Here is a 57,671-nt window from a genome sequence, read left to right as displayed (position 1 = left end):
ATCTACCAACTAGCGGAAGATGGCCTATCCCCAGCGCAAAAACTTAACCTCGGTTCCCACTTGCGAAAACCTCGGAAACCAGCCCCGCATCTCACCCCCGTGTCCGGCCCGTCTGCTTCCCTAGACGATGACGACGGCATCGTCCGGGACTTTGACTGGGATGAACCACATGCCGCAGATAGCAGCCCAGACGAAGACAAACTTCGAGAAGAACGAGGAGAAGACCCCATCGACTAAATACAGTTCGGAAATTCCGAAAAGAAGCAGACCACAAGCGCCTAATTCCAGACACATAGAACGAGGTGAACACCCGATTGACCACTCCCCTTGACGCCCTCATCGAGGTCGCCGAGTCACGCGGATACCACATCCGCTGGCACAAGGGCGGCCCCAAAGCCGCCTGGCAGCCACACCGAAAAATCGTCACTGTCCGCCTCGGAATGAGCGACGCCGCAACAATTAGCGCCCTAGCCCACGAGCTTGGCCACGCCCACTACAACGACCCACCCGGCCACCACGGGATACACGAGCTACGCGCCGACCGCTTCGCAGCACGCCTACTCATCTCCCCCGTCGAATACGCCGCAGCAGAAACCATTTACGGACCACACCCGGCTACCCTCGCTAACGAACTCGGGGTGACGGTCAAAGTCCTCAAAACTTGGCAAACCCTCTACGAAAGGACAGCAGCATGAAAAAGCTACTCCCTATTGTGATTACTACCGTCGCGCTTGCAGTCTCCGCGTGCGGAAGCTCTGACCCGTCTACAGAGAACGACGAAAAACACATAAACGGCATGGACTCATTTACCGCCGCCTTGCTATGCCAAAAGCAGGTCGCGAAGCGCGTCGGAATTGACAAAGACTCCATGGTGAAAGTCGAGTACGGCGAGCCGTCCCGAAAAATACGGGTAGGCGATTCCTACCACTGGAACTACTCAGCCAGGGACCAGGCAGTCCCTGGTGGCCAATACTCATGCAATATTCGCCCCTCTGATAAGTACACCGCAAAAATCGAGGTCAATTAAAAGTCGCCCCTGTCTTGTTCGGTGGCTGCGTACCATTTTTGAACAAGACAGGGGCGTTGCAAACCCAGCACAAGGGTTCTGAAAACGATGCCAGGGCCTCTCCAAACCCTGAACACCAAGGAGCATACCACAATGGCTATCCAAAAAAGACTCACCAAAGCAGGAAAAACCGTCTACATCGCCCGCTGGCGCGACCCCGCGGGAAAAGAGCACTCCAAAAGCTTCACCCGGCAAAAAGAAGCCAAGGCCCATGTCCAGGAAATGGAGCGCGACAAACGCCTCCACAAGTACCTCCCCGAGGCAGACCAGGACATTACCGTCAAAGAGATGTTCAGCCGGTGGATGAACGACCGTCCGCTGCGTGAATCAAGCCTTATCCAGTATCGGTACGTACGCGACCGGCTCTTAGGCCCGCTTGGCCAGTGGCCAGCTCGCCAAGTCACTCCCGCCGATGTTAATGAGTGGGCTAATCAACTTCGTACGTGCAGGAGTTGGCTCGCCCCGGATGATAAAGGGATTGCAGGGCGGTCAGTGCAAATTACGTTGAGTTGCCTGCGGTCCGCGTTCACCTACGGGGTAGATAATGACCTGGTGGGGAAAAATCCTGTGCGGGTGCCGAAAAAGGAAACCGCGGTGGAACCCGACGAGATTCCCACTTTGGATGAAATTCAGCGAGTTATTGATGCTGTGGAGCAGGGTGGCGTCGAGTATATGTCGGTGCAGCCTAAAGGTATGCCGCCGCTGCGGTGTGTCTACCGGCCGGATAGGACCATGGCGGACATGTTGAGGACGGCGGCTTTGACCGGTATGCGTATCTCTGAGCTGTGTGGCCTGCTGGTCGAGGAGGTGGACTTGGAGGCGGGTGTAATTCGGGTCAGGAAGCAGCTATCGAGGTTGACCCCCCGGCGTCGGGTGGAGCTGAAATCGTCGCATTCCCGGCGCGATGTACCAATTGCCAGGGAGCTCGCCCCAGTACTTAAGCGCGTTATTGGCGGGCGGACGGAGGGGTATCTGTTCGTCAATAGTAGTGGCGGGCCGGTGCATGCGAATGTGGCGGCGCAAAAGGTGTCCCGTGCGGGAAAGGCGGTGGGTGCGGAGCGGGTGCATTTTCATGCTTTGCGGCACCGGTTCGCATCGTCTTTGTTGACGGGTGGTGTGCCGGTCCAGGATGTGGCGCGGGTTTTGGGGCATACGCCGGGGACTTTGCTGCGGACGTACACGCATGTTTTAGATGGTTCTCGGGAGCGTGTGGCGGGCGTGATTGATTCTGCGTTGGGATGTGGGATTTCTGCGGGATCGCCTCGGTTGACGGTGGTGTGTGATGGTTATGGAACCCCTGCTTAGCTGGTGTTTTAGTTTCTTATGTGGGGTCCTTGGATGTTTTTTACCTGATGCGTGACATCCGGTAATATTTCCGCGGCCACTGCGTTTGCGGTGGAATACTGCCTGAGGGGGAGGCAAGTTCAACGACCTCATTTCTCCGGGGAATAACCCAGATTTCCCAAATACGTGCAGCTGACTTAGCCACCAACGAGGCTCTGTGCGCACTTAACCCAGCCCCTAAAGTAAGGGCAAGCTGTTGTTTATGCCATGGCCAGCTATCCCACGTCGTTGTTTTCACTGCAATCCAAGGCGCAACCCTCTTTAATTCTCCTGCGTACAGCGCGGGATAATAGGGACTAGTTGAGCCTGCGTAACGAAGATTAATGAACTCATGATTTAACATGCTCTTTATCATCGCTGCTCAGTGAAAAATCCGCTGGGCATGGTGCTCCATATGGTGAAATTCTGAGGTCTTCACCGGGGTCCGCGCTGAACCGGATAGTAATCCACGGGGCGGAAGGTCAGCATCTACTGCGGAAGACTAGGCAGCAAGTAGCTTTTGACCAGTGCCAGAAGGTCAGCCTCCCATGGTCAACCTCCACTGCAATAACTGAGCAAAATGACGCCTCAAATGTCGCAAATCTTCTTCAACTATTGCATAAGACCCTGCACTTTTGGAGCTGTTTATTGCGTTGTCCTTTGCGCAGTTCATGGAACTACCCCCGCTATGGCGCTTTTGCGCGGCAAACCGCAATGCCTCTTAGAACTATGACGAACCGACGCGAACCAGGTCCACAATAGGCGCGTACAATTCACCGCTGGACAGGGACGTGATTTACTAGAAACAATGGAACCCCTCGAGCTCTCAGCACTCACCGGCACACAATCTCGCACTTACGGCACCTGCAAAATCACCAATGACATGATATCTGCACCGGTCCATGTGGCGATCGCGCTATGGGATGAACGCTGGGATTCAGCGGAAGATGGAACCATCGAGGGGTGGGTCATCGCGGTCAATACAGCGCAGGCACGCTTTGTACGCAAGGGCCAGATTAAAAAAGGCAATATCGTCAAGGTTGCAGTGCGCGAACTACAGCGCGCCCTGCGCGGAATCGATGGGCACACTTGGATTGTCACCGGTCGCAGGCAAAATGCGCTGCGCTCAGAACTCGAAAAGCGCGGTTATACGGTGACGGGGAGCTTTGCGGGGGAAAATCGGGCATCAGCGCACGCGAGCTCCGTACGCCGCAAACAAGCTGGCTTGACCGCGCGAAAAGCGCGCAAGCTCGGCGAGGCACCAAAGAAAAAAGAAGCCACCCAAGTCGAAACGCCGCAGGCGAAATGGTGGCCCAATTTCTCGCACACGACATCTTGGCCGGCGGGCGCGGTGGTGCGCATCGCCACCGATGCCTCTTCCGATACCGTATTCAAAGGCTCGATGTGTTTCGTGGCGGGAAACGGTGACTACCGCCTGCGCACCCGCAAAACGACAGCCAGCACCGACGAACTGGAACTTGAAGCGCTCACGCTTGCCTTAAAATACCTGCTCAAGATAGGTGCGACGAAGGCCGTGATCGAATCCGACTCCGTTGCGGCCTTAGATGCAATCAACCACATCCTGCACAAAAAAGGCTCGAAAACGGCCCGACTGGGACGCAGGTGGCGAGGGGTATCATCTGGCGCGCGCTCCCGATTCCAACAGGCCTGGAACGATCTAGAAGGCACCTGCGAGGTGGATATTCGCCGAGTGCTTGGACATGCTGGAGATCCGCTCAATCGTGCCGCCGATCAGATTGCTTATATGGGACTGCGCGCCATCGCCCACCCCATGAAGCAAACCCGGCCGACTTTACAAAGCGGGATTAATAAGGCACTCCAAGCGGTATAGACAAGACGAGATCAGCTCCAGCTACCGCCGCAGCAGAAGCACTACGCTTATTGCAATCGACGCGCGCCCTCACCGGGTTGGGCTACCACGAAGGTCGGCGCGGGGAAGCCCTGCTGCGCCGCTGCCTCTTCAATCGCGTACGCGGTCGCATCGACATCATCCTTCGCCACTAAGGCGATAACCGCACCGCCAAAGCCACCGCCGGTCATGCGCACGCCGAGCTCACCTGCCGCGGTAAAAGCAGAATCGAGCTCGGGCGTGGTGACCTCGTATAGATCTCGCAGCGAAACATGGCTGTCTCGCATCAGCTGGCGAAATGTATCCAGATCGAAGGCACACAACGCGGAAGCAGCACGCAAGGTGCGCTCAGTTTCCTCCACCACATGGCGCACGCGCCTGCGGTAAAGCTCGGCCGAGTGCGGGGACTTATCGGCGACAGTTGCGGCAAAATCCACGGCTTCCGGAATATCGCGGATAGTGCACTCGGCTTTAGATTGCACATCATCAACTATCCCGCGGCGGGAGGCATATTTGCCATCAGAAAGCGTGTGAGGTGCGTTGGTATCCGCAATAAGCAGCACGAAGTCCTGGGAGGCTATATCGAAGGGTATGCGTTCAACGGCTCCGGTAGAAAAATCGAGGAATAACGCCTTTCCACGCTGTCCAAAGAGGCTGGCATTTTGATCCAGTCCCCCGGTGGAGGCTCCCACTACTTCGTTTTCCGCGCGAATACAGGCGGCGACGAGCTCAGATCGGACTGCATCATCGGGTAAACATCCATGGTCGAGTTCATAGGCCGCAACGGCAATAGCGCATTCCAATGCTGCGGAACTAGATAAACCAGCGCCAACGGGAACGTCCGATACAATCGCTATGTCCAGTCCATCGCACTGAAATAAATCAGCCTCAACAGCCGCCCAGATAGTGCCCGCGACATAGCCTGACCAATCAGCAGGATGCCCCGGTTGCACGCTAGACAACGGAACACAAGCTTGAACGACGGACCCATCGAATTCCGATGCAATGCGGATTACGCCATCCGATCGCGGGCGGACGGCCACGGCTGTGTTTTGCTCGAGTGCAAACGGGATGGATGCGCCACCGGCATAGTCAATATGCTCGCCAATGAGATTCACCCGCCCCGGAGCAGCCCACACCCCAACGGGCTCAGGGGCAGCAGCATCTGACTCATGTTCAGCAAAAACCGCCGCAAAAAGCCGACGGGCAACGGTTGCCAGTTCCTCGTCTGTGCGCGTAGTAATCCATTTAGGCATCCCAGACCTCCCTAAAGCGCGCAGCGATGCGTTCTGGGGTGGTGTCATTAATCCACACTCCCTGCGCAGATTCAGAACCGGCAAGATACTTCATGCGATTCGGCGAGCGCATCAGCGAAAATAGTTGCAAATGCATGCGGATTCCCGAGCGAAGCTCCGGATCCACCGGAGCCTGTGTCCAGCTGGCAATGTATGGGGTCTTTTCCACGCCCTCAAAAAAGCGATCGACCGCAGAATAAAGCTTCTTCAACACCCGCGCGAGGACTGCGCGCTGTGCTTCACTGAGTGCTGAAAAGTCTGGGACATCCTCATTGGGCAGAACCATCGCCTCAAGCGGCCATTTAGCAGCCGCGGGGACAAATATTGTGAAGTATTGAGTCTCTGCAATAATGCGATCGCCTGCCTCCCGTTCCCCATCGAGAAGATCTTGGAAAAGATCGCCGCCATAGGCTCGAACCGAATCCACGATCGAGCGCAACCGTGGGGACAGGAACGGGTAAGAATAAATCTGGCCATGCGGGTGCTGGAGGGTAACCCCGATTTCTTTCCCGCGATTTTCAAAAGGGAATACCTGCTGTACTCCATCGATGGCAGATAGTGCGGCGGTGCGGTGTGCCCAGGCCTCGATCACGGTTCGAATACGAGATTCGGCCAGATCGCGGAATGAGAGAGTTGGGTCTTCGCTAAAACACACCACCTCACAACGGGCGTGAGCCGGCAGACGGGGAACCATGCCGAGAAGCTCATCTCTATCCGGCTCCGCGATTGTGGCGGCCGTGGAGAAAGAGGGAAAGCGATTTTCAAAAACCACCACGTCATAGCTGGGACTGGGAATCTCAGTTGGCAGTTGATCCGGCCGCGTCGGGGCTAGAGGATTTTCATGAGCCGGCGGTAGGAAGGTTCTGTTCATGCGGTGAGCGGCAAAAGCAACCCAGTCTCCTGTCAATGGATCGCGCCGCATTTCGGATGCTGGAGCAACGGTGGGAATATCGCGGGCATCATCAAGCACGCGATCGGGATGCGGCTGATCGTCGAAGTAGATGATTTCGCGGCCATCGGCAAGCTGAGCGTGAGTGATATCAACCATTAGTCTTCTCCTGGGATCCGGATCGGTTTCACACGCGCCCACACGAAAAAGAGTGCCGCTACAACGAGCATTCCCAGCCCTGCCCACAGGTTATCGGTTGCCTCTTTTGGCATTGCGGTATCGGCGTTTATGCCAGGGTCAAGGAAGAAATAACAAGCAATGAGAATAAAACCGTATAGGGCTAATAAGGCGCTAATCACATTGCGCAGGTCAAACGCGCCTGCATGTTTTTTACCAGACATGAACTACTCCCTAAACAAAGATGATGTTGAGGCCTACGGCAATGACGAGGCATATAATGCCCAATGGGACGGTTTGCTGGTACCACGGCAAAGACTTTTCGGTGTAGTCCGCGAAATGGCCCTGTGGAGTAACGGAAGCGACAAAGCCCACGAGCTCGCTTTCCGGTTTGGGCTGGGTGCCCATACTGACGATGATGGAGACGAGGATGTCCACAACGAAGGCGACACCAGCAGCCACGAACGCAGTGCCCTGGCCTGGCAGATTGATGGCATCGGTGAAAGTAGCGACATACCAAAACACTATGGCGGATGCCGTGCCAGCGACCAGCCCAGACCAGCCTGCATGCGGGGTCATTCGCTTCCAAAACATGCCCAAGATGAAGGTGGCGAAAAGCGGCGCGTTGAAAAATCCGAAGAGCGTTTGCAAGTAATCCATGATATTGCCAAAGTTCTGCGCCAACAGCGCCGTGAAGATGGCAACCGCGGTAGCCCCCACCGTGGCCACACGGCCGAACTTGAGGTAGTAACCGTCTTCGCGATCTTTGACCACGTAGGTTTGCCAAATGTCATAGGAGATAACTGTATTAAACGCCGAGATATTGGCGGCCATACCAGCCATGAAGGAGGCCAGCAGACCGGCAATAGCCACGCCCAAAAGACCATTGGGCAGCAAATCGCGCATAAGCAGCAAGATTGCATCGTTCGGCTCGGCGCGTTCTTCCATCAGGTCCGCCACCGACACGGAAGCAACCATGCCGGGGATGACCACCAAGAATGGGATAAACATCTTGGGGAAAGCACCAATAATCGGTGTCGTGCGTGCCGCAGAAATGGAATCCGAGGCCATTGCGCGCTGCACCTCGACGAAGTTCGTGGTCCAGTAACCAAAGGACAAAACAAAACCCAAGCCCACGACGATGCCAATGACTGACCATACCGGGTTATCAAAGCCGGAAATCTCCGTACCCGGCCAAGTGTGGAAGTGCGATTCTTCAGCCACAGCACCCTTCAGGCCGCTCCACCCACCGACCCGATTAAGGCCGATGATGGTCAGTGGCGCCAGTGCAGCCACGATGACAAAGAACTGCAAAACCTCGTTGTAAATCGCTGCTGATAGGCCGCCCAACGTAATATAAGACAGCACAATGATTCCGGCTACCAACAACGACACCCACATCTGCCAGCCCAGTAAAGCTTCAACGATGGTGGCCAAGAGATAAAGGTTGACTCCGGCGATAAGCAGCTGGGCAATGGCGAAGGAAATCGCGTTGACCAAGTGTGCTGCATTGCCAAAGCGTTTGCGCATAAACTCTGGGACCGAGCGCACCTTGGAACCGTAATAAAACGGCATCATCACGATGCCGAGAAATACCATGGCAGGAACAGCGCCGATCCAGAAGTAATGCATAGTCTGGAAGCCGTACTCAACGCCATTGGCGGACATACCGATGATCTCCACCGCCCCCAAATTGGCAGAAACGAAGGCCAGCCCGGTTACCCAAGCCGGAAGTCCCCTACCAGATAAAAAGAAGTCGATGGAGTTTGAGACTCGGGCTTTTGCTGCCCAACCAATTCCCAGAACGAATAGGAAGTAAATGGCGACCACCAAGTAGTCCACCCATGAGGCGTCTAGCCTCAAGACGGATTCAGCTGTTTCCATCACTGACCTTTCTCAATTTTTATTTTTGCACGGCAGACAGATGCAGGCTAAAAATCTGCGGCTTGTGCTGAGTAAGTCGCGCAAGATCTATCCCGTTGCGCAGGGCATTAGGTGGCGCGCTCATCGGTTCAACGGCCAGAGCCTTGCCCGATGGGTCTCCATCGCGGGGAAAACTATCCGGGGTATACAGTTGCACCCACTCCAAGCCGCGATCCATGACTAAACGGACGCCACGGCCATCGGCGGTATATTCCGCGACCAGCGGGCCTTGTCCGTGAAAACAATCATCCCAGTTCACACGGTTCAACGGTATATCCACCAACTGGGCCGGCCGCACCTGACCTGTCGGCAATTTTCTTTCATCCAGAAGATGGTGCTCATCCACATTCAGGTTAAATACACACTCGGACGTCGGCGAAGCCTGCGCCGATAAGAAGAGGTGAAGCCCATAAGCAAAGGGGATATCATCAGTGTGTTCGGTCACCGCCTCGAAGTGGGAATGCAAGCCGCTAGCATCCACGGCGTAGGTGGCCTTAAGCTCTACTGTCCAAGGCCAACCATTATGAGGACCAATAGTAAAAGTGAGCGTGACCTCGTTTTTATGCTGCTTAATTAACTTCCACCAGTTCACTGCGAGACCATGAATGGCGTTATTGAGCTCTGGCTCAGTAATGTCCAGCTGGTAATGCTCACCTTTCCAGGTAAATTGGCCGTCTGCAGTGCGGTTAGGCCATGGCGCTAGTACCACCCCGGCCAGCATCGGGGGCTTGTCCTTATAGGTTTCCAGCAGTGGCTGTCCCTGAAAAGTTAAGGATTTCAGGCCTCCGCCCCAGAGGGCAACCTCGGCTATGTAATCGCCCTCAGAGATGCTGACGCACTCAATATCAGCGGCTGCTTCATTTGCTGTATAACCGGTCATAATAACGACCTTTCTGGCTATAAGGTTTGGCTGGGACCAGCTTAAGATCTCGCGCAATGGCAAGTCAATCGTTTGCATAACCATGATTTAAAAAGAGATATTTAGCCAGTTCGAGACATGCAAGATTGACCCATTTCAGGGCTATCACGGTCTACATCCACACATCGTTACGGAACCATATCTCGGAGATCAACTTTCATCTCTGACCCCGCAAACGCGGCACGCAATGTCTATCCAGCATCCCTTAAGCTAAAGAAATCTCACCGGTACAATTGCGCCCCCGCTACCTGCCCCGTCGACGTAGGATCCTCACCACGGAATCCGGGTTAACTACAACCTCGCACAGATAATTGCCCGACATTAACAGCCACAGCGTGCGCGCGGGCAATGCGGGCGCCCACAACAAGGATCGGATCACGCTGGGATTTTCCATGATTTTTAGCTGAAACCGGCGCGAACCCTTGACACCGATAAGAGCCAAACCTTACAGTTAAGATAATCGTGCAAACGATTGCACGCCTCGTCGTTTATCCCCCCACACAATGAGGAGCTCGGCATGGCTACCACCACGCTGAAAGACGTCGCCGCTGCTGCTGGGGTGTCGATCTCCACCGCCTCACGGTCATTGGCGGGCAAGACCTCCATCTCAGACGCAACGCGGACTCGGGTTCAAAATATCGCAGACAAGCTTAATTACAGGCCTAATGCGCAGGCGAGGGCTTTGCGCAGCGCACGCTCCCATGCCATCGGACTCATCATTCCCAGCCTGGATAATCCCTACTTTGCTGGCATGGCGGCAGCGGTGGAAAAAGAAGCAAATACACAAGGCATCGCCACCATGATTACCAGTTGTGGTGAAGATCCGCAGCGCCTAGCAACAGCGCTGGAAGCTTTGGGGCAGCGACAAGTCGACGGCATCATCGCCGTACCACTCGTTGGGGCACAGGATGCATTGGCACAGTCGCAGGACCACCATCCCCTCATACTTATTGACCGCGAACTCAACTCCCTGCCGGCCGTAGTCTCAGACCCCTCCCCCGGACTCAACGACGCCATAACCCAGCTAAAAAACAAGGGACACACCAAGATCGGCTACCTTTCCGGCCCGCAGGAAACGTCTACTGGCCGCCAGCGCCTTGCTGTGTTTAAGCAGGCTGCCCAAGGAATGGACATGCACATCCACCAAGGTAACTTTCGGCACAGGGAAGGCTATAAGGGAGCCATCGATCTGCTCCACGCGGGAGTCACTGCAATTGTTGCCGGCGATTCCATGATGACTGCCGGCGCGTTGGAGGCCTGCCATAACGCCGGTAAGTCCATCGGCAAAGAAATCGCACTCGTGGGCTTCGATGATTTTATCTATCTGCGGTTTCAAGCAGCCCCAATATCCGTTGTGGATCAAAACGTCTCTCACATGGGTCGAACCGCCGCTGCTGAACTCATATCTGCCATCGAAAACAAACGACAACCCCAAGGAAAGATCCTTCCCACCCGCTATATTCCGCGAATGTCCACAGCCCACGAGGTACAGGGAGAAAACCCATGAGCAACGCCGTCCTCCAACTCAAAAACGTTACTAAGTCTTTCGGGCCAGTTGAAGTTATCAAAGGTGTGGATTTAGAGTTACGGTACGGGCAGATTCACGCCCTTCTCGGTGAAAATGGTGCCGGGAAATCCACCCTCATTAAAATGATCGCAGGCGTACACGAGCCGGATTCAGGACACATCCTCGTTGATGGGTCCACAGTAACAATCCCCGATCCCAAGGCCTCCGAAGCGCTTGGCATCGCCACAATCCATCAAGAGCTCACCCTCGTTCCCACGATGTCTGTCGCAGAAAACATCCTGCTAGGGCGTACGCCGCATAGGTTTGGCTTAGTCAACCGAAAACACCTCAAAGCACAAGCTCAAGCAGCAGTAGACCTTATTGGATTGGACGTTGATTTAGACCAACGGGTAAGCGAGTTGGGCATCGCCAAGCAGCAATTAGTAGAAATTGCCAAAGCATTATCGATGAATGCGCGCATCCTCATTCTGGATGAGCCAACTGCGGCATTAACGGGCAAGGAGGTCGATACCCTTTTCGCGGTATTAGAGGATCTTAAAGCCAAAGGCGTCGCCATGATTTTTATCAGCCATCACCTCGATGAACTGGCGCGGATTGCAGAGACTATCAGCGTGCTACGAGACGGATCCTGCATCGCTGAAGTCCCCGCTGATACCGACAAAGACGAGCTGGTGCGCCTTATGGTTGGACGTGAGATTGAAAACCAATATCCGCGAGAAGCTTCGTCTCAGCCCGGCGAAACACTGCTTGACGTTAAAGACCTTTCCTCCGCAGGCGCATTTCACGATGTCTCATTTGAAGTGCGCGCCGGCGAGGTCGTCGGACTGGCGGGTCTTGTGGGGGCCGGCCGCACTGAGATTATCCGTGCTATCGCCGGTGCGGATTCCTATGATTCGGGCAGCATACATGTCGCAGGAACTGCTTTACCCAACGGTGATATCAGTTCCTCTATCGCCGCAGGGGTGGGCCATATTCCGGAAAATCGTAAATCACAGGCCCTGATTCTCGATGCCTCCGTATCCGACAACCTTGGCCTTGCTACCTTGTATTCCACGGCCAAGGTAGGGCTGGCAGACCGTGCAGGGCAACACCAACGGGCTGGTGAGGTTGCTGAGACCCTTCGGATTCGTACGGCCGGGCTGAATCAACCTATCCGTGATCTTTCGGGCGGGAACCAGCAAAAGGCTGTCTTCGGTCGGTGGGTACTGGCCGGCTCCAAAGTCTTATTACTCGATGAACCAACTCGCGGCGTTGATGTTGGCGCAAAAGTAGAAATCTACAACATTATCAACGAAATAACCGCAGGAGGCGGAGCGGTCCTCATGGCCTCATCTGACCTACCGGAAATTCTCGGTATGTCTGACCGCATCCTCGTAATGTCCGGAGGACAACTCGTAGGGCAGCTGCCCCACGATTCCACTCAAGACGAAGTTATGGCCCTCGCCGTTTCTAATGTAGCTGCGGCTAGGGAAGTCTCCGCGGTCTGCACCGAATCCGCGACATCACCCTCCGCCTCTACATAATAAGGAATACCCATGACCAAGAATCGCATTGCCAACTGGGCCATGAATAACGGCGCGCTCTTGGGGCTCATCGCCCTGTGTATCGCGCTATTTATCGCCACTCCCTATTTTCTTACCGTTGCTAACCTTCTCAACGTAGGTATTCAAGCCGCCACGGTGGCTATCTTGGCCTTTGGTATGACTTTCGTCATCGTGACCGCAGGCATTGACCTTTCTGTTGGCTCAGTGGCGGCCTTGGGCGCAATGGTGTCAGCGTACATGTTCTCCGATGTCGGGCTTCCCGGCTGGCTTACTCTGCTGATAGGGTTATGCGTCGGTGCTCTTGCTGGCGCCATCTGCGGTATGGCGACGGCTTGGGGAAAAATTCCGTCATTCATTGCCACTCTGGCCATGATGTCCATCGCCCGCGGCATCACTCTCGTGATATCGCAGGGCTCACCCCTTGAAACTGCACGCACGGTTAATGCCTTCGGCGGCGACGTATTCGGTTTTCCTGTCCCCATCATCATGATGGTCACCGCCGGCGTTATCTGCTGGTTTATCTTAGAGCGCACCGTCCTCGGCCGTTCGATGTACGCCATTGGCGGCAACCTTGAAGCCGCGCGACTGTCTGGTCTACCCGTAAGGCGCATCCAAATCGCAGTATTCGCGCTTTCAGGATTTTTCGCCGCTTGGGCAGGAATGGTCATGGCGGGACGCCTTGAATCCGCACAGCCGCAAGCCGGAACTGGGTATGAGCTAGACGCTATTGCAGCCGTAGTCATTGGCGGTGCCTCCCTTTCCGGAGGGCAAGGCAAAGCCACAGGCACACTTGTTGGCGCTATCCTACTGGCCGTTATTCGCAACGGCTTGAACCTGCTGAATGTTTCCTCTTTTTGGCAGCAGATTGTCATCGGCTTGGTCATCGCCCTGGCCGTAGGCTTCGACGTATTCCGCAATAAAACCGCGAATTAGGCAGGACACCATGAAGAAACTGATAGCCCCGCTCATCGTCCCAGCTCTCGCATTAGGCCTTGCCGCGTGTAATCGCTCCGAGGAGGACCGAAACCGCATCACCCTTTCCGTCTCGACGCAAACTAATCCCTTTTTCGTCGAATTACTCCGTGGTGCACAAAGTAAGGCTAAAGAGCTAGACGTTCCCCTCGATATCCAAGATGCCTCCGATGACGCAGCCCAACAGGTCAACCAGTTGGGAAATGCAACATCCATGGGTGCAAAAGTAGTTGTCATTAACCCCACCGATTCGGATGCCGTCGCCCCCGCCGTACGGAGCATTAAAAATGATAGTGTGCCTGTTATCGGAGTCGACCGAGATGTCAACGGCGTAGAACTAGATTCCTTGGTGGCTTCTGACAACGTTGCCGGTGGCGCCCAAGCGGCGGACAAACTCGCAGAGTCGATCGGAGAAAAAGGCGATATTTTGATCCTGCAAGGAACCGTCGGTACTTCTGCTTCGCGCGAGCGCGGCAAAGGGTTTGAGGATAGAATCGCGCAGTACCCAGATATCAAGATTGCTGGCAAACAGTCCGCGAATTTCGACCGCACGGAAGGCCTTAACGTCACTACCAACCTGCTGCAGGCGAACCCGAATATCACCGCCATTTTTGCCGAAAACGACGAGATGGCTTTAGGTGCGGTTGAAGCCCTGGGCTCGAGAGCCGGCAAGGAAGTCAAAATTGTTGCCTTCGATGGCACCTTTGACGGACTCAAAGCAGTAAAAGATGGCAAGCTGGAAGCTACGATCGCCCAGCAGCCTGCCGAGCTTGGTGCCCGCGCAATTGAACAAGCAGCAGCGCTTCTGCATGGCGAGAGCGCAAAAAAGAATGTCCCCGTTGAGGTAATTACCGTCACCAAAGACACCGTAGAGGATTTCCAATGAGCAAACTCACCGTCGTCGGCTCGATTAATGCTGACCTTATTGTCCATGCCGAACGCCACCCCCACCCCGGCGAAACCCTGCTGGGCTCTGGCGGCGAGATCCTTGCAGGTGGCAAGGGCGCAAACCAGGCGGTCGCCGCCGCGCAATTAGGTGCCAACGTGGCTTTTGTCGGCGCGGTTGGCTCCGATCCCTACGCCGAGCCCGCCATGCACTACATGCACAGCTCCGGCATTGATCTCAGCGCGGTCGAACAGTCCGATACCACTACCGGCTTAGCGGTCATCACGGTCTCCGCCGATGGGGAAAACACCATCGTCATCTCGCCCGGCGCGAACGCTCTCGTCGATGCCCCCTTCGTCACCGCCCGCCAATCCACCATCGCCGATGCGGACGTAGTCCTGCTCCAGGGCGAAATTCCCGCCTCCGGTTTCAAAGCTGCTGTCGATGCCGCCCAAGGACGCGTGGTTGTCAACCTCGCCCCGGTCATCGAGGTAGACCGCGACGCACTCCTGCAAGCCGATCCCCTCATGGCCAACGAGCACGAGGCCGGCCTCATCCTCGAGCAACTAGGTCTTTCTTCCACCGGCACCCCGCGCGAGCTCGCCCACCGCCTGGTTTCCGCCGGCTTTAAATCGGTCGTGCTGACCCTTGGGGCCGAAGGCGCCTACGTAGCAACGCCCGAATCCAGCACGGACATCCCCACCCCACAGATCACCGCAGTCGATACCACGGGCGCCGGCGATGCCTTTGCCGGAGCCTTTTGTACCAAGCTCCTTGCAGGCGCCACGCTTGTCGATGCCGCCATCTTCGCCGCCCGCGTCGGTGCCTTTGCCGCCACTAGCGCCGGCGCCCAGCCGTCCTACCCCACGACCTCTTCGAGGTTGCCAGAGGTCACGCAGAAATAGGAGTGTCTGGCTTTAAACTCCCGAAAATGAAAGCTCACACGATTCATCATGCATTAAAGCCTTGGAAAGGAAAGTAAAATGGGGAGAAAAAGCAGCAAAACGAGCCTAAAAAATGGAAAGCTTTTTTAATCTCGCTATTGATATTTCTGCTTGTCCCCTTACCTTTTGCTCTTTACCTTGGCGGCACTGAGTGGCTTTTCAATGGCGAAGAATCGGTACCGAAAGAATTCTGGGTTTCTTATGTACTAGGTTTCGTCGTTTTTATTGGTGGATTGCTCTGGATGCAGATCAAAGAGTGGTTCCACAACGACTCCAAGAATTCTCAACGATAGCTGGCTGGAGTCTCCTCCCTACTCCCCTAGCAGCTTCGAGCGCAGGTTCTTATCCTTCTGCTCGACTTCTTCTGCCATCTTTTCTTGGTAGGCGACCATCTTGTCTTGCAGTGCGGGGTCTCCGGCGCCCAGGATGCGGGCGGCCAGCAGGCCGGCGTTCTTTGCCCCGCCAATGGAGACGGTGGCCACGGGAACGCCGCTAGGCATCTGCACGATAGAAAGCAGAGAGTCCAAGCCATCGAGATCCTTGAGCGCGCGTGGGATGCCGATAACTGGCAGCGGGGTAGCCGCAGCAACCATGCCTGGCAGGTGGGCGGCGCCGCCGGCGCAGGCGATGATGACCTTAAGGCCGCGGGAGTGCGCTCCCTTGGCGTAGGCCAGCATCTTTTCCGGGGTGCGGTGGGCACTGACCACGCCAACCTCAAAGGGGATGCCGAAGTCCGCGAGGACTTCCGCTGCGGGTTCGACGGTGGGCCAATCCGAATCTGAGCCCATGATGATTCCTACCTGCGGTTCCATAATGTCCTTTCTAAATTTTAAGAGTTATGCCCACGTAGCGTGCATGAGAAAGTGCGCGGCCTGGTGGGCGGCATCACGGGTCTCCGCGAGCGATGTACCAGCGACATTAACGTGACCAATCTTGCGACCGGCACGGTGATCCTTGCCGTACAAATGAATCTTGGCGTGCGGGTAGTGTTCCATAACCTCACGCACGCGCTGCGGCATGGGCATATCGGGGTCTTCAGCCGCACCGAGCACATTGGCCATAACGGTCACCGGTGCAAGGGCATCTACGGCACCCAAGGGCAGGTCGAGTACAGCGCGCAGGTGCTGTTCGAACTGCGAGGTCACGCAGCCATCCTGGGTCCAGTGGCCGGTATTGTGCGGGCGCATGGCCAATTCGTTAACGGAAATATCCTCGCCACCTTCACCGTTGAAGGCGAAAAGTTCCACGGCCAGCACACCGGTCACGCCGAGGGATTCAGCAATGCTAAGCCCCAGCGCAGAGGCGCGTTCTGCCAGCTCAGGCGAGAGATCGGGCGCGGGCGCGATGGCCTCGGCACAGATGCCGTTGGCCTGGCGGGACTGGGTAATGGGCCAGACCTTGGCCTCACCCGATGAGCGCCGCGCTATCAAGATGGATAGCTCGCGGGTCAGCTCTACCTTTTCTTCAGCCATGAGGGGCGTGCCAGACTCTAGCAGCTCGGCGACGAGCTCATCGAGATCAGCATCCGCAGGAAACCACACGCCTTTGCCGTCATAGCCACCGCGGCGTGCCTTGAGGCACACGCGCCCGGCCACGGCATCGAAAAAAGCGCGGGCATCGGCAACGGATTCGATAGCGCTAAACCGGGGAACGGGGGCTCCCAAAGCGGAGAGCTTTTCGCGCATATCCAGCTTGTCCTGGGCATAGCGCAGGGCACTGGGCTGGGGCTGGACGTTAAAGGAGGCATCGATAAGCGCGGCGGAATGCTCACCGGGCACATGCTCATGCTCAAAGGTAACTGCATCCGCGCCGCGGGCTGCCGCGAGCAGATCCTCGTACTTGTGGTAATCGCCCACCACAATGTCACGGGTAACCTGCGCCGCAGAAGAATCCGGGCTACCAGCAAGAATCCGCAGATGAATATCGAGCTCCGCAGCGGCAGGTTGCATCATGCGCGCCAGCTGACCGTCGCCACAGACAGTTACAATAGGTTTTGAGACACTCACGCCCACAATACTAGCTTGGATACCATGTTTACCCGTCATTCGATCTTCCAGAACTCGCTCATGAGCGCCCTCCTTGATGGCATTTATGACGGCGAGATGACCATCTCTGAGCTGCTAGCTAAAGGCAATTTTGGTATAGGTACGTTTAACGGTCTCGATGGGGAAATGATCATCTTAGACGGCACCTGCTACCAGCTGCGCGGCGACGGCTCCGCGCGGGTCGCAGACTTGGACCAGCAAACCCCCTATGCCGTAGCCACCAATTTTGTGCCGCGCATTCTTGTCGATGCCCCACGGGGCCTGGGCCGCGACGAGCTTTCCGCCTTCATCGATGAGGTGGAACCCTCCGCTAATTACATGTACGCGGTCCGTATCACGGGCAGGTTTTCTGAGGTCACCACGCGCACCGTGGTGAAACAAACCAAGCCCTACCCCCCAATGACCGAGGCGGTCGGCAGCGATAAGGAGTTGCACTTTAGCAATGTCGAAGGCGTCATCGGCGGTTTCCGCACACCCGTCTACGAGCGCGGAATTTCGGTGCCCGGCTGCCACGTACATTTTATAGACGCCGCGCGGGAATCCGGCGGCCACGTGCTGGATTACACGGTGGATGAGGCGAAAATCGAGCTGTGTCCCAGTTCCGATTTAGAGCTGCGCTTGCCGCTGACCCAAGAATTCGGCCGCGCCAACCTCGCACCAGAGGACCTGGATAAGCAATTGCATACCACCGAGGTTAAAACCACGGGCGGTCATTAATAATTTCCGCTACCTTTTTGGGCTTGGCCACCATAGGAAAATACATCGCCCTGTCCCAGCCGTTGAGCGCAATGGAAATACCGCCGCGGCGCTTGCGGGCGCCGCGAATATCTTCCAGCGGAATCGAATCAATGTGGCGGCCTTCCCGCACGATGACGCGGCGATTGGTCACTATGAACCGCTTGCGGCGGGCCTTATACAAGGGAATTAGGAAGCGCCAGGTGCTCAGCCCGGCCCATAAGACGACGAGCCCGTTGCGCACCACCGGATCGACTCCCTGGGCATCACACCAGCCGATGGCAATCCACAGCACGCCGGTAATGAGTATGAGCTCCAGAAATGGGAAAACGAGCGCGCGAAACGGCGCGGATACATCCGCGCGCTTGACCTCGCCTTGGCCCATCTTCATCAATCCCATAGCCCTGCATAATACCAGTGCCAGACAGTGCTACTCGGACTACTCGGACTACGCGGATTCCAGGCGCTAACCGCGCAATGCCTGCCGCACTAAGCCCGCCGCACGAAGCCTGCCGCTCGATGCCTATCGTGCAGCGCTTATCGTGCAGCGCTTATCGTGCCGGACGCAGATGGGTCACATCGCCGGCGGAGTAGTACTCCCCCGCCACACTAATCCGTCCGTCATCGCTGATGCCCTCCACGCGTCCGGTGACATCACCGGTCGGGGTTTCCAGCCGCACCTCCTGGTCAATGGATGAGCACACCGCGCGGTAATCCTGCATAAGCTGCGGATCCTGGTTCTCCCACTGCGTAATGCGCCGACGCAGATTTTTCAACACGGTAATGGCCAGCTCGGTGCGATCGGTATCGCGGCCCTCCAAAGCCAACGAGGTGGCCTTTTCGATGGGCAATTCCTCGCGGGTAAGCGTGACATTAATGCCCATGCCCACGACGACGCGCGCGGAGGGCGTCTGCCCACCGACGGTCTTATTGACCTCTGTCTTCGGGGCGGAGGTGAAGGATTGGCCCACCGGTCCGGCCTCAGCAAGGATGCCGCAGAGCTTATTACCATCGATATGCACATCATTCGGCCACTTGAGCACGGAGCCCTCAATGGAATCGGTCACGGCCAGGCCCGCGGCGAGCGGCAAGGTACCCAAGTAATCAAGGGAATTGGGTAAGAGCAGCACGGAAAAGATCACCTGTGAGCCGGCTGGCGCCGTCCATGAGCGGCCGAGGCGGCCCTTGCCAGATAGTTGCTCATCCGCAAACAGCACGGTGCCATGGGCGAGACTGGTGGTCTGCATCAGATCGGTGTTGGTAGAACCGGTCTGCTCCACAAAATCGACGGTGGTGAAGTCTTCTGCCAAGGCGGTGCGGATGCGGTGCTTATCAAGTGCAGTCATAGATTCCAAGATACCGCCCACCGGTGATGCTAATGTGTTGCGCATGGCAAAGGTCACTTTTGAAAAGGTAAATATCGCCTACCCCGGCGCGGCGGCGCCTACCGTGAAGGAATTAGACTTGGAAATCGCGGACGGCGAGTTCCTCGTCTTGGTAGGTCCTTCTGGCTGCGGCAAGTCCACAACGCTGCGCGCACTGGCCGGCCTTGAACCAATCTCAAGTGGCCAGATTTTAATCGACGATCTAGATGTCACAGGCCTTGAGCCAGGCGATCGCGATATCGCAATGGTTTTCCAAAATTATGCGCTCTACCCGCACCTATCGGTGGAAGAAAACATGGGGTTTTCCCTCAAACTGGCCAAACTCCCCAAGGCTGAAATCAAGCAAAAGGTCCAGGAAGCGGCGGAGATGCTAGGCTTAAGCGAATTTTTGAGGCGAAAGCCCAAGGACCTATCGGGTGGTCAACGCCAGCGCGTAGCCATGGGCCGTGCCATTGTGCGCAATCCTAAGGCCTTCCTCATGGATGAGCCGCTTTCTAACCTGGATGCAAAACTGCGCGTGCAAACTCGTACAGAATTAGCGAGCCTGCAGCAGCGGCTGGGTACCACCACGGTCTATGTCACCCATGACCAGGTCGAGGCGATGACGCTGGGACACCGGGTAGCGGTGCTTAAGGATGGCGAATTACAACAGGTTGCCCCGCCGCGCGAGCTTTATACGAAACCTGCAAATGAGTTCGTGGCTGGTTTTATTGGTTCGCCTGCGATGAATATCTTTGACTACAACGGCGAGCGCCTAGGCGTCCGCCCGGAAAATATGCACCTCAATGAGGGGGCAGAAGGCCTGCGTGGTGTGGTCAACTTGGTTGAAGAATTGGGTTCGGAATCTTTTGTCTATGCCACGGTGGGCGGTGACCGGTTCGTTGCACGCTGCGAAGGCATCCCGCCGCAACGCGGTGATGAGGTTTTATTGACCTTTGATAAAGGCGCTGCACATCGTTTCGATCCAGAAACCGGACAACGCATCTCCACCCCCTAAATTACCCCCATTTAGAGGTGGATAATCAAAGTCTATCCTGTGTACGGTGTTTGTAAATTATTTGTAAGGAACACCCCAGCTTTTTGAAAGGTGAATTCCCCATGAAGAAGTACTTCATTCGCACCACAGTTGCCACCACGGCAGTACTGGCGCTGACCGGCTGCTCGACGTCTAACGATGGTGCAGATAACGCGGATGGCTCCGCATCCAGTTCCGGCACTGACTCCCACGGCCCCATCACCTTTGCCATGGGCAAGAATGACACAGATAAAATCACTCCCATCATCGATAAGTGGAATGAAGAAAATCCGGATGAAAAGGTCACGCTCAAGGAGCTCGCGGGCGAGGCCGATGCCCAGCGCGAGACCCTGGTGCAGTCCCTCCAGGCCGGCAATGATGACTACGATGTCATGGCCCTCGATGTGGTCTGGACTGCGGAGTTCGCTGCCAATCAGTGGCTCCAGCCGCTCAAGGGTGACTTCGAGACCGATACCTCGGAGCTGTTGCCCGCCACCGTCGAATCGGCAACCTACAATGACGTGCTGTATGCGCTGCCACAAAACACCAACGGCCAGCTCCTTTTCCGCAATACTGAGCTCGCGGAGGCTACCCCAGAGAAATTCGCCGACCTCGAATCCGCCTGCAAGGCACTAAAAGACGGCAAGAAGTGCCTGACCACACAGCTCAAGCAGTACGAGGGCTTAGCGCTCAATACCGCTGGCTTCATAGAGGGCTGGGGCGGCTCGGTGCTTGATGATGACGGCAATGCCGCCGTCGACTCCGAAAAAGCCCAGGAAGGCCTGCAGGCCATGGTGGATGCGTATGAAGGCGGAATTATCTCCAAGGATTCCACCGCCGCCACAGAGGAAGAGACCAACATGGCCTTCACCGAAGGTAAGACCGCCTTCGCAGTGAACTGGCCCTACATGTACAGCAATGCCGTAGACGCCGGCATCGACGTCGAGGTTCAGGCACCACTGGGCAAAGACGGCGTTGGCGTATCCACCTTGGGCGGCTATAACAACGGCATCAATATCAATTCCAAGCACAAGGGCACCGCCCTGGAGTTCATGAAGTTCATCATCAACGAAGAGAACCAGAAGTCTTTTGCGGAGCAGTCCTTCCCGCCGGTTCTTTCTTCTATCTACGATGACCCCCAGCTCCAGGAGGAATTCCCCTACCTGCCAGCGTTGAAGGAATCGCTGGAAAACGCCGCACCGCGCCCAGTATCGCCGTTCTACTCCGCCATCTCTAAGGCCATCCAGGATAATGCTTATGCCGCGTTGACGGATGGCAAATCGGTCAAGGATGCCGCCTCGGATATGAAGGCAGCCATCGATTCTGCTTCACAGGGTTAAAGGTATATTTCCAGCACCTCGTATGTCACGAGCAGGAAGCATGCTTAAAGCCAAGAAATATATAGCACACCTCTAGTGTAGAGATGGGTGAGGAGGGCAGATACGCCACAGCCTCACCCATTGTGATTTTCCCACCCTAGCTGGGGATAGAATCAAGCGCACTAGAAAAATATCTTAAATCAGAAAAGCGAACTACCGTGGTCACCACTTCGCCGACACAACAGACGCACTCACGATTGAAAAGGCCCAAGGGCGCCCCTCAATCCGGCAAATTTGCCAATCTCGGGCGGCCGGCTGCGCTGATCGCCCCGGCGCTCATCGTGCTGGGCATCATCATCGGCTATCCCATCGTGCGGGCGGTCATCCTGTCTTTTCAGGGAAACCGGCAACTCAACCCCAAAACGGGCCTCTTTGAAGAAGGCGGTTTTACCGGCTTAGACAACTACCTTTACTGGATCAATAACCGCTGTATTTCCGGCGCGGGTGAAATCACGACGTGCCCGCCCGGAGTTATCGCCACCGACTTCTGGCCCGCCGTGAAAATCACGCTATTTTTCACCGTGGTCACAGTCGCCTTAGAGACCCTCCTCGGCATGTTCATGGCCATCATTATGAACGGTGAGTACCGCGGTCGCGGCTTGGTGCGCGCCGCCGTGCTTATCCCCTGGGCCATTCCTACCGCCGTGACGGCCAAGCTGTGGCAGTTCATGTTCGCCCCGGATGGCATAGCCAATTCCTTACTTGGCGCGAATATCGCATGGACCACAGACCCGTTTTATGCGCGCCTGGCCGTCATCATCGCTGATGTCTGGAAGACCGCTCCCTTTATGGCGCTGCTCATCCTCGCTGGCCTACAGATGATCCCCAAAGATATCTACGATGCTGCCCGCGTCGACGGAGCCAACCGTATGCAAACCTTTTTCCGCATCACTCTACCGCTGGTGCGCCCGGCTCTGATGGTAGCCGTGCTATTCCGCACGCTGGATGCGCTGCGTATGTATGACCTGCCCGTCATCATGATTTCGAGTTCATCCAATTCCCCTACCGCCACCATTTCCCAGCTGGTGGTAGAAGATATGCGTCAAGGTAACTTCAATTCCGCCTCGGCACTATCCACCCTTATCTTCTTGCTCATCTTCTTGGTCGCCTTCATCCTCATTCGCTTCCTCGGCGCGGATGTCTCCGGCAGAAAGCGGGAAAAATAATGCGTACATTCGGACACTACGCAGGTATTATCTTCATCATGTTCTGGGGCCTTGCCCCCTTTTATTGGATGGTGGTCACCGCCCTGCGCAGCCAGGAATTCACCTTTGATACCACACCTTGGCCCACGCATATCACGCTCGATAATTTCCGCGATGCCCTCGCGACGGATAAGGGCAATGACTTCCTCGGCGCGCTGGGCAATTCGCTGTTCATCTCGCTCGCGACCACCGCAGTAGCCGTCTTGGTCGGCGTATTTACTGCCTATGCGCTCTCGCGCTATGACTTTCCTGGTAAGGGTATAGTAACCGGCATCATCCTGGCGGCCTCCATGTTCCCCGCCATCGCGTTGGTTACCCCGCTCTTTCAGCTCTTCGGCCGCATGGAATGGATCGGCACCTACCGTGCGATGATCATCCCGAATATCTCCTTCGCTCTGCCACTTACGGTCTACACCCTACTTAGCTTCTTCCGACAGCTGCCGTGGGAGCTTGAGGAGGCCGCCCGCGTTGACGGCGCGTCGCGCGCCCAGGCCTTCCGCCTCGTCCTCCTGCCGTTAGCTGCCCCGGCGCTCTTTACCACCGCGATCATTGCCTTTATCACCACGTGGAATGAATTCATGCTGGCAAAGCAGCTGTCCACGACGAGTACCGAACCGGTCACGGTCGCCATAGCCCGGTTCTCTGGCCCCTCGGCCTTCGAGTACCCGTATGCCGCAACCATGGCGGCTGGTGCATTGGTAACCATTCCGCTTATCATCATGGTGCTCATTTTCCAGCACCGCATCGTCGCTGGCCTGACCGCAGGAGGGGTGAAGGCCTAATGCGCCGGCCCCTGCTGTGGGATTCGCTCCTCGGATTCCTCGGCTTTTTCGCATCTCTAGCGGTCCTCCAGGCCATAGTGAACTTATTTCACGACTCCCCCGCCATATGGCCTGGACTGGTGGCCGGCACACTCTGCGCACTGACGTATCTTGCATGGCGGGCAAAAAGAAAGGATCTGCAATGAGCTGGTACCACAACGCCGTCTTCTACCAAGCCCTCGTGGGTTCGTTTAAAGACTCCAGCAATAATGGGGCCGAGAACAAGGGGATCGGTACGCTGCGCGGGGTCATCGACAAGCTAGATTACCTCCAGTGGTTAGGTGTGGACTGTCTGTGGCTTTCTCCCTTTTACGCCTCGCCACTGCGCGATGACGGTTACGATATCGCCGATTATTACTCCATACACCCCGATTACGGCACGATGGAGGATTTGGAAGAACTGATCGAGGAATTGCACCGCCGCGATATGCGCATCATGACGGACTTAGCGCTCAACCACACTAGCTCCGATCACCCTTGGTTCCAGGCCTCGCGCTCTGATCCGGACGGACCCTTCGGGGATTTCTACGTCTGGGGCGATGATCCCGAGCGCTACCCCGAAATCCGCGTCATTTTCACGGACGTCGAAACCTCCAACTGGACCTGGGACGAGGAGCGCCAGCAGTACTATTTCCACCGCTTCTATTCCCACCAGCCGGATCTCAATTACGATAACCCGAATGTGCAGGACGAGGTCTTTGATATCTTGTCTTTCTGGATGGATAAGGGCCTCGATGGCCTGCGTCTCGATGCTATCGCATACCTATTCGAGCGGAACGAACTCGGCGGCGAATCCCTCCCGGAGACGGTAGAGTTCGTAGAAAAGATTCGCGCCTTCATGGATGCCCACTATCCCGATGCCGTCCTTATCGCGGAGGCCAACCAACCGCCCGAGGAAACTATGGAGTACTACGGCTCCGGCAACCGCTTCCACATGGTTTTCAACTTCCCGGTTATGCCGCGGCTTTACCAAGCCCTTGCGCTTGGTGATGCCACCCCTGTCTACGATATCCTCGACCAGCTGCCACCGCTGCCCGAGGGGTGCCAATGGGGAACCTTCTTGCGCAACCACGACGAGCTAACCTTAGAAATGGTCGATGATGACGTCCGTGAACTGATGTATCAGGCGTACCTACCGGACGATAGTATGCGGGCTCATGTGGGCATCGCCAGGAGACTTATGCCGTTGATGGGCGGGGACCGCAACAAAGTGGAGCTTATGTTTTCGCTGCTGATGACCTTGCCGGGCGCGCCTTTTATTTATTATGGCGATGAAATCGGCATGCTTGATGATACCTCTTTGCCGGATCGCTATGCCGTTCGTACCCCAATGCAGTGGGACGATAGCAAGCACGCAGGCTTTAGCACCCGCACCCCGGCGCGGCTGCCCATCGTCGGCGGCACTTCCGTAGAATCCCAAATCAATGATGACACCTCCCTACTGCATAGGGTGCGCGCAATGATTGCTGAACGCCACGCGCACCCCGAGCTGGGCACGGCACCCTGTGAGCCGGTGGAAACTGGTAAGAAAAGCGTGCTCGGTTACCAGCGCGGCAACCTGTTGTGCCTCCACAATTTCAGCGATCGCTGCGTTGACCTTGGTACCGTTGAGCTAGGGCCTTACGGCTGGGCTTGGCTCCCGGCTTAAGGCGGCTGTCTTTGGCCCAGCATGACCGCTGCGCGGTCGGCCATGCTGGAGTACGGACGCGTGCTTTGCAATTTGTGCATCCTCCACTGCGATAACTGAGCAAACCAGGCCCTCAGATATCGCAAATCTTCCTCAAATGTCGCATAAGACCTTGCACTTTAGGGGGTGCACATCTAATAAGGAACCTCAGCTGCCACGAAAAGAGCCCAGCTCCACACCCACTCACAGGGTGCGGCTGGGCTCATCTTGTGATGAATTAACTCCAATCCGGAGCGTCATCTAAGCGCAGCTCGGAATAGCGAGCCTCAGGGACACTCGCCGAGTATGGTCTTCCTACCGTTTCCCATACTTGATCTCGATTGCAACGCACATCTTGGCCGTCGGTGTCCAGCATGGTAAAGCCCCACACCAACTTGCCTTGGGATTTAGCAGGCAAGGTATATGGCCCAACTATTTGGTTAATCTTCCAGTGCTGTTCACTCACGTAGTTGAAACCATAGGTCTGAGTCAGGATCTTGGCCAGTTCTCCTTCTCCGCGCGCGGAACCAGAAACCTTAACGGTTTCCGTTCGTGCTTTGGTCACGGTGTGTTTGACCGGCACTGGCTCAGCATTATGGTTTGCAACGCTGGCAGCATCGGTTTGCTTGAACCAGCGGCGCTTCGCGGTGACGTAGGTGGCATTCGCCCCCGGCGTTGAGCAATGCGCACCGGGCTTATAGTCATCATTCCAGCGCTGGGGAAGATCGAAATCTCCGCCAAAGTCAGAGGCGTGGGCGATAGGAACGGCCACCAAGCTCAGCGCTGCTATCGCACTAGCGATGGACTTGACCTTCAAGTTTAACCCCAATCTTTGTTATCGCGCGTGGAAATCGCGACGTGGCGTTCCTTGGGCAGAGTTGCGGTAAATTTACCGCCATTGGGCTGCCAAGTACGGTCGGAACCGCACACGGTCTTTTGTCCCTCGAAGTCAGAGACTACCCAGCCAGCCTTCAGTACAGCGGTCTTACCCGGAGCGATATTGTATGGGCCGACCTGCTCGCCTACCTCGTAGGTCTGGCTGGAGGTGTAGCTGGAGGAGAAGGTGAAGTGAATCAGATCCAGCAGTTTGAAGTCCACACCAGCAGAAACGTTCCAGGTCTTAGTCTTGGTTTCCCTGATAGAACGAGTCACCGGAAGCGGCTCATCGTTGTAGTTAGAAACAGTCCAAGTGCCGGCGGAACCGTCAAAGTAGGTGCGCTTAATATCAATGGTCTGTCCGGTATCGCCAGGATTGGCGCAGCGCTCGCCAATCGTGGTCGGGTTCGCTGGGCCCAGGTCGCGCTGCGGCAATGCGCTAGCGGCTGGGGCAATGAGGAGGCTGGTGGCAACGGCCAACGCCGCGGTGGTGGACGCAATCTTGGACATGCGCATGAGATGTACTCCTAGTAGGTCGTTAGTAGATGGTTTGGGTCGGTACGGGCAGGTCGCGATATTCGTCAGGGGTGACGTCTACTATGCGGGTACTGCCGTCATTGGAAGTGATCGCGGCTTCAGCCCAGAAACCACTCGGGGCGGTGGTCTGCTTATAATTCGAGATTAAGTCGTACGCACCGGATCTTCCGCAGTGTACCTCGCGATAGTTGATGCGGGTCATGGTGGTACCGTACTCCACGCGAACGCGCTCTCCGGGTTCAAGATTTACGTGTTTGAGTTCAGTACCAACCGGCATATAGGCACGCTTGATGGCGCCGACAGATTCGAGCCAGCCCTGTGGAATATCACCCCTATTGCCTCGCCAATTGGTGTACGGATCGTGCTGGGCGCCAACTACGAAATCCGTTACTGGTGCAAATTCATAGTCTCCTTGAGACCAGTTGAGGAAGTCGGTGGAATAACCAGGCTTGCGGAAGGTTGGTGTCACCGCGGTGATATCCAGCGGGTACCAAGAGTTATCGTTGGCTTCGCACTTTTGGCCTTCCTCGGGCCAGGCATCATCGCGTTGGAGTTCAGCGGCTGGTTGCATGATCTCATCTTTTTTGGGATCAGCAATCTTTTCCAAGCTGGGTCCAGAAACAGCAGTGTAGTTACCTTCGATGGGCCTAGAATTAGTGCTTCCGGAACGAGATGGAATCTCCATTGCTAGGTCAGATACGGATCCATCTGCCTTAATGATATAGGCAAAGGCATAACGTTCTGCTGGACCTTTGCCCCGGATGACGTTGGCACCGGGGATGTTTTCAAGGCGGTCATCATTGCAGCCAACAAACATGGAAATAAAATCTTTTTCCACTACGCCGTATTCCACGCGGAAGGATTCACCGGGTTTAAGTTTGATGGGCCCGAAGGTTTCCTTGTCTCGCCAACCATTGGCCATTTTTAGACCAATATCAGACTTGGCGGTGGTGTCCCAACCAGAGGGCAACTTGGCCTTGGAGTTGGCATCAATTACGTGATTGGTGCCGGTTTCCACCTCGGCGGTGTAGGGCACTTCTTGGTCAGTGGTGTTTTTGAATTGCAAGGTTCCGTCGCTCATGTAGCGACGTCCTGTTTCTGCAAACCGCCATTCGCGTTCGGTATTGTCACCGGCGGCACTGCAGCTTTTATAGAGGTTAGTGATGGGATATGCCTGTGGCATCGGAGGAATATCTCGCGCCTGCGCCGCAGGTGCAAGTAGTGCCACGATGGCAACCGGCGCGACAAGTCGCAGTCTTTTAGAAATCACCAGAAGACCATCCTTGTGGTTGTTTAAGGATACGAAAAATTATTCATGAAGACACACCTAATTTTAAGCTCTTCGTAATAGATCTTCAACAGTTTCAGCAATGTCTTCTTACGATATTGATCTTCAATAGGATCGAAAACACCCCTTACCGGTTAAAAGCATGTACAGCACTTTTTACCCTATACCCCCAAAAGAGGGCATTAACTTCTCCCACAAGCTGACTGCTCCTCGGGTTGCACCGGTGCCACACCGACAGCCCGCCGTCATCGGCCTGTGACACTGCGCGAAAGCGCGCAATTTCCGCATCGTGTAGCTTCCACTAGTAAACTCAGCGCCTATGACTGACCTGAAGACCACCGCTGGCAAGATTGAGGACCTGGACAACAAGCTCGCCGAGTCCCGCGCGCCGCTGGGGAAGGGCGAGCCTGCCGCCCGCACCCGCGTTAATCAGCTGCTCGATGAGGGTTCCTTTGTAGAAACCGATGCCCTGGCCCGCCACCGCTCCACCGATTTTGGTCGCGAGCACGAACGTCCGTACACCGATGGCATCGTGACCGGTTACGGCACCATCGACGGGCGCCGCGTGTGCATCTTCAGCCAGGATGCCACCGTCTTTGACGGCACGATGGGTGAGGTTTATGCGGACAAGCTCGCCAAGGTTTACGACCTTGCGCTGAAAACCGGCGTGCCCATTGTTGGTATCTATGATTCCACCGGCCCGCGCGTACAAGAAGGCATCATCACGCTGGCCGGCTACGCCCGCATCCTCGCCCGCGCGACCGAGGCCTCCGGGCTAATTCCGCAGATCTCCGTGGTGGCCGGGGATACCAGCGGCATTGCGGCATTTGCGCCCACGCTGGCCGATATCCTCATCGTCACCCACGGCACCAACCTGCACCAAACAGCCACCGAGGTGACCGAAACGGAGCGGGAAACCTTCGGTAGTGCCGCAGTCCACGCACTCTCCGGCACAGCGCAGCTAACAGCCCCGAGTGAGCACGAAGCTCTCGCCTTAGTTCGCGACGTACTGGCTTACCTGCCCGCCAATAACTGCGCCGAGGCAACGCGTATCGATACGCGTGAAGTCACAGAGTTCGATCTGGATTCGGTCATCCCGGATTCGGAGGAGGACGTCTATGACATGCGAGAAGTGGTTAACGCGATCATCGATAAGGGCTCCTTCTTCGAGCTTTCAGCAAAGACAGCGCCCAATATCATCACAGGCTTTGCCTTCGTGGATGGCCGCGCCGTGGGGATTGTTGCCAACCAGCCGCTATCGCTCGGTGGAGCGTTGGACTCGGCCGCGACGGAAAAGGCAGCGCGTTTTGTGCGCCTGTGCGATGCCTTCAATACCCCGATCATCGAGTTCGTGGACTCGCCCGGTTTCGTTACCACGCCGGAAGAAGAAAAGGCCGGTCTCCTGCGCCGGGCGGCGGGGTTTGCTTATGCGCAGGCGGAGGCGAGCGTCGGCAAGCTTACGGTGGTAACCCGCAAAGCCATTGGCCCCGCTTACGCGTTTATGGGCTCTAAGGACCTAGGCGCGGATTTGGTCTACGCCTGGCCGACCGCAGAAATCGCCGTTGCCGAGGCGGCCCAGTCCGCGTTGGCCATCTACGGCGATGAGGACAAGCAGGAAGAAATGGACGAGCTCTTTTTGCACCCCTATGCCGCGGCCGAGCGAGGCCTGGCTGATAATGTCATCGAGCCTTCCGCCACCCGCCACTACCTGGTTGAAGGCCTGCGCCTGCTAGAGCGCAAGGTGGTGCCCCAAATACCGAAGAAACACGGAACTGTGTAGGAAAATGTCTGAACCTGAAATCAAAGTCCTGAAGGGAAACCCCACGGAAGAAGAGCGCGCCGCGCTAGCGACGGTGCTCAAACAGATGAAGAAGGACCACTCTGGTGCCTTTGGTGATCGCAACCACTGGGGCAGACCTGGTGAGCGCTTCGATCACTACGGCGCGCAGCGGGTTTTTAATCCTTCTGCCTTCCACACCGTACGGTATTACTGATGCGTCTTATTTTGGCTTCTCAATCCCCCTCGCGCGCCTCCATCCTGCGCGGGGCCGGCGTGGAACCGGTGCTCGAACCGGCCGATATAGACGAGCGCGCCCTCGAAGCCCAGTTGGCAGAGCACTCGCCTGCCGCAACCGTGGCAGCGCTGGCTACCGCCAAGGCCGAGAAGGTCGCCTTCAGGTACCCCGACGAACCTGTCATTGGCGGCGATTCCATGCTGCTATTGGATGGCCACCTGCAAGGCAAACCGCATACCATCGACGCCACCGTCGAGCGTTGGCGCCAACAGGCAGGCCGCACCGCACAGCTACTTACCGGCCATTGCGTGATTTTTGGCATGCAGCGCCACGTGGAAACCTCCACGACAACCATCCGGTTTGCAGAGGCTTCCGAAGCCGATATCGAAGCCTATGCCCGCAGCGGCGAGCCTTTAGAATGCGCGGGCGCGTTCACCCTGGAGGCCATGGGTGGCTGGTTTATCGATAGCATCGACGGCGATCCATCTTCTGTCATCGGGCTGTCCTTGCCGGTCGTACGCCGCGCGCTCTACTCTTTTGGTCTAGGCGTTAGTGACTTCTGGTAGGCCCGCACGAGCATAGCTAGAGTGTGTCCTATGGAAATGAAAGACATGCTTGCCCCAGAACCAATTAAGTTACCCACTGATCCAGGCGCCGCAGACGCGGCCGAACCTGCGTCCGGCATCGTCGACCACCCAGATTCCCCGTTGCTGTGGGCCATGCTCGCGGAGCACGAGCTCGACAAGCTCGACGGCGCAGAGCCCAACCAGTACATCACCGCTTATGCCTACGCGCGTACCGGCTACCACCGCAGTTTGGACCGTCTGCGCGGCAACGGCTGGAAGGGATGGGGGCCAGTCCCCTTCTCCCACGAACCCAACCAAGGTGTCCTACGCGCCATTGCGGCCCTCGGCCGCGCCGCCAAGGCCATCGGCGAAGACAATGAATACGACCGGATTCGCCAGATGCTTTCCGATGCCGACCCCGATAGCGTCCCTAAACTACTCGACTAAGCATTAGTCCCCGGAAAAATCTCGCTTTTCCGGCGGGGATCACCGCGCAGCATACAATCCGCCTTCAGGTAGATGGCAGACAATAGCGAGCAGGACGAGGACGATAAATCTGAAGAAACCCTAGAAAGCTGAGGAGAACATAACCAAATTCTTCAACGCTGCACCGAATCCATGGGGCCGCTAAGTAGAGGTACAGCGACAACCTAAAACGTATCCACCTCGGACGCGGCTTACTCCTTTGCTAGGTCGCGATTTCTACCGCTGGATTCACACTACGTTGGATATGTATCGAAAGCCACCTTCACTACATTGAAGTGATAAATCGAGAAAACTCGCGTTAAACTAGTGGGAGCGATTCATCCTGTTTTAACAGAAAGGTATGCGGGCCGTGGCAGAAGCAGACCCCTATCCCCCATTCCAGCAATATGCGCACCCAGAGCGGCTCGTTTCCGCTCCGTGGCTGTCCGCGCGCCTGGGCATCAAAGGGTTACGCGTCATCGAGGTCGATGAAGATTCCCTCCTGTACGATATCGGGCACATTCCCACGGCAACCCGGATTAATTTCCGCACCGAACTATTGAGTTCGCCAACGCGCGACTTCATCACAGGGGAAGAATTTACCCGCTTAATGCGGGAAAAAGGTATCCACAAGGATGACACCATTGTCCTGTACGGGGATAAGTCCAATTGGTGGGCAGCTTATGCACTGTGGGTGTTCACCCTCTTTGGCCACCAGGACGTCCGCCTCCTCGACGGCGGACGCGATGCGTGGATGTCAGAAGAACGCGATACCTCCTTCATAGTTCCAGAATTTCCCGAGTCCGATTATCCCGAGGTATCCCGGGACGATTCCCTCCTGCGCGCCTTCGTGACCGATGTACGCGAGGCAACGGGGTCCTTGGTGGATACTCGTCCCCCGGAAGAATTCGCGGGTGAGGCGACAGAGTTCGACCCCAATGGAAACTCGCCTTATGGCACGACCATGTGCCACGGCCACATTCCGGGTGCAATCAACTTGGAGTGGGATCGTGCGACGTATCCCAACTCCCGTTTCCGTAGCGTTGATGACCTGAAGGTCAACTACGGCATGCTGGAGCCGGATACCCCCACCATTTTGTATTCTCACCTAGGCGCGCAGGCTGCCTTTACGTGGTTCGTACTCACTTACCTTTTGGGGTTTAAAAAGGCGCAGGTCTACGATGGTTCATGGTCTGAGTGGGGCAATATGGTCAATATGCCGATTGAGAAGTAGATTTTCGTCGAGCCATCGCTAACCCACATCGCAACGATGTGGGTTTTATTTTGTTTGAGCGTAACAATTAGTGCCACGCGAACGACCTATTATTTTGGTGTGCAACAATAGAACCCGTAGTAAACGAAGTGTATTCAGGAGGTTACTGCCGTGGCAGTAGAAACCAAGAGGATCTCCAAGGTTCTCATAGCGAACCGAGGTGAGATTGCCGTGCGCGTCATTCGTGCTGCTCGCGATGCCGGGATCTCCTCAGTCGCCGTTTATGCCGAGCCGGACGCGCAGGCACCATTCGTAACGCTGGCCGATGAAGCTTTTGCCCTGGGCGGTTCTACCTCTGCTGATTCCTATCTTGTCTTTGACAAGATTTTGGATGCCGCCGCTAAGTCCGGCGCGGATGCTATCCACCCTGGCTACGGTTTCTTGTCCGAGAATGCTGATTTTGCCCAAGCGGTTATCGATGCCGGACTGACCTGGATTGGCCCGCCTCCCCAATCCATCCGCACTTTGGGGGACAAGGTCACCGCACGCCACATCGCCGAGCGCGCCGAAGCCCCCATGGCACCTGGCACCAAGGACCCGGTAGCCAACGCGGACGAGGTCAAGGCTTTCGCAGAGGAACACGGCTTGCCCGTAGCCATCAAGGCGGCGTTTGGTGGCGGCGGCCGCGGCATGAAGGTGGCGCACACCGTCGAAGAGATTCCGGAGCTTTTTGAATCCGCTACCCGCGAGGCCATTACAGCCTTTGGTCGCGGCGAGTGCTTTGTCGAGCGTTACCTCGATAAGGCTCGCCACGTTGAAGCTCAGGTCTTGGCCGATAAGCACGGCAATGTGGTGGTCGTCGGCACGCGCGATTGTTCCCTGCAGCGCCGCTTCCAAAAGCTCGTAGAGGAAGCGCCTGCGCCTTTCTTGAGCGAGGAGCAGCGCGCCTCCATCCACGAATCCGCGAAGCGCATTTGCCGCGAGGCTAACTACTACGGCGCCGGCACCGTGGAGTATTTGGTCGGCGCCGATGGCTTGATTTCCTTCCTCGAAGTCAATACCCGCCTCCAGGTGGAGCACCCCGTTTCTGAGGAAACGACAGGGCTGGACCTCGTGCGTGAGCAATTCAAGATTGCGCAGGGTGAAAAGCTTTCACTAAGCGAAGACCCCGCACCGCGCGGGCATGCCTTTGAATTCCGCATCAACGGCGAAGACGCTGCGGCCGGTTTCATGCCCGCCCCCGGTACCATCGTCAAGTACTCGGAACCCGCCGGTCCTGGTGTGCGTGTGGATTCGGGCGTGGTCCAGGGCTCCGTCATCGGCGGGCAATTCGACTCCATGCTGGCCAAGCTCATTGTCTGGGGACCGGACCGGGAAACCGCCCTGCGGCGCTCTGCCCGCGCCCTGTCTGAATACCAGGTTGAGGGCCTGCCCACTGTGCTACCCTTTGACAGGGCCATCGTCGCCGATCCCGCCTTTACCGCAGAAAATGGTTCCTTTGATGTCTATACCAAGTGGATCGAAGAGGCCTGGGATAACCAACTGGCCCCACACGATGATTCCACCGATGCGGAAGCCGGAGCGCCCGAGGCCTCCCAGGTTCACACCGTGGAAATCGATGGCCGCCGCATCGAGGTGTCCCTGCCCGCCACCTTTGGCATTACGGGCGCACGCAAGCGTAAAAAGCGCAAGGGTGCCGGTGCCAAGGCCTCGGTGTCCGGCGATGCCGTAACCGCACCGATGCAAGGTACGGTCATCAAGGTGAACGTGGAAGAGGGCCAAGAGGTAAACGAGGGCGATATCGTCGTGGTTCTCGAGGCGATGAAGATGGAAAACCCAGTCAAGGCCCACAAGTCCGGCACCGTAACCGGCCTGGCGGTCAAGGCAGGTGCGTCCACCACCAAGGGCGCGCAGCTGCTGGAAATTAAGTAGTAGTGCCAGCTAACCTGGAAGAATGACTGATTCTTCTCTTGGCGTTCGCTTGGCCAAGGAAGAGGACCGCGACTACCTTGCGGGCCTCTTTCCCTCCTATATCGCGGACTGGTCCCCCATCGTCGATGGCGGCGTCATCGCTGTGCCCCTTGCCGCCAATGAGGACCCGACCGTAGCACCTGTGGGTGCCGCAATCTTGCGCTACTACCCCGCCGCCACCAAGGGCCCAGCCTTCCTTGGGGATCCAGATGCTGATCCGCTTGACGATGCCACCTGGCTCACCCCCTTCGATCCCGAGGACATCCCAGAGCTCATCGTCACCACCGACGGCACCGACGCCACCAGCGACGAGGCTTCCCGCGCCCACGACCTGCTCGTGAACAACGCGACCGATCTTGCGGCCGAGCAAACCGCCCCCGGCATCGCGTCCACCACGCCGCTACCGGGCTTCGAGGAACTTGCCCCAGGTAAGTTCTTCCGGCGCTTTTAATCTAGTACCCATTTCTTGCAGGCCTCTTGCGCCCCTAAGAGAAAATTTTTACAAAAGATTTTTATTCTACACCACAGCTGCTACGGTTGAGTGCTATGAAGATTTTCGCCTAGTTCGACGTACCTTGCACACTCGTTCTTTAAAGGCGGATTCTTCATGCCGATTTCTCTTTCTCGTCTCAGCCTGACCTGGCCAGATGGCACACCCTGCTTTTCTCAGCTTTCCGGAACAATCCCTGACTCGGTTACCGGGATGATTGGCGATAATGGCTCCGGAAAATCAACCCTTGCTAAGGTCCTGTCCCGCCAAATTGCACCATCCTCGGGCACGTTCTCGGCACCAGAGGTCACCTACCTAGACCAAGATCTTGGCCTGCATGACTCTTTAACCATCGCCGACGTTTTTGGCGCAGCGGAAAAGATTGCCGCGTTTTTTGATCACCCAGACTTTGTCATCCTCGATGAGGGTTTCTGAAACGAGCTCAGCTTAACCTCACAGGTCCATATCTAGGTTCTTCTTCCTCCAGGCTGTATTATTTCCAGTAATACAGTCTGTACTGCTCTTAGTAGTACAAAGATAGTGGAGAAAGGTAGCCATGCTCATCACCCTTAACCCCGACGCGGATGTGCCGGTCTTCCAGCAGATCCACGATGAAATCGTACTAGCCATCGCCCGTGGACAACTGGTTGCTGGTGACAAGCTCAATCCCGTGCGCCAGGTCGCCGCGGATATTGGCATCAACCCGGCCACCGTCAAAAGGGCCTATGATCTGCTCGTGACTGATGGCCTCGTCGAAACTGCGGGCCGGTCGGGGTCAATCGTTCGACCCGGCGCGCACACCGCGGCGCAAGAACAGCAGGTACGTCAACGCCTTCACCGCGTGGCGGCGCTTGCCCGCGCCCAGGGCTTTTCCGCCGATGAGCTCCACGGCTATCTCGACTCCACACTGAAGGAGCTATCATGATTCTCACAATTCTCATGGCCGCCACCACGCTGGCCATAACGTGGATGATGACCACGATCCCGGCGCTGGCGGCGCCAGGCGCCCCGCTGGGTGTTCGCGTTCCCCACAGTCACCTTTCTGATCCGGTTGTGGTCGACGCAATTTCCGGTTTCAAAACCCGGACGTGGATTGTGGGCATCGCTGCGACGGTTCTCTCGCTTTTCTACTTAAACCACTCGTGGGTGGCGGCCTTGTCTTCCCTGCTGGTCATTATCGGCAGCACGTGGGCTTACCTCTCCCAACGCCGCTATATCATCGCCGCTAAGAAGGACGGCGGCTGGTTCGACGGTGTAGAAACCGCCGTCAGCGCCCAAGTAGCGGGGCGAGACGCCGACGCTGTGCAGGATATTGATGTACCAACCCCGTCTTTCCCCTGGCTGACCATGCTAGGTTCCTTGTTGGTCATCATCGCCGGTATGCTCATCGTCGCCGCCCATTGGACCGATATTCCCGATCCCGTGCCAGTGCACTGGGATGATTCTTTGGAGCCCGATAGTTGGAGCGACAAGTCCATCGGCAGCGTCTTTTTCATCACGTTCATCACGCTGGGAGTGTGGCTGCTTTTCGCCGGCATCTGCTGGCTTATCCAACGCACCGCGGTTCAGCCACGCTCGGAACGCTCCATCAAGGCGCGGCTGCGGAATCAAGCAAACCTTGCAGCCTCCAACGAAGCGATGGGCACCCTGCTGCTTGTCATGTCTCTTGGGCTGTCGTTTATGCAGATCACCAGCCCGGTACCCGGTTACCAGGACCTGGCTAGGCTCTCCTTTATCACCATGGTGGTGATGTCCATTTGCGGCACCATCGCCATCGTGGCGATGATCCTGCGCGCCCAATCGCAGCTCGAGGAACAGCTGCGCGGGGTGAAATTTCCGGATAGCGACAAAGAATCCCCCGATAATGACGAGCATTATAAGTGGGGGATCCTGTACTACAATCCCGATGACCCAGCGGTGCTGGTGGACAAGCGCTTAGGCGTGGGAGTTTCTTTCAACTACGCCAGGTGGCAGGCAAAGGTCTTCCTCGCCGTCATAGCACTCATCATCATCGGGTCGATTGCGCTTCCGTTAATCCTGATTTAACCAATGCGGTCCAGGATGATCTGGCGCTCCTTATCCAGCGGGGCGTCCGTAATCTTAAAGCCCTGCTGCAAAGTCTCGAGGGAGCGCTCGAAGCGCTCCGGGGTCTCCGTGTGCAGGGTGAAAAGCTTCTGGCCCTTGGTTACCTTCTCCCCCTTGACCGCATGCAATTCGATGCCCGCGGTTGCCTGTACTGGGTCTTCCTTTCGCGCACGACCAGCGCCTAGGCGCCAGGAGCTTACACCGACGGACAGAGCATCGAGTTCAGTCAAGTAACCATCGGATGCCGCAATGACATCGTGGGTATGCGTAGCCACAGGAAGCTTGGCATCTGGGTCGCCGCCCTGCGCCTTGATCATTTGCTTCCACTTGTCCATGGCGCGACCATCCTTGAGTGCCTTTTCCACATCGGCATCATGGACGCCTGCTGCCTCCAGCATCTCACGCGCAAGTACCAGAGTCAGCTCAACAACATCACCAGGTCCGCCACCGGCCAAGACCTCGATGGATTCTTCAACCTCGAGCGCGTTGCCCACCTTTCGACCCAATGGGGTGGACATATCCGTTAGCAGCGCCGTGGTGGCGGTGCCGGCGTCATTGCCCAAGTCCACCATGGTCTGCGCCAACTCGCGTGCCAGCGTCTCATCCTTCATGAAGGCACCGGAGCCTACCTTGACATCAAGGACCAAAGACGAGGTACCTTCGGCGATCTTCTTCGACATGATGGAGGACGCAATCAGCGGAATAGATTCAACAGTGGAGGTGATATCGCGCAGGGCGTAAATCTTCTTATCTGCAGGCGCTAGCCCAGATCCTGCCGCACAGATGATACAGCCCGGATCCTCCAGGATTTCCATCAATCGCTCATTGGAAATATCCGCCTGCCAGCCCGGAATGGCTTCCAGCTTATCCAGAGTGCCACCGGTGTGGCCCAACCCGCGGCCGGAAAGCTGCGGGACCGCCACATCGAAGGCAGCCACAAGGGGTGCGAGCGGCAGTGTGATCTTATCGCCAACACCACCAGTGGAGTGTTTATCTACAGTCTTCTTAGATAGGGACTTAAAGCTCATTGTTTCACCCGAGGCGATCATCGCCTGGGTCCACTGCGAGATTTCCTCCCGGTTCATACCATTTAGGAAGATCGCCATATTGAGCGCGGCCATCTGCTCATCACCTACCACCCCGCGCGTATAGGCATCGATGACCCAGTCGATTTCCTCTGGGCTAAGGACCCCCTTGTCACGCTTGGTACGAATAACATCCACCGCATCGAATTTCTCCGCCATGACTACTCCTCCTGCAATGATGTGGACACCAAAACCTGCACCCACGTAATGTGATTTACTGCATCATATATAGTGGTTGTACACTTCACCACGTCCAATTATCATTTCCTATAGAACAGATGTCAACAAGTATTTTTCTTTTTGTTCTAATGGAGAATTAGAACACTCTCGTTTTAACCGTAGAAAGAAAGCCCATACCGCAATGAATGCCAGCCCGGATCCGCCTCCTTCCGATGCCGAATTGCTCAGCCTCGCCGAAAAGGCAGCCCACCACGCCTGGGCACCCTATTCCTCCTTCCCAGTCGGTGCGGCGTTGCTGCTTGCCGATGGCCGCATTGTCACCGGTTGCAATGTCGAAAACGCCTCCAGCCCGCTGGGGATTTGCGCCGAACGCAATGCCGCCGCGCACATGGTCACCACCTCAGGCGTGACGGCCACCGATGGCCACTTGCCCAGCATTCCGCAGATCAAAGCGGTTGCTATCGTCGGTTTAAAATCCGCGCCTTGTTACCCTTGCGGGGCTTGCCGCCAGGTCCTGCGGGAGTTCAACTGCGAGCGCGTCATCGTTTCCGTCGACGGCAAGCCCCGGAGCCACGACTTTGACAAGATCCTCCCCCATTCCTTTGGTCCAGAGTCACTCTAACTAAAAAGTCCCTTCAAAGAACGGTCAGAAAAAATATGGAACGTCTCCAAGGATTGCTCGGCATCATTGCCATTCTTGCAGTGATCTATGTCCTGTCGAGCTCGCGTAAAAATATCAAGTGGCGCACCATTGGCGTGGGACTTATCCTGCAGGTCGTCTTCTGCTTCTTAGTCCTCGCGTGGGAGCCTGGATTCAAGGCCCTCAAGGGCATCGCCAATGGGCTGACAAAGCTCACGGACTTTACCAACGAGGGCACCCAATTCGTCTTCGGTGGCCTCTTCGGGGACGACTTTATCTTCGCCCTCAATGTGCTCCCCGTGATCATCTTCTTGGGCGCCATCATCGCCGCCCTGTACTACCTTCGGGTTATTCAATACTTCGTGGAATACGTCGGATCCGCCATCAAATGGCTCATGGGCACCTCCAAGGTGGAATCGGTCTGGGCCTCCACCGTGATCTTCCTCGGGCAATCCGAGGCACCGCTGGTAATTAAGCCCTACCTGCCCAAGCTCACCCGATCCGAACTTTATACCTGTATGGTCGGCGGCTTTGCCTCCGTAGCCGGATCCACATTGATCGGCTATTCGCTCTTGGGTGCACCCCTGGAGTACCTGCTCGCCGCATCGCTCATGAATGCGCCGGGATCCCTGCTCGTCGCCAAGGGCCTCATGCCGGAAACAGAAGAGACGAACCTCGACGCCACCGTTAAAGACGTCCGCGATAACGAATCCAAGAACATCATCGACGCCATCAGTAGCGGTGCCATGGCTGGCGGAAAGATCGCCATCGCGGTTGCCTGCTTGCTTATCGCCTTCATCGCCACGATCGTGATGCTTTCTACCATCCTTGGCGGTATCGGCTCCCTCTTCGGTCAAGATAACTGGTCGCTCGAAGGACTCTTTGGCATTATCTTCGCCCCTGCGGCCTGGCTTATTGGTACGCCGTGGAACGAGGCCCTCGAGGTGGGTAACTTCATCGGCCAAAAGACCATCCTGAACGAGTTCGTTGGCTACACCGCATTCGGTGAAAGCATCGATGAACTTAGCGATAAAGCCATCTTGATCTCCTCGTTTGCCCTCGCTGGCTTCGCCAACCTTTCTTCCATCGGCATCCAGATTGGTTCCATCGGTGGCCTGATTCCTGAGCGCCGTGGGGAAGTAGCCAAGCTTGGCCCACGCGCACTCTTCGGTGGCTTCCTGACCAATATGCTCAATGCCGCCATCGTCGGTGTCATCGTTGCGCCAATGGTTCTCTAACCAGCGCACTGCTCTTCAAGCATCAAAATCCCCTCCTGGCTGGATATTCATCCATCCGGGAGGGGATTTACGCGTACGCGTTAGATGGCGCCGCTATTTGATGACAACGAGAAGATCCCCGCCTTCTACTTTGGTGGCCTGGCCAATGGCCACGCGGTCGACCACACCATCCTTGGTGGCAGAAATGGAAGCTTCCATCTTCATGGCCTCAATGACCGCGACTTGGTCGCCGGCCTTGACCTCATCGCCTGGCTCTGCCGTGGGGTTTACCACTCCGGCAAACGGAGCCGCCACATGGCCGTCATTGGACGGGTCCGCCTTCTCTACCGTGGCTACGCTGGATTCTGCGTTTTCATCGCGCACCTTCATCGGGCGGATTTGGCCGTTGACGTTGAGCACAACATTGCGCATACCCTTCTCATCCGGCTCACCCACAGCATCGAGGCGCACCACCATCTGTTTTAGGTTGGAGCGATCGGTGGAGTCTTCAGGGAAGAAGTGCACCACTTTTTCTTCGCCTTCGGTCAGCCCGTAGAAAAAGACCGTATCTGTCAACGCCTCGGTATTGCCATACTTACGGCGGAACTCATTGAATTCCTCAAACTGCTTGGGGAAAAGCAAGCGATTCAAGCTGGCGCGACGCTCATCTGAGTTATCCGACTCCAAATGCGGCTGTTCCTCTGCCGGGACATCGTTAATCTGTGCACCGGTTTCGGCACGGCCATCGAGGACTTTATCGCGCAGCTCTGGCCAGCCACCCGGAGGCGTCCCCAGCTGGCCGCGCAGGAATTGGTCCACCGAATCCGGGATATCGTACTTCTTCGGGTTAGCTGCGAAGTCTTCCGGAGAAACGCCGGTGCCCACGAGGTGGAGCGCCAAGTCACCCACCACCTTGGAGGACGGGGTGACCTTGGTGGGGCGGCCCAACATCTCGTTGACGGCGGCGTAGTTATCTTCGATGACTTCGAAACGATCCGCCAGGCCCAATGCCACAGCCTGTGCGCGCAGGTTAGACAGCTGACCACCCGGAATCTCGTGCTTGTACACGCGGCCGGTCGGGCCCGGAATGCCATTTTCAAACGGGGCATACAGCTGGCGCACGGCCTCCCAGTACGGCTCCAAGTCCGAGACCGCTTGCAGGTCGATTCCGGTATCGCGCTTGGAATTAGAAAAGGCAGCGATGAGCGCGGAAAGCGAAGGCTGCGAAGTAGTCCCGGCGAGCGGTGCCGAGGCACCGTCGACAATATCGGCACCGGCGCGCGCCGCCGCGAAGTAGGTAGCAATCTGGCCGCCCGCGGTATCGTGCGTGTGCACGTGGACCGGCAGGTCGAATTCCTTGCGTAGCGCGGTGACTAGGACGTGTGCGGCTTCTGGGCGCAACAGTCCCGCCATGTCCTTGACAGCCAGGATGTGCGCGCCGGATTCTACAATCTGCTCGGCCAGCTTCAAGTAGTAGTCCAAGGTGTAGAGGTCTTCCTTCGGCGAAGAAAGGTCACCGGAATAGGCCATGGCTACCTCGGCCACGGTGGTGTTCGTTTCGAGCACGGCATCGATGGCAGGGCGCATCTGGGAGACATCATTCAGTGCATCGAAAATGCGGAAGACATCCACACCGGACTTTGTAGCTTCCTGCACAAACGAGCGGCAGACCGAATCTGGGTACGGGGTATAGCCCACGGTATTGCGCCCGCGCAGGAGCATCTGAATATTCTGGTTCGGCATAGCCTTGCGCAGCAGGTCCAGGCGCACCCAAGGGTCCTCGTGAAGGAAGCGCATGGCCACGTCGTAGGTAGCACCGCCCCATGCCTCGACAGAAAAGAGTTCGGGAGTCAGGCGCGCCACGGCCTCTGCCGCGGAAACCAAGGCAGTGCTGCGTACACGGGTAGCAAGCAGGGACTGGTGGGCATCGCGGAACGTGGTATCCGTAACCATCAAAGGTTCCTGGGCGCGAATCTTCTCCGCGTATTTTTGTGGACCCAGCTCCAAGAGGTCATCGCGGGCACCGCGCGGGAGCGGCTCCTCCGCTTTAAACTTCGGCAGCTTGTCAAAGGGGCGCAGCGCGGTAGGCCTGTCACCATTGGGTTTATTCACGGTGACATCCGCGATGTAGTCCAAGATACGACCGAACTCATCCACCGCTGGTGGCGCCTTGAGCAGATCCGGGTGGTCAGCAATAAATCCGGTATCGACGCGGGTATTAACGAAGTCGGACTCATTGAGCAAGGCACGCAGAAAGCCGATATTGGTGGCCACGCCGGATACATGGAACTCGTTCAGCGCGCGGCGGGCGCGTTGGACTGCCTGCTCGAAAGTGGTACCACGACAGGTCATCTTGACCAACAGAGAGTCGAAGTTGGGCGATACTTCAGCACCCACTGAGGTCGCACCATCCAAGCGCACACCAGCACCACCCGGCGAACGGTACGCGGTCAACGTACCCGTATCTGGACGGAAGCCGTTATTCGGATCTTCCGTAGTAATACGACACTGGAGGGCGGAGCCGGTAATCGCGATATCTTCTTGTGCCAGGTTGATGTCTTCCAAAGAAGCACCTGCGGCGATATTCATCTGCGCCTTGACGATATCCACACCGGTAATCTCCTCAGTTACGGTGTGCTCCACCTGCACGCGGGGGTTCATCTCAATGAAGACGTGGTTGCCGCGCTCATCCACCAGGAACTCCACCGTGCCGGCACCCTCATAGTTGATGTGTTCACAGAAATTTACGGCATCCTGGCAAATGCGGTCGCGCAGCTCCGGATCCAACGACGGCGCGGGAGCAATTTCTACGACCTTCTGGTGGCGGCGCTGCACGGAGCAGTCACGCTCAAAGAGGTGGATGACATTACCCTGCGAATCCGCGAGCACTTGCACCTCAATATGTTGCGGATTAATCACCGCGGTCTCAAGGTAAACGCTACCATCGCCAAAGGCTGCTTCAGCCTCGCGCGAGGCTTCTGCAGCCCGTTCGCGCAGTTCAGACTCCGATTCCACGTAGCGCATACCACGCCCGCCACCGCCGGATACTGCCTTGACAAACACCGGGAAGTTAAAGTCAGCAGCATCCGCTACCAGCTTATCGATGTCCGTGGTCGACTCCGAGTCCTGCAACGTCGGCAGCCCCGCTTCCTTCGCGGCGTTAACCGCAGCGGATTTATCGCCGGTGAGTTCCAACGTCGCCGGAGTAGGTCCAATGAACTTGATGCCATTGTCCTCGCAGGCACGGGCCAAGTCGGCGCGCTCGGATAAGAAACCGTAGCCCGGATAAATCGCATCTGCTTCAGACTGCTTAGCAGCACGGATGATTTCCTCGATATCAAGGTACGCCTTAACGGGCTGTCCCTCATCACCAATACGCACTGCTTCATCCGCAAACGCGCGATGAAAGGAGTTGCGATCTTCACGAGGATAGACAGCGACGGTCTTAGCCCCCGTTTCGAAGGCAGCACGGAAGGCACGCACAGCGATTTCGCCACGGTTGGCTACCAAAATCTTGTCGAACGATGGAAGGGCGGAATTGGCCACTTGGGTGTTCCTTTCAACTTGGAAGACGCCGCGTTGCAACGTCCCCACTGGGGTGATCCGTCTCTCATTTTAGAGATAAGAATTGTTTTTATCATCCTTTTCAAAGCGGGATTTTCTACACTCACCTGCGACTTAGATCTCGACTGGTGAATTTCTGCCAGTCAACCAGTAATAACAGGGCCCACAATTCTGCAAAGTCTGCAATTTTTTGCTCGGCATTTTTTCGCAGCCGGAGCCGTGATCGCAACTGCTACATGCGCATCCTCCTATGCAATAACTCAGGCGCAAATGCAGCATCTGAAGGCGTGGATTGCTCAGTTATCCCGTGGGAGGATGCACAAATGCTCCCCACGCGAGGGTGGGGAGCATCTACGGTCCACTACACGGTCCGCTGCGGAACAAACCACGAGTCGAATCACAAGACGAACCGTGCGGGAAGCTGCGCGTTTAGAAGGACTTCGGCGGAACAGAGCGCTGTTCTTCACCGACGTAAGCGGACAATGGACGAATCAACGAATTGTTTTCATTTTGTTCCACAATGTGCGCAGTCCAGCCGGTAATGCTGGCCATGACGAAGATCGGGGTGAAGAACTCAATATCGAAACCAAGGATGTTGGGATTGCCCCTGGGAACGCAGTTCATCGGCAATATGGCGATAAAGATGCGTCTGGCAATCAAGGCTGTACACGGACATTACTTTACTAGTAGGGCAACACGCGCAAACAACCCCGGCTGAGAAAATCAACTCCGGCTAATCCACCCGCGAGGTTAACAAGCTAATTAGGAACACCCCCTTTTTGAAGCAGTGCGCGATTTTTTCTATGAGGCACATAGCTACATTCACACACTCGATATGCTCGCAGAAGAACTCGCCGGCCAATGGGGAGATTGGGGCCTGCGATGCGGCCGGATCGTCTCGCCGCATACGCAAGGAATTCGCGGTAAGCCTAGGCTGCGATATGGCCCAGGCGGAGCGGATCGCATATGCTAACGCCCTTAATTTGGTCATTTCCACCTCCACCTCGATGGGCCCAGGCTGTACGGCCTGGGCCCATCGAGTGCTGTCTACAGCGCGCCCTGCTAGAGGTGAATAGGCCGATTAAATCGGACTCAACCGCACTGCGGGGCATACCTACTCCACGTTCTAGGAACGAGGTTTACTCCAGGTCATCGCGGGCCACCAAGCGGCGGGCGGCCTCAGTAATGGTGCCAGACAGCGAAGGGTAAACTGCGAACGAATCGGCCAGTTGGTTTACCGTAAGTTGGTTGGTCACCGCCATGGCAATGGGCAGGATGAGCTCGGAGGCGGTCGGCGCGACGATGACGCCACCAATCACGCGGCCGGACGTAGCGCGGCAAAATAGCTTGACAAAACCGTGCTGCAGCGAGCGCATCTTCGCGCGCGGGTTCGTATTGAGCGGCATTGTAATCGCGCGGGCGGCGACTTCACCGGCCTCAATTTCGGCCTGCGTAAAGCCGACCGCGGCGATCTCAGGGCGGGTAAATACCGCGTTTGCCACGGTCTTTAGGCGCAAAGGCGAAACACCTTCACCGAGCGCATGGTACATCGCGACCCGGCCCTGCATCGCGGCCACGGAGGCAAGCGGGAAGAGATCGGAGCAGTCACCTGCAGCGTAGATGCCGGCAATATTGGTCCGAGAAACGCGGTCCACCTGGATGTGCCCTGACTTCGCGGTTTCCACGCCTACATTCTCTAATTTCAGATCCTTGGTGTTTGGAATGGAACCGATGGACATAATGACATGGGAACCATGAATCTCGCGGCCATCTTGCGTGGTGACCTGCACGTTGCCGTCCTCGGTGCGGTTAACGGTTTCCACGCGGCAGTTCTTTTCAAGCTCGACACCGCGCTCGCTCAGCACGGTTTCTAGGACGTCGGCAGCATCAGCGTCATCATGCGGCAAAATACGATCGCGCGAGGCCACCATCGTAACCTTGACGCCTAGCTCGGCGAAGGCTGATACGAACTCAGCACCGGTGACACCGGAGCCAACCACAATCAGGTGCTCCGGCAACTCGGTAAGGTCATAAACCTGCTGCCAGGTCAGGATGCGCTCTCCGTCCGGCTGGGCACCGGGCAAGATGCGGGGGGTAGCACCGGTTGCCACCAATACGAGATCCGCATCGAGGGTTTCCTCGTGCCCATCCTCGTTGAAAACTGCAGTGACCTTGTGCCCACCGAAGGCATCGGCCTGCTGATCCTCCGGAAAGTACGCCCGCCCATCGATAACACGAGCGCCCAGGGACTCCATCGTATTGCTGATATCAGCGGATTGCTTAGCCGCCAGATCTTGCACGCGCTGGTTCAGTGCATTGATGGACAGCTGCGCCTTACCGATGCCCTCATTCAGCTCCATGTCATCCGCACGGCGCAAATCCGTTTTAATATTGGCACCGGCAATAAAGGACTTGGAGGGAACACAGTCCAAGAGCACGCTATTGCCGCCCATGCCTTGGTCTTCGATGATGGTGATTTCCGCGCCATATTTGGCGCCAGCCAGCGCTGCCTCATAGCCCGCCGGGCCACCGCCAATGATGACAATTCGCTTGGTCTGGTTCAACACGCAATTGCTCCTTTATAAGCTCCACTTTTAAAGTCGCCTACGAGTCTAACCCGTACCTAAACCCTGCAGGTTAGTCCGCCTGCGCATTCTTCCCCATGAATTGCTCGACCACGGCCCCAAAAAGCTTAATGCCCACACCAATCGCCCGCTCATCCACGATGAGGTCACCCATGTGCAGATCGTGCTGTTCTCCTTCCCCGGACCAGCAACCAAGGCGCGCCATGGAACCGGGCACCTTCTCCAAGTACCAGGAAAAATCCTCACCTCCGGAAGACTGCGGGGCCTGCACCACGGCTTGCGGGTCAATGGATTGTGCGGCCGAAGCGAGCAAGGCGGTAGCCACGTCATCATTAAGCACGGGCGGCACGCCGCGGTTATAGGTCAGTTCGTGTTCTACCCCCACCGGCGCCAAGATCTGATCCACCAGTTCCGCGAAAAGTTCCTGCATCTGGCGCCAGATAACGATATCGGCGGTACGCATCGTGCCAGTCAGCGTCCCGGTTTCTGGGATCGCATTGGGGGCGTAACCGGAATTGACCTGGCCAAAGACCAAGACGGTGCCGGTGCGCGGATCGATGCGGCGAGATAGCAGCGCCGGCAGCTCGGTAATAACCTTACCCAGCGCATAGACCACGTCCGCGGATAGGTGCGGGCGCGAGGTATGCCCACCCGGACCCTTGATCTTTAGCTCCACCACGTCCGTTGCCGAGGTAATGGCCCCGGCGCGGATTCCGATGCGCCCCACGCGCAGCTTCGGCTCGGCGTGGATGGCGAAGATGGAATGCACGCCTTCCAGCGCGCCCCAAGAAATAACGTCGGTGGCACCACCGACCCACACTTCCTCCGCCGGCTGGAAAATGACGCGAATGCCCAGTTCCAGTTTTTTCACCCGCTGGAAATCCGCCAACGCGCAGGCAAGTCCGAGTGCGATGGTGGTGTGCACGTCGTGGCCACACGCATGCATGGTGCCCGGTTTCTGAGAGGTAAACTCTAGCCCGGTCACCTCCATGATGGGCAAGGCATCGATATCGGCGCGGAAGGCCAACCGGCCAAGCTCCGTGTCAGGGCCGATGTCCAGCATGAGGCCGGTATGTGGGAAGCGCTGCGGCTCGAGCCCGTAATCCGCAAGAATATTCGCGATAAAGTTGGTGGTGTTGACCTCTTGGTTCGCCGTTTCCGGATTGCGGTGGATATGGCGCCGCCACGCGATGACCTCCGCACGGTGAGCATCAAACCACTCGTTAATAAACTCCGAGATCACGCGCACGCCTCCCTGTTCCTGAACTATCTCTTTGGAGGCAGTCTACAACTAGACCATGCGGTTCAGTAAGTCAGGGTGTTTAGCCCCGCGCGTTACTAAAGCGCCGCTGGTTGATATAGTCCTGCGGGAAGGGCGCGACATCTTCTACACCGAGCACGGCGGAATCCGCCAAATGGCCCTCCACCACGTCCCCACCGGCCGGCAACAAGACCGCCGGCGGAATTTCTAAAGCCAGCGCCAGCTTGTACACCGTGGATAATTGTGGGTCTGCCATGGTGTGTATGCCATTTTCATTACGCTCCAGATTGGAAATCTGACTGCGCGATACCCCCGAAATATCTGCGAGCACTTGCTGGGATATCCCCCGCCGCTCACGCACGCGACGCAATTGTTGCGAAAATCCGTAGCCGTAGCTCGACCACATTAATTGAATAAAACTCACGATTTTTCCCCCTTTGTGAAAGCTACTTTTGGGCTTTCAGAGAGAAATCCTAGCTTAAAAATCGATATTGCGCGGGCCGTAGAGGCGATCGCCGGCATCGCCCAGCCCCGGCACGATATAGGCATCCCCATTAAGCTCAGGATCGATGGCGGCGGTTACGAGGCGCACAGTAAGGCCCGATTTCTCCAGCGCGTCCACGCCATGCTGGGCCGCAACCATGCAGATGGCGGTGATATCGGTAGCACCGCGGGCAGCCAATAAGCGCAAGGCGTGCAGCAAGGACCCGCCGGTGGCCAACATGGGATCAACGACAAAGACAGTGCGCCCGGTGAGGTCCTGCGGCAGCGCCTCCAGGTACGGCACGGGTTCGTGGGTTTCTTCATCGCGCGCCATTCCAATGAAGCCGACCTGGGCATCAGGAATCATCGACAAGGCAGGGTCCACCATGCCGAGCCCAGCGCGAATAATAGGAACGATAATAGGTGGATCCTGCAGGCGGGCGCCCTGGGCGGTGGCAACCGGCGTCTCGCAATCGAAGTTTTCTACCGCCAAATCGCGAGAGGCTTCATATACAAGCATGGCTCCCAAGTCCTTGAGCGCGGCGCGAAAAGCGGAGTTATCGCTGCGCATATCGCGCATCAGGGTCAAGCGGGAAGCGGCAAGCGGGTGGTCTACGACGTGGATATCCATGCCCTCTACTTTAAACTTTTGGGAACCACTTGGACCATTAACCAGTCCAATAGGGCATGAAAACATTCCAGATAGATACCGCACACGCCCGCCTTTTAGCCCTTGACCTGCACTCAAAAGCACAAGGAAACAACCCGCCCCACCCGGCATTGCCTGAAGATTGGGCCTTTATTGCTTTCAATGAGGCCGTCCATGCCGCCCTCGACAATATTGGAGCACGGATGACCATGCTGCGCCGCGATATGGGCCACATCGCGCAGTCTTCTTTTCTAATGTCTCGGGAGGCCGAAGACTCCGATGCGGCGTTGGACCAGTCCCTCAGGGCGGCGATATAAGTGCTTGTTACCGCCCTCGAAAATATAGCCGCGCTGCAGCCCTCGCCGCTGCCCGATGTCGAGCTGCCCCGCATTCCAGATCTCTCCGCCGCGCAGCCGCTGGCGGATATCGCGCATGGCGATGCCACCCAACTTATTGCTGCCGCGAATCTCCTTACCCGTGATAATGAGACCATCTCCGCCGTACTTGACCAAGCACGCAGGCTTATCACGGCGGCTGCCGAAGATCTCTTCAGCATTGGCACGCAGCTTATCTGCGCCGCTGCCCCGGCCACGGTGGGATTATTATCTCTCGATCCTGCCGCCCGTGCTGCCGCGCTCGCATTTCTCCGCACCGTGATAGACGAACATAATGGCCGGGCGATGGCCCGGGTCAACCGCCTTAAAGATGAGCTCACCAACACCGCCGCGACCCTTTTACCCATCTCCTTGCGGCCGGTGGAATCCGCCGTTGGCCTGCCTCAACAGGTCGCGGCCACCGCGGGATCGCCCACGGGTGTGGCTCCTGCACCAGAACCGGCCCCTGCTCCCTCATCGCAACCGGCGGCGGGTGCAGAAGCTGCTGGGGACGTCGGACGTGCGGCTGTTGCAGCGGCGAAAAGCCAGTTGGGCCAGCCTTATGCCTGGGGCGGGACCGGCAATGGCGGCTTCGACTGCTCAGGGCTTACCCAATGGGCCTATTCCCAGGCGGGGGTGGATATACCGCGTACAGCAGACCAGCAGGCGATCGGCAAACAAGTCAGTGCTGATCAGCTCCAGCCCGGTGATCTGGTCGTCTGGGATGGCCATGTGGCGATGTATTCTGGAGACGGCGAGATTGTGGAGGCCGGCGACCCGGTGCAGACCAATCCGCTGCGGACGAATAATATGGGCATGCAATTTAAAGGTTTTTGGCGGCCTACCGCTTAACAAGCGCCCGGCCATTCCGCACGATAGCCGGGGCGTTGGGTAGAATAAAACGCCATGATTAACCGTGCGATTGTGCCTATTAAGCTCTCCTTGACTGAGGGCGATTTTTATACCCTCTGGGCGCCCAAGTGGCGCGAAAAAGGCTCCGAATGGCAGGCCTTTTTGGGCGACGATGACTCCGTCTTGGTCTTTGACTCCCCCGCTGAGCTGCTGTGCTACCTGGAATCTGATGCCAAGCATGACCTGCTGGATCACCCGCAGTGGGAGCAATTTGCCGCCCGTCCAGCGCACCGCGTTACCCCGGCAAAACGTGATGAATACGACCTCATCGGCATGCCGGAGGTCCTCGCCGGCCGCCCCAACCACGCTAATGTCTCAACCGTGGCGCGCGACCTCGAGGTGGCATCTGCGCTTGCCGGTGTCGCTGCTGCGGAACAGACCACCATCTTCTTCGCCACCCACTCCATCTTGCGCAACGTTAACCGCGGCGCCGATCACTACTCCGGCGAGCAAGGCATGAGTGAGTGGAGCGGTGTCGGACGGGTCATCCTGGCCAATTGGAAGAAGGTCATCGCGGATCTGGATGAGCACATCCGCGTGGTTCCTAGCGATGACTTCGACGCCGCCGCGGTCTCGGATGCTAAAACCCGCATTTCCGAGGCGGCGAGTGCCGCCGAGGCTGCCGCCAAAGAAGCCGAAGAAAAGCGCAAGGCCGCAGCGGAAGCCGCCGACCCCTATGACGAGTCACCTTGGGCCGCCGCCGGTATCGACCCGATCAAGATAACCGCGCAGTCCAAGTCCGTCTACACGCTGCGTACCTACGTGAACGGTAATCCCATCTTCTTGGGTAAGTGGGGCGAAATCTTTACCTTCGATTCCTCCAAGACGCTAGTGCGATGGCTGATCGATAATGATGACCACGACTTGGCACGCGTATCCACCTGGGAAGACGTCGTCACCGCAGCTAATGCTGGTGAACTGGAGGTTCAAGTCCACCCGGATAACCAATATTCCTTCAACGGCCTTGTACGCGATATTGAAAAGGGACCAGAGGCGGTCGATACCGACCAAATATCGCGCTGCTACGAGGTCTGCGCCGATGCTGCGGACTGGGCTGGGGACGATTCCATTAACTCCTACATGTTGGCCAATCCACGCCTGCAGGACTACCTCGGCTACATGCTCGGTTCCACCGAACACGCTGGCTACGTGCCGTCCAAGCCGTATAGCGAGCACGCAGAATCCTGGAAGGGCCTTGAGAACATGCTGATTAAGCGTTTTTCCCGGTTCTAAAAGTTTTTAGAACTACTGGCTCTAGCGAGCGCCAGCCGCGACCTTTCGCCCCAGTCCAGCCGCTCCGCAGTAAAGGGCGTGGTTTCCACCCCGTCATCCTGCAGTGCGGTGGCGAAGGCCACGTGCGGCGACAAAGGCCCCGGACTCATCTTGAAAAGGGGGTCGATGTCTCACGGCGCCCCATGTGGGCGGCATGACCCACCCGGTCCGCCGAGCAGGTGAGCGCGTCGCCTGCGGCGAGAGCCTGCAGCGTCCGCCTTAAAAGTCGCGCAGAATGCGCTGTGCCAGAGGCTCAGAGGACGCAGGGTTCTGGCCAGTGTAGAGGTTACGATCAACCTCTACGTAAGGCTGCATAGGATCGGTCTGCTTGAAATCAGCGCCGAGTTCGCGCAGGCGGGTCTCAACAACCCACTTAGCAGCGGCGATGGTCTCCTCGCCCTCTTCGGCGTTGGTAAAGCCGGTCATGGCGTAGCCCTTAAGCGGCCAGTTGTCATTGTCCAGCGCAAGCAAGGCAGCCGGTGCGTGGCATACCAGGGACAGAGCGCGGCCGGATTCGATGCGCTTCTGCAAAAGCTGGGCGGAGTCTTGGTCATAAGCCAGGTCCTCCATCGGGCCATGGCCGCCGGGATAAAAGACGAGGTCGTAGTCAGCTTCCTTAACATCGGCCAGGTTCAGTGGGGCTTCCAGATCTGGACCGATTTCAGCTAGGTAGTTCTCTTGCTCGGCGCGCTCGTCCTCAGACAATACCTCGAGGCTGTATTCGTCTACTACGGGGGCCTTAGCGTTCGGCGTGGCAAACTCAATTTTCCAACCAGCGTTCTTAAACACCCGGTGCGGAGCTATGAGCTCCTCGGCCCAGTATCCAGTGGGACGGGTACTGCCATCAGCTAGCGTCCACTTATCCGCGGCGGTAACAACGAATAGTGCGGAAGGCATGTCTTCTCCTTTATGTTGATTAACTATCTATTACTCTGCGGAAGCGTTATCATTCAGGTTCATTGAGAACCCAGAACCCTCCAGTGAATCCTCGGTATCGGGGCCGGCAAGTTCTGGATCGGATAAGTCCTCGTAGGCCGGAAGAATAACGGTCTCAAGGATACGCTGCCGTGTTTCTTCGGTGTCGAAAATATTCTCAATCGCTTTAACGGTGAGATCGAAAAACTCCTCCAAGCCATACCCAAAGGTCTCACTTAAGGCGAGAAACTGCCTGCTCAACGTGGAATCTCCGGAAGAAACGCAACAGGTAAAGCCAAGCTGCTGCAAGAGCGGAAGCGGATGATCCGTGAGTTCCTCAACCTCGTCCAACGGCGAAAATACCAGTGGGATATGTCGGTCGCGTATCCATCCGGAGGCCTTGCCCGGACGAATTCCCTCGACATCGGCGGCGAAATCATCAATCATATTCACTGGTCGAAGCAAGCGGTTTACTCCGGCCTGCGCCGCACTTTCGATGGCGGTGAAATCCTCGCCCACCGGGATCTGGGTAGGCAGGTAATTCGTGCGGAACTTTGCTGCCGCTGTAGCGTGGCCCTCCGGTAGGGCGTAGCCCGCAATGTCCGCGGAGTCTCCGACATGAGCCGATACCTCTGTGGCCTCGATGACAAACCGTACTTGGAGATCGCCGAAGCGTTCTGCGGCTACCTCGCGCACGACTGCTGATGTATCGAAAGAATAAGCCGCGGGGTTGAGCTGCAACTCGGCGTAGACCACATGGTCATCAGCAAGCTGGGCACACTGCTCGCGAATGTCTGCGATCAATTCCTCCGCGGTGCTAGCCTGCGAACGAATCGGTTCCCAGAGAGATACCTTGGGCAATTGTTCCACCAGGCTCTCGGCAGAATCCTTATTTTCGGGGCTAATTAACGGTACATCATGCATGCGCACCATCGTAGGCACCTGTCCTTGGATACGCTATGCCAGCGGCCTACTTACGCGGCCTCCTTTTGACCACTTCTGCGTTTGCGAGCTCGTCGTGGGAACCACGCCGGCGGTTTTCCTCGTTAATCGTGGTCGTCAGCACCACCACCGCCACCATGCCTACCAAGTGCCCAATTCCAGGGATTATATTGATCAGGCGCCACCACTGGCGTTTTGCGGACTGGCTGAGGCTGAGCTTTTCCTTCGTGTCCACGTCCCGCACGGTGTAGCCTGCAAGAATCTTTGCTGGACTAGCCCCCATCCACACCTCGCTGCCCAAAACTTAGACCACCATCGTAATGCAGGCAACTACATAGGACAAGGTTCCCGAATTCACAAGCTCGTCGACGCCCCCACCACATGCGCTACTGATACCACCGGCTAAGAGTAAATCCACGATGCCTAAGCCAATGCGCGTATCCTGCGTTGGCCGTTCCTGCTCCTGGTTCGGCACGACAAAACCCGCTGCCTGCCCCAGACCCTGTGGGCGCGCTGCCAGTGACCACTGCCCCACCGAGCTCAGCGTGCCGAGCTCGCCCCACGTCGGGCGAAGGCCAGTGCGTAAAGCTTGATCGTATTCGGTCCTCTTAATCGCCGACCCCAAGATACTAGCTGCTATGCGCAACTGTACGCGCCGTGGCTCATCGGGGTTATATCCTTGCTGCCCAAGTTTAATGTCTTTTGCTTCCAATAAAACAGAAAGCTCATCCTCGCCACCACTGCGGTCAAGGTCCCACTTTTCGTAGAGGTCTGGGGCGATATCATCGGCGTTCATAATGTCTATATTAAAGGTATAACGCGCGCGACGTCTTCGCCCAAAGGGAAGATTTTATTTGCGGCGGAAAAGCTTCACCACGCCCACGGCCACAGCACCCAGCGCGGTGCCCACACCGAAGACCACACCCGCCGGTGCACCCTCACGCACCTCATTGCGCACCCGGATAACCGCGGGTTCTGGAACCGGCGGGCGGGCGTACTTCAGGGATTCCGCGGTCGTCGCGGTCCAAGCCGAAATATACAGCACTACACGCCACACCAGATACATGAGAATCATCAAAACGATAACCGGACCAAAGACCGCACCAGCCGGGCTGCCGGTGGCAGAGGACATAATCACGGTGGATAGCTGCTTAATGACCTCGAACGCGACCGCACCCATGGCGGCACCGATAAAGCCAGACTTTTTAGGTACCTTGGTCCGCGGCAAGATCATAATCAGCCACCACATGACGATGAAGTTGGCGATAAGCCCCAGCAACAGGCCACTGAAGAAGAAGACGTAGCCCATGCCCGGGAAGGAATCTATCCCTAAGAGTTCAAAGACCTTCTGCGTGAGTCCAGAGGAACCAGCAGCGGTCACACCGAAGGCCACGACGAAAGCAATGATCAGGCCGATCAGGCCCAAGAGATCAGAAAACTTCTTTTTCAGAAAAGAGCCGCCGTCGTTGGCGTCGATACCCCACATGGCAGAAATGCCAATGCGCAGGTGATTCATCCACCCCAATCCAGACCACAGGGTGGTTAAACCACCAATACCAAACATCGCCCCGCGCTGTTCGATGGCCTTATCCAAAATCTCATTGACTGATTCACTGAGATTCCCATCAATAGAGTCCGTGATGTAGGACTGCAGATCATTGAGCAAATCCTCACGGTTCGCAAGGACCGCGGCGATGGTGGCTACCAGCAGCATTGCCAACGGGAAGATGGACAGAACCGAGTAATAGGTGATGCCGGCGGAGAATTGGTTACCACCCTCCGCGGCATAGCGCTCCTGCATGCGCATGAGATGATCGACAATAGGCGACTTGCGCCGGACTTTATCGATCGCTCCCGGATCATCGGCGTTAGCACGCTCGATGCCGTAGTGGTCTGTCTTTTTAGAGGAGGATTTCGTGGTGGTGGACACGTGCTTCCCTTCTTGCTCGCACAGCGTTTATCCCCGTATAGCGTAGCTGGGGAACACCCACTTGTCCCTCGGCGGGGTGGGTTAAGGGGTACCTGCTATCTGCGTGAGCGCGGAAAGAAGCCGACTTTTTCATAGACGGCATCCACAAGCGGCTGCGCTACTTCCTGTGCGGTGCGCGCACCGCGCTCTAGGATGCGCTCCAGCTCACCGCGATCCGCCATGAGCTCGTCATAGCGCTGTTTGAGGGGCGTGGTGAAGGCCTCCAGCGCGTCCGCGGTATCCACCTTCAGGTGACCGTAGCCCTTACCGGCGTATTTTTCCACCAAGGAGTCGATGGATTCTCCGGTCAGTGCGGACTGGATGACCAGCAAGTTCGATACCCCCGGCTGGTTTTCCCGGTCGAAAGCAACTGCGCCGAGATCATCGGTCACAGCGGACTTGATGCGCTTGGCAGAGGTCTTTGGGGCATCGAGCAGGTTGACCAATCCCTTAGGATTGGGACCGGACTTAGACATCTTAGACGTAGGGTCCTGCAGGTCATAAATTTTTGCCGCGCCCTCCGGAATAAACGGTTCGGGCACGCGAAAGGTCTCACCGTATTTATTATTAAAGCGCTCGGCTAAAGTGCGGGTGAGCTCCAGGTGCTGGCGTTGATCCTCACCCACCGGCACGTAATCCGGCGAGTACAGCAGGATATCTGCAGCCATCAGGATGGGGTAGGTGAAAAGGCCCACCGAGGTGCGATCGGCACCACGTTTGGCGGATTTATCCTTGAACTGCGTCATGCGGGAGGCCTCACCAAAGCCGGTCAGGCACTGAAATACCCAGGTCAGCTCCGCATGGGCAGGCACGTGGGACTGAACGAAGAGGGTAGATTTATCCGGGTCGATCCCCAATGCGATGAGCTGGGCGGCACCTGCCACGGTGCGATTGCGCAGTTCCTCCGGATTTTGCTCCACGGTAATCGCGTGCAGATCCGGGATGAAGTAGAAAGCATCGCAGCCTTCCTGCAAATTTATCCACTGCTTGAGTGCTCCCAGGTAGTTTCCCAAATGATAAGAATCAGCGGTGGGCTGAATGCCGGAAAGGACGCGGGATGCAGAATTAGATGCAGTGGAATCAGTCATGTCAGCTAATGGTACTCTGTCATTTTTGGTTGTTGATTGGCCGGCCCACGATGCCGCGCGGTCACCGCACGCGCTTGCGCCGCAAGTTGCCCATACCCCATGGCATCGAGCAGGCGTGGGGCCGCGACCGCAAGCAGTTCACTAACGTTGATCGTCAGACCGCGTCCTTAGACCTTGCGGGAGGTGGGGCTGACAATGTCCATGAAAATGGCAAAACCGGACACCATGAAGGCACCGCCGACCCCCATGAGAACGATGGGGCCAAGGAAAGCGAAGGACGGTCCGACAACAGTCCACCACCACATGCTCAGGCCGAGGATTATAGCGCCAAGGACCAAGGGAATAATTGCGCGAGCCATGAACTTTCTCCGTTACAGATTTCGAAATTTTTAACGTGCCTATACTAGCACTACTATTTGAGCTTTGGGTCCGCTGCCTGCCCACGTACTCCTTGTTGAAGACCCATTCCTGCTGCACATCCACTTCCCCTGCCCCTGGCGAGTACGTGCCACTAGGGAGGTTCCTCCCCCTGTGGACTGGCGGCCGCGCAATACGGTTACTCATTAAATGTGCGTTCAATTTGCGAAACTTTCATGCCAAACCGGATAAAAACGCGCGCGGACCAGGTTTTAGCCGCCTGATTGGTTCAGCTAAGTAACCTCGTGCGCTATTACACGTCTAACGCCTTCGACTGTTTCTCCTTATCTTCGACCCAGTGCACGGTTCGCTTTGTACGTGCAATGGGCTCGACCCCCGAAAAGTGGACACATCGGGGGCTAGCTATGCTGCTGTGGTCCATGTAGCTGAAGTCTCGGCTTCAAAGACATCAGGGGCTACAAGGTTGCACCAGGAGTGCCGCCGGCGCGTGTTATAAGCGCATGCACCACCGGAAGACTTCCTGCCGGCAGGTCATCGGATCGTCAAAGATCTTCCTATCACGCAGCACTTCCCGCTTGAGCGTGGCGTTAAACGATTCTGCCAAGGCATTATCAGCACTCGTTCCTACCGCTGTCATAGACTGGCGCACACCCAACGACGAGCAATAGCTCCTAAACGCTTGTGAGGTGTACACACTGCCGTGATCGGAATGGAAAATAGCCCCGTCAAGACTGCCACGCACACCGTGTGCGTGGGCTAGGGCATCGATGACCAGTGAGACCCGCATGTGGTCTGCGAGTGCATAACCTGCAAGTTTCCGCGAATACGTGTCAATGACTGTGGCCAAATACATGTTCTTGCCTCCCTTACAGGGCAGGTAGGTGATGTCGCCGACATACACACGATTTGGCTCATTAGCTGTGAACTTGCGGCCTACGGTCAAGTCCCGTGTAGTGGTGTAGCCGTTTGTGCTTTCGGCTCGGTATTCAGTTCTGTGTTTGAGGTCAGGCGGTTAGCTGGTTGTGGTCACCATTGGCGTCTCCTGTGCGGTGCATGAGGTGTCT

At 56.9% G+C, this 57,671-nt stretch carries 57 protein-coding genes and 2 pseudogenes (1 of these 59 running past the window's edge); 32 read left to right on the top strand and 27 right to left on the bottom strand.

Translation table 11 applies throughout. The annotated features are described in order from the left end of the window. The 5 genes from D9V82_RS08285 to D9V82_RS08265 form a co-directional block, all read left to right on the top strand. Nucleotides 1-237, top strand: partial view of a helix-turn-helix domain-containing protein gene (locus tag D9V82_RS08285; protein ID WP_121911932.1) — the 3' end only. The gene continues 270 nt to the left of window position 1, outside the view; 237 of the gene's 507 nt are visible here — the last part of the coding sequence; its start codon lies off the left edge, out of view; its stop codon occupies nt 235-237. Between the two features lie 77 nt (nt 238-314). Further along, the gene (locus D9V82_RS08280; protein ID WP_121911959.1) at nt 315-695 is read left to right on the top strand and encodes an ImmA/IrrE family metallo-endopeptidase; all 381 of its coding nucleotides are present in this window, start codon (nt 315-317) and stop codon (nt 693-695) included. Then, entirely contained in the window at nt 692-1,027 is a 336-nt protein-coding gene (locus D9V82_RS08275) for a hypothetical protein (RefSeq protein ID WP_121911931.1), read from the top strand. Before D9V82_RS08280 ends, D9V82_RS08275 begins: the two co-directional genes overlap by 4 nt. A gap of 132 nt (nt 1,028-1,159) precedes the next feature. Beyond that, nucleotides 1,160-2,371, top strand: a complete 1,212-nt coding sequence (locus tag D9V82_RS08270; protein ID WP_167449761.1) for a tyrosine-type recombinase/integrase — start codon at nt 1,160-1,162, stop codon at nt 2,369-2,371. Between the two features lie 826 nt (nt 2,372-3,197). Next, nucleotides 3,198-4,241: an RNase H family protein gene (locus tag D9V82_RS08265; RefSeq protein WP_121911929.1), complete on the top strand. Its 1,044-nt coding sequence runs from the start codon at nt 3,198-3,200 to the stop codon at nt 4,239-4,241. A 47-nt stretch (nt 4,242-4,288) separates the two neighbouring features. On the opposite strand, the gene galK is transcribed toward D9V82_RS08265, so the two are convergent. From galK to D9V82_RS08240, 5 genes are read right to left on the bottom strand one after another with little or no spacing between them, the layout of a single operon-like run. Next, nucleotides 4,289-5,515, bottom strand: coding sequence for a galactokinase (gene galK / locus D9V82_RS08260; RefSeq protein WP_121911928.1), 1,227 nt, complete (start codon nt 5,513-5,515; stop codon nt 4,289-4,291). Then, nucleotides 5,508-6,602 carry a galactose-1-phosphate uridylyltransferase gene (galT, locus tag D9V82_RS08255; RefSeq protein WP_121911927.1) on the bottom strand — a complete coding sequence of 365 codons (1,095 nt, stop codon included), beginning with the start codon at nt 6,600-6,602 and terminating at the stop codon, nt 5,508-5,510. Before galT ends, galK begins: the two co-directional genes overlap by 8 nt. Beyond that, nucleotides 6,602-6,844: a cell wall anchor protein gene (locus D9V82_RS08250; RefSeq protein WP_121911926.1), complete on the bottom strand. Its 243-nt coding sequence runs from the start codon at nt 6,842-6,844 to the stop codon at nt 6,602-6,604. Before D9V82_RS08250 ends, galT begins: the two co-directional genes overlap by 1 nt. A gap of 10 nt (nt 6,845-6,854) precedes the next feature. Further along, nucleotides 6,855-8,504, bottom strand: a complete 1,650-nt coding sequence (locus D9V82_RS08245) for a sodium:solute symporter family protein (protein WP_121911925.1) — start codon at nt 8,502-8,504, stop codon at nt 6,855-6,857. A gap of 19 nt (nt 8,505-8,523) precedes the next feature. Continuing rightward, complete coding sequence (locus D9V82_RS08240) at nt 8,524-9,501, bottom strand: aldose 1-epimerase family protein (protein ID WP_234456431.1); 978 nt, start codon at nt 9,499-9,501, stop codon at nt 8,524-8,526. A 478-nt stretch (nt 9,502-9,979) separates the two neighbouring features. Between D9V82_RS08240 and D9V82_RS08235 the strand changes: the two genes are divergently transcribed. From D9V82_RS08235 to D9V82_RS08215, 5 genes are read left to right on the top strand one after another with little or no spacing between them, the layout of a single operon-like run. Next, nucleotides 9,980-10,969 carry a LacI family DNA-binding transcriptional regulator gene (locus tag D9V82_RS08235; protein WP_121911923.1) on the top strand — a complete coding sequence of 330 codons (990 nt, stop codon included), beginning with the start codon at nt 9,980-9,982 and terminating at the stop codon, nt 10,967-10,969. Beyond that, on the top strand, nt 10,966-12,513 hold the full coding sequence (locus D9V82_RS08230) for a sugar ABC transporter ATP-binding protein (RefSeq protein ID WP_121911922.1): 1,548 nt from the start codon (nt 10,966-10,968) through the stop codon (nt 12,511-12,513). Before D9V82_RS08235 ends, D9V82_RS08230 begins: the two co-directional genes overlap by 4 nt. A 12-nt stretch (nt 12,514-12,525) precedes the next feature. Continuing rightward, nucleotides 12,526-13,467 (top strand): ABC transporter permease, encoded by a 942-nt coding sequence (locus D9V82_RS08225; protein WP_121911921.1) that lies wholly within the window; start codon nt 12,526-12,528, stop codon nt 13,465-13,467. Between the two features lie 10 nt (nt 13,468-13,477). Continuing rightward, nucleotides 13,478-14,392, top strand: coding sequence for a substrate-binding domain-containing protein (locus D9V82_RS08220; RefSeq protein WP_121911920.1), 915 nt, complete (start codon nt 13,478-13,480; stop codon nt 14,390-14,392). Then, nucleotides 14,389-15,297 (top strand): ribokinase, encoded by a 909-nt coding sequence (locus D9V82_RS08215; protein ID WP_121911919.1) that lies wholly within the window; start codon nt 14,389-14,391, stop codon nt 15,295-15,297. Before D9V82_RS08220 ends, D9V82_RS08215 begins: the two co-directional genes overlap by 4 nt. Nucleotides 15,298-15,647: 350 nt before the next feature. Here D9V82_RS08215 and purE read toward each other — a convergent pair whose 3' ends face one another. Continuing rightward, complete coding sequence (gene purE / locus D9V82_RS08205) at nt 15,648-16,148, bottom strand: 5-(carboxyamino)imidazole ribonucleotide mutase (protein WP_121911917.1); 501 nt, start codon at nt 16,146-16,148, stop codon at nt 15,648-15,650. Nucleotides 16,149-16,172: 24 nt separating this feature from the next. Continuing rightward, complete coding sequence (locus tag D9V82_RS08200; RefSeq protein WP_167449760.1) at nt 16,173-17,381, bottom strand: 5-(carboxyamino)imidazole ribonucleotide synthase; 1,209 nt, start codon at nt 17,379-17,381, stop codon at nt 16,173-16,175. On the opposite strand from D9V82_RS08200, the gene budA reads away from it, so the two are divergent. Continuing rightward, entirely contained in the window at nt 17,367-18,098 is a 732-nt protein-coding gene (gene budA / locus D9V82_RS08195; protein WP_121911916.1) for an acetolactate decarboxylase, read from the top strand. The two genes, D9V82_RS08200 and budA, sit on opposite strands and share 15 nt — an antisense overlap. Here the strand turns inward: budA and D9V82_RS08190 are convergent. Together D9V82_RS08190 and D9V82_RS08185 are read right to left on the bottom strand one after the other, a co-directional pair. Beyond that, a complete protein-coding gene (locus D9V82_RS08190; RefSeq protein ID WP_121911915.1) occupies nt 18,076-18,516 on the bottom strand; it encodes a YdbT family protein in 441 nt (146 codons plus the stop codon). The genes budA and D9V82_RS08190 overlap by 23 nt on opposite strands. Before the next feature lie 151 nt (nt 18,517-18,667). Further along, complete coding sequence (locus D9V82_RS08185; RefSeq protein ID WP_121911957.1) at nt 18,668-19,462, bottom strand: biotin--[acetyl-CoA-carboxylase] ligase; 795 nt, start codon at nt 19,460-19,462, stop codon at nt 18,668-18,670. 43 nt (nt 19,463-19,505) lie between these two features. On the opposite strand from D9V82_RS08185, the gene D9V82_RS08180 reads away from it, so the two are divergent. The 5 genes from D9V82_RS08180 (at nt 19,506) to treS (ending at nt 25,569) form a co-directional block, all read left to right on the top strand. Then, the gene (locus D9V82_RS08180) at nt 19,506-20,498 is read left to right on the top strand and encodes an ABC transporter ATP-binding protein (RefSeq protein ID WP_121911914.1); all 993 of its coding nucleotides are present in this window, start codon (nt 19,506-19,508) and stop codon (nt 20,496-20,498) included. A 101-nt stretch (nt 20,499-20,599) separates the two neighbouring features. Then, nucleotides 20,600-21,856: an ABC transporter substrate-binding protein gene (locus tag D9V82_RS08175; RefSeq protein WP_121911913.1), complete on the top strand. Its 1,257-nt coding sequence runs from the start codon at nt 20,600-20,602 to the stop codon at nt 21,854-21,856. A gap of 236 nt (nt 21,857-22,092) precedes the next feature. Beyond that, nucleotides 22,093-23,061 (top strand): carbohydrate ABC transporter permease, encoded by a 969-nt coding sequence (locus tag D9V82_RS08170; protein ID WP_121911912.1) that lies wholly within the window; start codon nt 22,093-22,095, stop codon nt 23,059-23,061. Further along, on the top strand, nt 23,061-23,882 hold the full coding sequence (locus tag D9V82_RS08165) for a carbohydrate ABC transporter permease (RefSeq protein ID WP_121911911.1): 822 nt from the start codon (nt 23,061-23,063) through the stop codon (nt 23,880-23,882). Before D9V82_RS08170 ends, D9V82_RS08165 begins: the two co-directional genes overlap by 1 nt. Nucleotides 23,883-24,063: 181 nt before the next feature. Beyond that, a complete protein-coding gene (gene treS / locus D9V82_RS08155; protein ID WP_121911909.1) occupies nt 24,064-25,569 on the top strand; it encodes a maltose alpha-D-glucosyltransferase in 1,506 nt (501 codons plus the stop codon). 256 nt (nt 25,570-25,825) lie between these two features. Here the strand turns inward: treS and D9V82_RS08150 are convergent, their stop codons facing one another. From D9V82_RS08150 to D9V82_RS08140, 3 genes are read right to left on the bottom strand one after another with little or no spacing between them, the layout of a single operon-like run. Next, complete coding sequence (locus tag D9V82_RS08150) at nt 25,826-26,404, bottom strand: hypothetical protein (protein WP_121911908.1); 579 nt, start codon at nt 26,402-26,404, stop codon at nt 25,826-25,828. Between the two features lie 2 nt (nt 26,405-26,406). Beyond that, entirely contained in the window at nt 26,407-26,979 is a 573-nt protein-coding gene (locus tag D9V82_RS08145; protein ID WP_121911907.1) for a hypothetical protein, read from the bottom strand. A gap of 22 nt (nt 26,980-27,001) precedes the next feature. Next, the gene (locus D9V82_RS08140; RefSeq protein WP_121911906.1) at nt 27,002-28,270 is read right to left on the bottom strand and encodes a hypothetical protein; all 1,269 of its coding nucleotides are present in this window, start codon (nt 28,268-28,270) and stop codon (nt 27,002-27,004) included. Nucleotides 28,271-28,607: 337 nt separating this feature from the next. Between D9V82_RS08140 and D9V82_RS08135 the strand changes: the two genes are divergently transcribed. The 10 genes from D9V82_RS08135 to D9V82_RS08090 all read left to right on the top strand — a co-directional run bounded on the left by D9V82_RS08135 (nt 28,608) and on the right by D9V82_RS08090 (nt 37,054). Then, complete coding sequence (locus D9V82_RS08135; RefSeq protein WP_121911905.1) at nt 28,608-30,068, top strand: acyl-CoA carboxylase subunit beta; 1,461 nt, start codon at nt 28,608-28,610, stop codon at nt 30,066-30,068. Nucleotides 30,069-30,072: 4 nt separating this feature from the next. After that, nucleotides 30,073-30,282, top strand: a complete 210-nt coding sequence (locus tag D9V82_RS08130) for an acyl-CoA carboxylase subunit epsilon (RefSeq protein ID WP_121911904.1) — start codon at nt 30,073-30,075, stop codon at nt 30,280-30,282. Next, entirely contained in the window at nt 30,282-30,869 is a 588-nt protein-coding gene (locus D9V82_RS08125; protein WP_121911903.1) for a Maf family protein, read from the top strand. Before D9V82_RS08130 ends, D9V82_RS08125 begins: the two co-directional genes overlap by 1 nt. Before the next feature lie 30 nt (nt 30,870-30,899). After that, a complete protein-coding gene (locus D9V82_RS08120) occupies nt 30,900-31,316 on the top strand; it encodes a DUF3151 domain-containing protein (protein WP_121911902.1) in 417 nt (138 codons plus the stop codon). A gap of 388 nt (nt 31,317-31,704) precedes the next feature. After that, entirely contained in the window at nt 31,705-32,568 is an 864-nt protein-coding gene (locus D9V82_RS08115) for a sulfurtransferase (protein ID WP_121911956.1), read from the top strand. Nucleotides 32,569-32,718: 150 nt separating this feature from the next. Continuing rightward, a complete protein-coding gene (locus D9V82_RS08110; RefSeq protein ID WP_121911901.1) occupies nt 32,719-34,479 on the top strand; it encodes an acetyl/propionyl/methylcrotonyl-CoA carboxylase subunit alpha in 1,761 nt (586 codons plus the stop codon). Nucleotides 34,480-34,501: 22 nt separating this feature from the next. Beyond that, nucleotides 34,502-34,969: a hypothetical protein gene (locus D9V82_RS08105; RefSeq protein WP_121911900.1), complete on the top strand. Its 468-nt coding sequence runs from the start codon at nt 34,502-34,504 to the stop codon at nt 34,967-34,969. Nucleotides 34,970-35,125: 156 nt separating this feature from the next. Beyond that, on the top strand, nt 35,126-35,443 hold the full coding sequence (locus D9V82_RS08100) for an ATP-binding cassette domain-containing protein (protein WP_234458013.1): 318 nt from the start codon (nt 35,126-35,128) through the stop codon (nt 35,441-35,443). A 121-nt stretch (nt 35,444-35,564) separates the two neighbouring features. Then, nucleotides 35,565-35,933 (top strand): GntR family transcriptional regulator, encoded by a 369-nt coding sequence (locus tag D9V82_RS08095; protein WP_121911899.1) that lies wholly within the window; start codon nt 35,565-35,567, stop codon nt 35,931-35,933. Continuing rightward, a complete protein-coding gene (locus D9V82_RS08090; RefSeq protein ID WP_121911898.1) occupies nt 35,930-37,054 on the top strand; it encodes a DUF1648 domain-containing protein in 1,125 nt (374 codons plus the stop codon). Before D9V82_RS08095 ends, D9V82_RS08090 begins: the two co-directional genes overlap by 4 nt. Here D9V82_RS08090 and D9V82_RS08085 read toward each other — a convergent pair. Next, a complete protein-coding gene (locus D9V82_RS08085) occupies nt 37,051-38,337 on the bottom strand; it encodes a thymidine phosphorylase (RefSeq protein ID WP_121911897.1) in 1,287 nt (428 codons plus the stop codon). The two genes, D9V82_RS08090 and D9V82_RS08085, sit on opposite strands and share 4 nt — an antisense overlap. 202 nt (nt 38,338-38,539) lie before the next feature. Here D9V82_RS08085 and D9V82_RS08080 point away from each other — a divergent pair, with 202 nt between their 5' ends. Further along, nucleotides 38,540-38,980 carry a cytidine deaminase gene (locus D9V82_RS08080; protein ID WP_121911896.1) on the top strand — a complete coding sequence of 147 codons (441 nt, stop codon included), beginning with the start codon at nt 38,540-38,542 and terminating at the stop codon, nt 38,978-38,980. Between the two features lie 35 nt (nt 38,981-39,015). Then, entirely contained in the window at nt 39,016-40,236 is a 1,221-nt protein-coding gene (locus D9V82_RS08075; protein WP_121911895.1) for a NupC/NupG family nucleoside CNT transporter, read from the top strand. 93 nt (nt 40,237-40,329) lie between these two features. Here D9V82_RS08075 and D9V82_RS08070 read toward each other — a convergent pair whose 3' ends face one another. Together D9V82_RS08070 and D9V82_RS08065 are read right to left on the bottom strand one after the other, a co-directional pair. Then, entirely contained in the window at nt 40,330-43,761 is a 3,432-nt protein-coding gene (locus D9V82_RS08070) for a pyruvate carboxylase (protein ID WP_121911894.1), read from the bottom strand. 447 nt (nt 43,762-44,208) lie between these two features. Then, a pseudogene (locus D9V82_RS08065) lies at nt 44,209-44,376 on the bottom strand (citrate/2-methylcitrate synthase); the annotation flags it as partial. 206 nt (nt 44,377-44,582) lie between these two features. On the opposite strand from D9V82_RS08065, the gene D9V82_RS12995 reads away from it, so the two are divergent. Further along, complete coding sequence (locus D9V82_RS12995; RefSeq protein ID WP_310886192.1) at nt 44,583-44,855, top strand: short-chain fatty acyl-CoA regulator family protein; 273 nt, start codon at nt 44,583-44,585, stop codon at nt 44,853-44,855. A gap of 63 nt (nt 44,856-44,918) precedes the next feature. Here the strand turns inward: D9V82_RS12995 and D9V82_RS08055 are convergent, their stop codons facing one another. The 4 genes from D9V82_RS08055 to upp form a co-directional block, all read right to left on the bottom strand. Then, nucleotides 44,919-46,346: an NAD(P)H-quinone dehydrogenase gene (locus D9V82_RS08055; protein WP_121911893.1), complete on the bottom strand. Its 1,428-nt coding sequence runs from the start codon at nt 46,344-46,346 to the stop codon at nt 44,919-44,921. Nucleotides 46,347-46,416: 70 nt separating this feature from the next. Then, nucleotides 46,417-47,607 carry a M20 family metallopeptidase gene (locus D9V82_RS08050; protein ID WP_121911955.1) on the bottom strand — a complete coding sequence of 397 codons (1,191 nt, stop codon included), beginning with the start codon at nt 47,605-47,607 and terminating at the stop codon, nt 46,417-46,419. A gap of 79 nt (nt 47,608-47,686) precedes the next feature. Next, the gene (locus tag D9V82_RS08045; RefSeq protein ID WP_121911892.1) at nt 47,687-48,049 is read right to left on the bottom strand and encodes a helix-turn-helix domain-containing protein; all 363 of its coding nucleotides are present in this window, start codon (nt 48,047-48,049) and stop codon (nt 47,687-47,689) included. 54 nt (nt 48,050-48,103) lie between these two features. Beyond that, nucleotides 48,104-48,739 carry a uracil phosphoribosyltransferase gene (upp, locus tag D9V82_RS08040; protein WP_121911891.1) on the bottom strand — a complete coding sequence of 212 codons (636 nt, stop codon included), beginning with the start codon at nt 48,737-48,739 and terminating at the stop codon, nt 48,104-48,106. Nucleotides 48,740-48,795: 56 nt separating this feature from the next. Between upp and D9V82_RS08035 the strand changes: the two genes are divergently transcribed. From D9V82_RS08035 to D9V82_RS08025, 3 genes are read left to right on the top strand one after another with little or no spacing between them, the layout of a single operon-like run. Further along, on the top strand, nt 48,796-49,074 hold the full coding sequence (locus tag D9V82_RS08035; protein WP_121911890.1) for a chemotaxis protein: 279 nt from the start codon (nt 48,796-48,798) through the stop codon (nt 49,072-49,074). Continuing rightward, nucleotides 49,075-49,983, top strand: a complete 909-nt coding sequence (locus D9V82_RS08030; protein WP_121911889.1) for a C40 family peptidase — start codon at nt 49,075-49,077, stop codon at nt 49,981-49,983. 54 nt (nt 49,984-50,037) lie between these two features. Next, nucleotides 50,038-51,276: a hypothetical protein gene (locus D9V82_RS08025; protein ID WP_121911888.1), complete on the top strand. Its 1,239-nt coding sequence runs from the start codon at nt 50,038-50,040 to the stop codon at nt 51,274-51,276. Between the two features lie 258 nt (nt 51,277-51,534). Here D9V82_RS08025 and D9V82_RS08020 read toward each other — a convergent pair whose 3' ends face one another. The 8 genes and pseudogenes from D9V82_RS08020 to D9V82_RS07990 all read right to left on the bottom strand — a co-directional run. After that, on the bottom strand, nt 51,535-52,212 hold the full coding sequence (locus D9V82_RS08020; RefSeq protein WP_121911887.1) for a type 1 glutamine amidotransferase domain-containing protein: 678 nt from the start codon (nt 52,210-52,212) through the stop codon (nt 51,535-51,537). A gap of 30 nt (nt 52,213-52,242) precedes the next feature. Then, on the bottom strand, nt 52,243-53,154 hold the full coding sequence (locus D9V82_RS08015; RefSeq protein WP_234458135.1) for an amidohydrolase family protein: 912 nt from the start codon (nt 53,152-53,154) through the stop codon (nt 52,243-52,245). A 46-nt stretch (nt 53,155-53,200) separates the two neighbouring features. Beyond that, nucleotides 53,201-53,461 carry an RDD family protein gene (locus tag D9V82_RS12665; RefSeq protein ID WP_338079642.1) on the bottom strand — a complete coding sequence of 87 codons (261 nt, stop codon included), beginning with the start codon at nt 53,459-53,461 and terminating at the stop codon, nt 53,201-53,203. 15 nt (nt 53,462-53,476) lie between these two features. Continuing rightward, the gene (locus D9V82_RS12660) at nt 53,477-53,968 is read right to left on the bottom strand and encodes a hypothetical protein (RefSeq protein WP_239088603.1); all 492 of its coding nucleotides are present in this window, start codon (nt 53,966-53,968) and stop codon (nt 53,477-53,479) included. A 54-nt stretch (nt 53,969-54,022) separates the two neighbouring features. Further along, nucleotides 54,023-55,102 carry a YhjD/YihY/BrkB family envelope integrity protein gene (locus D9V82_RS08005; RefSeq protein ID WP_121911885.1) on the bottom strand — a complete coding sequence of 360 codons (1,080 nt, stop codon included), beginning with the start codon at nt 55,100-55,102 and terminating at the stop codon, nt 54,023-54,025. Between the two features lie 95 nt (nt 55,103-55,197). After that, on the bottom strand, nt 55,198-56,229 hold the full coding sequence (gene trpS / locus D9V82_RS08000; RefSeq protein WP_121911884.1) for a tryptophan--tRNA ligase: 1,032 nt from the start codon (nt 56,227-56,229) through the stop codon (nt 55,198-55,200). Nucleotides 56,230-56,396: 167 nt separating this feature from the next. After that, nucleotides 56,397-56,588 carry a hypothetical protein gene (locus tag D9V82_RS07995; RefSeq protein ID WP_121911883.1) on the bottom strand — a complete coding sequence of 64 codons (192 nt, stop codon included), beginning with the start codon at nt 56,586-56,588 and terminating at the stop codon, nt 56,397-56,399. A 421-nt stretch (nt 56,589-57,009) separates the two neighbouring features. Further along, nucleotides 57,010-57,589, bottom strand: a pseudogene (locus D9V82_RS07990) (IS3 family transposase); the annotation flags it as partial. Nucleotides 57,590-57,671 lie beyond the last annotated feature (82 nt).

Origin of the sequence: Corynebacterium macginleyi, from assembly GCF_003688935.1 — a bacterium.
Classification (GTDB): domain Bacteria; phylum Actinomycetota; class Actinomycetes; order Mycobacteriales; family Mycobacteriaceae; genus Corynebacterium; species Corynebacterium macginleyi.
Note: the sequence above shows the minus strand (reverse complement) of the source record. Positions and strands in the feature narration are given on the sequence as shown.

Coding starts and splice junctions, on each gene's coding strand:
- trpS (WP_121911884.1), bottom strand. CDS start 56,229: ATGACTGATTCCACTGCATCTAATTCTGCATCCCGCGTCCTTTCCGGC.
- D9V82_RS12660 (WP_239088603.1), bottom strand. CDS start 53,968: ATGAACGCCGATGATATCGCCCCAGACCTCTACGAAAAGTGGGACCTT.
- D9V82_RS08235 (WP_121911923.1), top strand. CDS start 9,980: ATGGCTACCACCACGCTGAAAGACGTCGCCGCTGCTGCTGGGGTGTCG.
- purE (WP_121911917.1), bottom strand. CDS start 16,148: ATGGAACCGCAGGTAGGAATCATCATGGGCTCAGATTCGGATTGGCCC.
- D9V82_RS08165 (WP_121911911.1), top strand. CDS start 23,061: ATGCGTACATTCGGACACTACGCAGGTATTATCTTCATCATGTTCTGG.
- treS (WP_121911909.1), top strand. CDS start 24,064: ATGAGCTGGTACCACAACGCCGTCTTCTACCAAGCCCTCGTGGGTTCG.
- D9V82_RS08265 (WP_121911929.1), top strand. CDS start 3,198: ATGGAACCCCTCGAGCTCTCAGCACTCACCGGCACACAATCTCGCACT.
- D9V82_RS08180 (WP_121911914.1), top strand. CDS start 19,506: ATGGCAAAGGTCACTTTTGAAAAGGTAAATATCGCCTACCCCGGCGCG.
- D9V82_RS08025 (WP_121911888.1), top strand. CDS start 50,038: ATGATTAACCGTGCGATTGTGCCTATTAAGCTCTCCTTGACTGAGGGC.
- D9V82_RS12995 (WP_310886192.1), top strand. CDS start 44,583: ATGAGGCACATAGCTACATTCACACACTCGATATGCTCGCAGAAGAAC.
- D9V82_RS08085 (WP_121911897.1), bottom strand. CDS start 38,337: ATGGCGGAGAAATTCGATGCGGTGGATGTTATTCGTACCAAGCGTGAC.
- budA (WP_121911916.1), top strand. CDS start 17,367: ATGTTTACCCGTCATTCGATCTTCCAGAACTCGCTCATGAGCGCCCTC.
- D9V82_RS08200 (WP_167449760.1), bottom strand. CDS start 17,381: ATGACGGGTAAACATGGTATCCAAGCTAGTATTGTGGGCGTGAGTGTC.
- galK (WP_121911928.1), bottom strand. CDS start 5,515: ATGCCTAAATGGATTACTACGCGCACAGACGAGGAACTGGCAACCGTT.
- D9V82_RS08215 (WP_121911919.1), top strand. CDS start 14,389: ATGAGCAAACTCACCGTCGTCGGCTCGATTAATGCTGACCTTATTGTC.
- D9V82_RS08250 (WP_121911926.1), bottom strand. CDS start 6,844: ATGTCTGGTAAAAAACATGCAGGCGCGTTTGACCTGCGCAATGTGATT.
- D9V82_RS08090 (WP_121911898.1), top strand. CDS start 35,930: ATGATTCTCACAATTCTCATGGCCGCCACCACGCTGGCCATAACGTGG.
- D9V82_RS08145 (WP_121911907.1), bottom strand. CDS start 26,979: ATGCGCATGTCCAAGATTGCGTCCACCACCGCGGCGTTGGCCGTTGCC.
- D9V82_RS08080 (WP_121911896.1), top strand. CDS start 38,540: ATGAATGCCAGCCCGGATCCGCCTCCTTCCGATGCCGAATTGCTCAGC.
- D9V82_RS08245 (WP_121911925.1), bottom strand. CDS start 8,504: ATGGAAACAGCTGAATCCGTCTTGAGGCTAGACGCCTCATGGGTGGAC.
- D9V82_RS08015 (WP_234458135.1), bottom strand. CDS start 53,154: ATGCATGATGTACCGTTAATTAGCCCCGAAAATAAGGATTCTGCCGAG.
- D9V82_RS08175 (WP_121911913.1), top strand. CDS start 20,600: ATGAAGAAGTACTTCATTCGCACCACAGTTGCCACCACGGCAGTACTG.
- D9V82_RS08035 (WP_121911890.1), top strand. CDS start 48,796: ATGAAAACATTCCAGATAGATACCGCACACGCCCGCCTTTTAGCCCTT.
- D9V82_RS08105 (WP_121911900.1), top strand. CDS start 34,502: ATGACTGATTCTTCTCTTGGCGTTCGCTTGGCCAAGGAAGAGGACCGC.
- D9V82_RS08275 (WP_121911931.1), top strand. CDS start 692: ATGAAAAAGCTACTCCCTATTGTGATTACTACCGTCGCGCTTGCAGTC.
- D9V82_RS08100 (WP_234458013.1), top strand. CDS start 35,126: ATGCCGATTTCTCTTTCTCGTCTCAGCCTGACCTGGCCAGATGGCACA.
- D9V82_RS08075 (WP_121911895.1), top strand. CDS start 39,016: ATGGAACGTCTCCAAGGATTGCTCGGCATCATTGCCATTCTTGCAGTG.
- D9V82_RS08135 (WP_121911905.1), top strand. CDS start 28,608: ATGACTGACCTGAAGACCACCGCTGGCAAGATTGAGGACCTGGACAAC.
- D9V82_RS08095 (WP_121911899.1), top strand. CDS start 35,565: ATGCTCATCACCCTTAACCCCGACGCGGATGTGCCGGTCTTCCAGCAG.
- D9V82_RS08270 (WP_167449761.1), top strand. CDS start 1,160: ATGGCTATCCAAAAAAGACTCACCAAAGCAGGAAAAACCGTCTACATC.
- D9V82_RS08220 (WP_121911920.1), top strand. CDS start 13,478: ATGAAGAAACTGATAGCCCCGCTCATCGTCCCAGCTCTCGCATTAGGC.
- D9V82_RS08125 (WP_121911903.1), top strand. CDS start 30,282: ATGCGTCTTATTTTGGCTTCTCAATCCCCCTCGCGCGCCTCCATCCTG.
- galT (WP_121911927.1), bottom strand. CDS start 6,602: ATGGTTGATATCACTCACGCTCAGCTTGCCGATGGCCGCGAAATCATC.
- D9V82_RS08240 (WP_234456431.1), bottom strand. CDS start 9,501: ATGCAAACGATTGACTTGCCATTGCGCGAGATCTTAAGCTGGTCCCAG.
- D9V82_RS08185 (WP_121911957.1), bottom strand. CDS start 19,462: ATGACTGCACTTGATAAGCACCGCATCCGCACCGCCTTGGCAGAAGAC.
- D9V82_RS08020 (WP_121911887.1), bottom strand. CDS start 52,212: ATGCCTTCCGCACTATTCGTTGTTACCGCCGCGGATAAGTGGACGCTA.
- D9V82_RS07995 (WP_121911883.1), bottom strand. CDS start 56,588: ATGGCTCGCGCAATTATTCCCTTGGTCCTTGGCGCTATAATCCTCGGC.
- D9V82_RS08190 (WP_121911915.1), bottom strand. CDS start 18,516: ATGGGATTGATGAAGATGGGCCAAGGCGAGGTCAAGCGCGCGGATGTA.
- D9V82_RS08225 (WP_121911921.1), top strand. CDS start 12,526: ATGACCAAGAATCGCATTGCCAACTGGGCCATGAATAACGGCGCGCTC.
- D9V82_RS08230 (WP_121911922.1), top strand. CDS start 10,966: ATGAGCAACGCCGTCCTCCAACTCAAAAACGTTACTAAGTCTTTCGGG.
- D9V82_RS08130 (WP_121911904.1), top strand. CDS start 30,073: ATGTCTGAACCTGAAATCAAAGTCCTGAAGGGAAACCCCACGGAAGAA.
- upp (WP_121911891.1), bottom strand. CDS start 48,739: ATGGATATCCACGTCGTAGACCACCCGCTTGCCGCTTCCCGCTTGACC.
- D9V82_RS08120 (WP_121911902.1), top strand. CDS start 30,900: ATGGAAATGAAAGACATGCTTGCCCCAGAACCAATTAAGTTACCCACT.